The organism is Mycobacterium sp. NGS64, assembly GCF_059812245.1.
The window spans coordinates 683,410-730,577 of record NZ_JCALCI010000004.1; the positions used below are offsets into that span (position 1 = coordinate 683,410).

Consider the following 47,168-nt stretch of genomic DNA (forward strand, 5'->3'; position numbering starts at 1 on the left):
AAACAGGCCGGGCCGTTATCCCCGGGGCGCCCGAGTCCGCCCGGTCGCCGGTGCCGGATCGGCCGCGCTGCGGCCGGTCTTCGTCGGGCGAAGCGCCACCAGCAGCACGCCGCCGGCGAACAGCGCCGCGGTCACCCACGGTAGGCGGCCGTCCGGCGCGAACCCCGCGTAGGCAAAGAAATGCAGGCCAGCGGCGGCCAGCGCGGCACCGACCAGCATGAACACTTCCCCCCAGCGTTCGGTGAGGGGCACACCGAGCATGGGCAGCGGGGCCGCGAAAAGTCGCCGCAACGACGACAACAACACCAGTTCAACCGCCGTCACCACGCCGAGGACGACCACCCACTCCAGCCGGGCCAGCCACCACAGCCCCGTTCCCTCCGGCGGTTGGGGCAGCAGGCCCGCCGGATACGCCACGATCGCGACGATCACGACCGGGATCATGTGCCAGAGGTAAAGCGCCATCACGTTGTTGTTGCCGATGGCCAGCGCCCGCTTGACCCTGTCGGCGCGCAGCACGCGATTCAGCGCGGGCGCGAGCGCTATCGCCAGCCCACCCTGCGCGCATCCGAACGCCAACAGCGCCGCGGTGGGGGGCGTCGTGTTGTCGATCGTCTGCCCGGGAACGCCGATCATGCTGACCGGATACATACGAAGCCCAATCAGCAGCCCCAGCGCGAGCGCCGAGCAGGCGGCCAGCACCACCGCTCTGCTGCCGCCCAGTAGCCCTCCGCGCCAAGCGATCCCGAGCTGGTAGAACGCCCCCCAGCACAGCAGGTAGTTAACCCAGCCAAGGTTGTGCACGTGGGCACCGATCGAGAGGGCGTCCACCGCAACGACGCCCACCCCCAGCGCCGCCGGCGCCAGCAGCCCCCAACGCCGGTGTGCCGCAACCGCAATCGGGGTCAGCGAGACGACGATCAGGTAGACGGCCAGGAACCACAGATGCATGGCCACGGCCCAACCCGCGTACTCCATCGTCGTACGGGCCACGTGGCCGACGTCGAGAACCGCCACCACCACCAACACCAGCGCGACGTAGACCGCCGTCGGGCCCAAGACGCGGGCCAGCCGGTGCCGAAGCCAGGTCTGGCGCGACACACCGTCGGTTTCGCGCCGATGCGTCCAGGACAACGCGCCGGCGTAGCCGGCGACCAGAAAGAACGTCGGGACGGCCTGGAAGGGCCAGGTCAGCCACTGGGTCCACGGTATGTCGACGAGCGGGTTCTGCCGACCGAAAGATCCGTCGTGATAAGTCACCGAGCCGGCCAACCAATGCCCCAGCACGATCAGGATCACACCCGACACGCGGTAGAAGTCGACCGCCAGATTGCGGGCCGGTCGCGCTGTGTCCTGCACGAGCGCAACGGTACCCGCCCGGTGGCCCGGAGGAACCCGGCGCACAATGGGGGCCATGAAACGGGCTCATCTCGCGCAACTCGAAGTCGGACGGCTCGGCCTGGGCGCGATGGGCATGTCCGTCGCCTATGCCGGCGCCGGCACCGACGACGCCGAATCCATTCGCACAATTCATCGCGCCATCGACCTTGGCGTCACGTTGATCGACACCGCCGAGGTCTACGGGCCCTACGTGAACGAGGAACTCGTCGCCCGCGCCCTGCAGGGCCGCCGCGACCGGGTGGTGCTGGCGACAAAGTTCGGCCTCATCTCGCACACCGGCCGTAATGGCCTCGACAGCAGTCCCGCCAGCATCCGCACCGCGGTGGAGGGGTCCCTGAAGAGGCTGGCGACCGACCACATCGACCTCTACTACCAACACCGCCTCGATCGCGAGACCCCGATCGAAGACACGGTCGGAGCCCTGGCCGAGCTGGTGGCGGCCGGAAAGATCCGGTACATCGGTCTTTCCGAAGTGGGCGTCAACACCATTCGCCGGGTCCAGGCGGTGCATCCCATCACCGCGGTGCAGTCGGAATACTCCGTGTGGACCCGCGACCCCGAGGACGGGGTGCTCGACGTGCTACGCGAACTCGGCATCGGGTTCGTCGCCTACTCGCCGCTGGGCCGCGGGTTCCTCACCGGCGCCATCCGCTCCAACGAGCAGCTTCCCGACAGCGACTACCGCAAGACCAACCCCCGTTTCTTCGACGAGAACTTCCAGCACAACCTGCGCAGCGCCGACGAGCTCCGCGACATCGCCGCCGATGTGGGTGCCACCCCGGCCCAGGTGGCGTTGGCCTGGCTGCTGGCGAAAGGTCCTGACATCGTGCCGATTCCGGGAACCAAGCGCGTCGCCCGCCTGGAAGAGAACGTCGCCGCTGACGCGGTCGAGCTCACCCCCGACCAGCTGGCGAGGATCGACGGACTCACCCCACCCGTCGGCGGCCACCACGCCGAGGCACAAATGGGCTGGATCGATCGCTAGTGGTCGCCAATAAGAAGCTGGTGATCGGGGCCAGCGGTTTCCTGGGATCGCACGTCACCCGCCAGCTCGTCGCGTCGGGCGCCGATGTGCGAGTCATGTTGCGCCGCACCAGTTCCACCCAGGGGATCGACGACCTCCCCGTCGAGCGCTGCTACGGCGACGTCTTCGACGACGACGCTCTGCGCGCCGCCATGGCCGGATGTGACGTCGTGTACTACTGCGTGGTCGACGCCCGGATGTGGCTGCGCGATCCGGCGCCACTGTTCCGCACCAACGTCGAAGGGCTGCGGCACGTCCTGGACGCCGCCCTGGATGCCGACCTGAAAAAGTTCGTATACACCAGCACCACGGGCTCTTTGGCGATCAGCGACAGCCGGCCGGTCACCGAAGACGACCCGCACAACTGGGACCAGGGCGGCCCCTACATCGAGGCCCGGATGGCCGGCGAGAACCTGCTGCTGTCGTACGCCCGAGAGCGGGGGCTGCCCGCCGTGGCGATGTGCATCTCCACCACCTACGGTCCCGGCGATTGGGCGCCGACGCCGCACGGCTCCCTGATCGCCCTCGTCGCCAAGGGCCGTTTCCCGTTCTATTTCGGCTACTCGTCGGAAGTCGTGGGCATCGAGGACGCCGCCAGGGCAATGCTTTTGGCGGCGGAGCGCGGACGAAACGGCGAGCGTTACATCGTATCCGACCGATACATGAGCGGCCGGGAGCTGCACCAGATCGCCGCCACCGCCGTCGGCAGGCGCCCGCCGCGCATCGGCATCCCGATTTCGGTGCTGCGCGCCGGTGCGCGCGTCAACGATTTGGCGGCGCGGCTACTGCGCCGCGACCTCCCGTTCGCCTACGCGGGAATTCGCATGGCGGAGCTGATGTCGCCGCTCGACCACGGCAAGGCCGAACGCGAACTCGGGTGGAAACCGGAGCCCGTCGAAGACTCGATTCGCAAGGCCGCGGTCTTCTTCGCTTCCCGGAAGTAGCCCTTAATCCGAGGCGGCCAGCGCCGCCGGGCCGTACTTCTTCTCGATCAGCGCCCACGGGTCGGCGTACGGGCCCCGGCCCTCGGCGCGGCGCTGCAGTTTGAGCAGGGCGCGCAGCACCGGTCGCAGGATCGGGCCCAACGCGCACAGGATGATGCGTGTCCGGCCCTGGGATTCGGCGACCCAGGCGGTCGACTCGTGCCAGTCGTGCTCCTGAAAGTCAAGCAGCGCTTGGGCTTCGGTGGTGTCGAACCATCCGGTGAAGCTCCAGCCGCGGTCGTCGTTTGGGTCGCCGGGCAGGCTCGCCGAGGGCCCGAGCCGCCCCAGGCCCGCGGCGGTCATCAGGTCGTCCTCGAGGTCGCGCTGCAGCATCACATACGATTCGTTGCCGCCGATCAGCAGCACCTTGCCCGCGATGCTGGCACCCCGATCGACGCCGTTGGCGAACGCCAGCGCCACGTCGCGCGCGTCCACCATGTGGATGCGGTTGTCGCCGGGCATCGAGCGCATCAGGAGCAAGTGGTCGCCGCTGATGCTCGCCTGGGTGTCCGGCGAGATCACCCCGCCCAGCCGGAACAGCGCGTACGGCAGGCCGCTGGCCCCGATCGCCGCCTCGGCCAGCACCTTGTCCTCGCCGTACTGGTCGATCGGCTGCACCGGCGTCTCCGGGGTGATCCGCTCGGGGTAGCGGTACGGATTGCGCGACCCGTAGACCGCCGCGCTGGAGGCCATCAGGAACAGCGGGGGATCGGGCAGCTGGGCGGCCGCCGCCAGCAGGGTCTCGGTACCCCCGACATTCACTCGTCGGGCCAGCGCGGGATTGCGGTACGACGGCGGCGAAACGATGGCGGCGAGGTGAATGATCGCTTCGGGCCGATGGGTCGCGATCAGATCGCCCACTGCGTCGGCGTCCAGCAGGTCGATGTAGGCGGGAATCAGCTTGCCGGGCCCCTGGGACAACTCGGCCGCGGCGGCCAGGGTCTTGTCGGTCCGCAGGTCGGTGGCGACGACGGTCCGTCCCCGGTCGAGCAGGATTTGCGCACATCGCCTGCCGACCTGGCCGAACGCGCCGGTGATCAAAATGGTGCCAGCACTCATCGGGTTATCACTGCTCCATCATTCGGCCGGCGAGCTTGGCGGCAACCCACCGGATGCGGTCGGAGATATAGATCGAGAACAGCGGGGTGACGATGTCCTCCCGCAGCCGAGTCAGCTTGGAGCTCTTGATGAGCCAGCGCCCGTCGATGCTCTCGTAAGTCTCGTGGTAGTGGCCGTACCCGACCAGCGTCACCCCCGGCCCGAAGCGAACCACATCTTGCAGCGCCCACAGCCCGCGCGCCGTCGTCGCCGACGTCAGCTCGATCTCGGGCGCGTGCACCTGGTGTGCCGTCGCCTGCGTGGGGCGTCCGATGCCTTTGCGGGTGAACGCCACGAACTCGTCGGCGCCAACGATCAGCTTGCCGCCAGCCTCGGACGTGTCGCTGACGAAGTCGTCGGCGAACAGAGCCCGCCACGCCGCCCAGTCCTTGGTGTCGAGGTACCGGCAGTAGCGGGCTTTGAGCTGTTTGATGGCCTCGATCGTCAGGAGCGCGGTGGCGTGATCTTCTGCGGCGCCCCCGGTCATCGCGGCCCAGCGTGACACTTCACCCCGAAACTGTAACCCTTCACCCTTTGAAGTAGACGATCTGGTGGGTGGTGGCCAGCAGCACACCGTCCCGGGTCCATAGCTGGGCGCTCTGGTCGAAGTAACCGCCGGAGAAGCGGTTGGCGTGGGCGGTGGCCAAGACGAAATCACCTTTAACCGCGTCAAGCTCGTCCTGAGTGGCAAGGAAATAGGTCGTCAACGAGATCGTCCCCGCCGGCGCGACGCCGCCGCGGCGCAGGAAGACCCGCGGGTAGAAGACGTCGCTGAGGGCGGCGAGTGCCAGATAGTCGACGGGGCGTTGCGCTTTGTCGCGCACCCACAGCGTGGTCGTCGACGACGGACTGGCTCGCTCGTCGGCGCCCGGGAGCGGGCCTTCGGCGAACCGCATGTCGTAGAGGTCCGCCCAACGGACGACGTGACCCATGCTCCTGGGTTCGAGCTCTTCCGGCGGTGGCGCGCTTGGCGGGCGGGCTTCGGTGTCGGCCCAGCTCTCGCGGATCGTGGCGAACACCGCGGTCGCCGTGGCCTTGGCCTCGCCGTCCTGGCCGAGTTCGACGTTCCAGTGCTGATTGGTGCGGTTCGTGCGCACGACCCGATGTGACAGGTCGAAACTGCCGTCGGCGACCGGCGCGGCGAAGTTGACGGTCAACGCCAACGGCTCACCGATCCGGTCGGGGTGCGTGTCGATGGCCCGCACCATGGCGGCCGCGGTGATTCCGCCGAACGGGCCCACCATGTTGGCCCACTCCGGATGGGTAGCGCCCCGCCTGACGTCGGCGTCGATCACGTCGAGCTCGAGCGCGTTGTCAAAAGGGTGTGTGCCGGTCACGCGGATTCCTTGATCGCCATAGCATCAGGCAGTGGTCGCACGCCGATGCGAGTCGTCGGCAGACTACTTCCCGTCGGGCTTGGCCGCCGGGTTGGGGTCACGGCTGGTGCCACGCCGAACGTGAGGAGCCGAATCGCATGAGCATCCCCGATCGTCAGCGCGCGGTGGTGATGCCGGGGCCCGGCGCGCCCCTCGAGACCGTGGAAAGGCCGGTCGAAAAACCGGGCCCGGGCCAGGCCCTGGTCAGGGTCAGGGCGTCGAGCCTGAACTTTCACGACAACATCAACCTCATGGGGCTGCTCCCGGGCCCATGGCCGCGCGTGCCGATGAGCGACGGCGCGGGAGAAGTGGTCGCGGTCGGGCCCGAGGTGGACGGGCTGCAAGTGGGCGACCGCGTCATGGGAGCGTTCCACCCCGGTTGGCTGGATGGGCCCCCCACGCCGGAGTCGAAACGGGAGCTGCCCGGCGACACCGAAGACGGGTGGTTGCAGCAGTACCGCGTCGCCGGCCTGTCGGGTCTGGTTCGCACGCCCGCGCACCTCAGCGACGTCGAAGCCGCCACCTTGCCGTGTGCCGGCGTGACGGCCTTCAGTGCGCTGATGGAGGCCAACATCGGTGCCGGCGACGTCGTGGTCACCCAGGGAACCGGCGGCGTCTCGCTGTTCACGGTGCAGCTCGCCCGAGCGCTGGGCGCCACGGTGATTTTGACGTCGTCGTCCGACGACAAGCTGAAAATCGGATCCGATTTGGGCGCAACGCATCTCGTCAACTACCGCGCGACCCCGGACTGGGAGACCGAGGTGAAGCGACTGACCGCCGGGAGGGGCGCCGACCTGATCGTCGACCTCGGCGGGCCCGCCACTCTGGCGAAGTCGGTGCACTCGGCGCGGGTCGGAGGCACCGTCGCGGTGATCGGCGTCCTCAGCGGATTCGACACGGCGCCCATCTCGGTCGCCGAAGTGATGCTCAACAACCTGCGGATCGTCGGAATCACGGTGGGCAGCGTGCAGTCGCAGCGGTCCCTCTGCGATTTGATATCGGCCACCGGCATCAAACCCCACATCAGCCACGTCTTCGACTGGCAGCAGCTGGACGAGGCGCTGGCGGTGATGCGTGCCGGCGAACACGTCGGCAAGATCGCCATCACCATCCCCTGACGAAACCACCGGAAAGGCAACATGACGGACTCTCCCTCGAAGCTCATCGACGCCAGGATCAAAGAGCTGGGCGATTGGCGCGGCGAAATGCTCGCCCGCATACGGGAATTGATCAAGCAGGCCGACCCCGACGTGGTCGAGGAGTGGAAGTGGCGAGGTGTCCCGGTGTGGTACCACGACGGGATGATCTGCACCGGCGAGACCTACAAGAGCGTGGTCAAGGTGACGTTCGCCAAGGGCGCCGCGCTTCAGGACCCGTCGGGCCTCTTCAATTCCAGCCTCGACGGCAACACCCGGCGCGCCATCGATTTCCACGAGGCCGACGAGGTCGACGAGGAGGCGTTCAAGGCGCTCGTTCGCGCCGCTGTGGAGCTCAACGCGTCCTAGGCGACCTGTACAGTCATCAAGCGGTGCTGTACAGTCGCCCAGCACAAGCCCGAGGAGGCCGTCGGCGATGACGCACAGGCGAATTCGGTGACCATCGAGTCGGTCGAGGAATTCCGCGGCCGCGCCAAAGCGTGGCTGGCCGCGAACCTGCCAAGGCTCGACTCCGAAGACGCCATGGTCCTCGAGCGCGACGAACTGGCGTCCTGGCGGCGCGCCCGCGAATTGCAACGGAAGTTGTACGACGGCGGCTTCGCCGGGATTTGCTTCCCTCGCGAGTACGGCGGCCTGGGGCTGAGCTACGAGTACAAGAAGGCATTCGACGCCGAGGCGGCCCCATACGAGACGCCCTTGCTGCTCAACATCCCGTCGTTCGCCATTTGCTGCGCGACGATCCTGGACATGGGCACCGAGGAGCAGAAGCGCACCCACATCGGCGCGGCGCTGCGCGGCGACGAGGTGCTCGTCCAGCTGCTCTCCGAACCCAGCGGGGGTTCGGACCTGGCCGGGGTGATCACCCGGGCCGACCGCCGAGACGGGCGGTGGGTCATCAACGGCGCGAAGACGTGGAGCACCTGGGCGTTCGCCGCCGACTACGGCCTGTGCCTGGCCCGAACCGACTGGGACGCACCCAAACACAACGGCCTCACGATGTTTTTGCTGCCGCTTCGACACCCCGGGGTGACGATCAACCGCATCCGTCAGGTCAACGGCTCGGTCGAGTTCTGCGAGGAGTTTTTCGACGACGTCGACGTGGGCGACGACGCCGTCGTCGGGGAACCGGGCAAGGGGTGGGACGTCGCGTCACGACAGCTTTACCACGAGCGCCGCACCATGGGCGACGGCTCGGAGTACACCAGCGGACCCGGAATCGCTGAGGCCGAGGACATTTCGATCGATCTGATGTCGTTGGTCGACAGCACCAGGCAAGGGGACAGCGAACGCGTTCGCGAGATGGTGGGCCGCGTTCTGGTTCACCGGGCCGTGCACGGGCAACTGAGCGAGCACGTCTACCACGCCGTCGTCGACGGATCGCTGCCTCCCGCCGGGGGATCGATCATCAGGCTCGACATGGCCGAGGTGCACGACGTCGAGAACGACACCGCCCTCGCCATTGCCGGTTCGGCCGGCGTGGTCGACGATGACGCGGGCCTGCTGGGCATTGGCACGCGATATCTGGGCCGTCAGATCGCCAGCATCGGGGGCGGCACGACGGAGATGGCGCGCAACGTCATTGGCGAACGGGTCCTGAACTTTCCGCGCGAGTACGCCGCCGACCGCGGTGTGCCGTTCAACCAGGTGCGCCGGGGCAAAGCGGCGAAGGGAGATCAACGGTGAGCGACCAACTTCGCGACATCCGAGAGCTGGCCAACGACGCCGGCGCCTACCGCGACGAGTTGTACCGACGCTGGACCGGGCTGCTGAGCTATCGCTACATCGGCCGCAACCACTCGGCGATGAACATCGGCGAGACCGACGACACCGTCACCATTCGCCGCGACATGCGCAACGAGGCCGGCGGACTCATGGTGGCGCCGTTGGCGATCTCGTCCCCGGAGGGATGCCAGACCGACATGGTCGCGGTGCCGAACCCGGTCATCGCGTCGGTACAGATCATCGACCCCGGCTACGACGTCACACGGATCGAGATCGTCGGGTCCGGCATCGTGCACCAGGGCCGAACCATGGGCTACGGGCGGTGCAAGATCGTCGACGCCGACAACCCCGACCGGGTGATCGCCTTCAACGAGGGCCAGGGAGCCGTGATCGGTGTCCCGCCGGAAGGCCTTGGCAAGATGGATGTTTCGGGCACCGAGCTGGTGATCGAGGATTCGCCCGACCTGCCACCGCTGTGGCGGGCCTTCGGGGCCGACAAGCGCGACGACGGCCATTGGGTACTGCCCGCGCTGAGCGCCGAGCTCGCCTCACCGGACGCCGCGCTGCACATCGGGCCTCAGCACGTGGTCCTCGAGACCGCCGCGACCGACCTGGCCGCCGAGGTCGCCGGCACCCGGAAGCTTCAGGTCATCAGCTGGCACGTCATGTTCATGTCCCGCGGCAAGGTGGGCCCCTTCCGCGTCGAGGGCACGGCGCATGCCGGCGGGCCCGGACGCATCGGCGTGCGCATGCTCCTGCACGACGAAGGAAACGCGGACAAGGCCGTCACTTCCGCCGCGGCGATCTTCGATACGGTGACCCGCGGCATTTAATTCAGCCGGAATTAACGGCCAACGGTCGGTAAAGCTTTCGCCCGCGACCGGCCCCTGCACCCGTGGGCGCTTGACGCATGCGACCTGGCCAGCAACGATCATTGCTATAGACAATGATCGACATTAGACACGGTGGATGCTAGAAACAGTCCGATGTGTAATTTCGGCGGTTCGGGTCAATCCGAACTACGTATCGAACCTTGAGAGTGATGGGGGAACGATGATGCAGCACAGAATGGCAAGGAAGGTTTCTGCCTGCGCGCTCGGCGCGCTGGCGACTCTGATGCTGGCGCCGTCGACCGTCGCGCGAGCCGACCAGACGGACCAGGACTTCACCAGCTATTTGCAGGCGCACGGCGTCGACCTCGGTAGCCCGGCGCTGGACGTGAAGGCGGCGCAGATGATGTGCAAAGACCTCAACGCCGGCTACAGCCAGAAGGACGAGATAGACCAACTGACGGGCTCGCATCGGTTGAACGAGGCCCAAGCCCAAATGTTCGTCGCCGCGGCTACCGCGGATTACTGCCCCGCAAAGCACCCGCCGAGCAAGCCGAGCAGCAGCTAACGGCGTTCCCGACGGGGCCGAGCGGGGCTCTGGTCATACATCTGCCTGCGTCTGTATGGTGCAAAAAACGCATCGGCACGACGGGAGACGCACAGTGGCAGAACGGTTGGCGGGGAAGGTCGCGCTCATCAGTGGCGGGGCTCGGGGGATGGGCGCTTCGCACGTGCGGACCCTGGTCGCTGAGGGCGCCAAGGTCGTGTTCGGCGACATCCTCGACGACGAGGGCAAGGCCGTCGCGGCCGAGCTCGGCGACACCGTTCGCTACGTGCACCTGGACGTCACCAAACCCGAGCAGTGGGAAGCCGCGGTGGCCACCGCCGTGACCGAGTTCGGCGGGGTCGACGTCTTGGTGAACAACGCCGGCATCATCAATATCGGCACGTTTGAGGACTACGAGCTCTCGGAGTGGCAACGCATCCTCGACATCAACCTCACGGGAGTGTTTCTCGGCATCCGCGCGGTGGTGAAACCCATGAAGGAAGCGGGACGGGGCTCGATCATCAACATTTCCTCCATCGAAGGCATGGCCGGCACCATCGGTTGCCATGGGTACACCGCAACCAAATTCGCCGTCCGCGGGTTGACCAAGTCGGCCGCGCTGGAACTGGGGCCCAGCGGAATCCGCGTCAACTCGATTCATCCAGGGCTCATCAAGACGCCGATGACCGAATGGGTCCCCGAAGACATCTTCAATACCGCGGTGGGCCGGATCGGCGAGCCGAAGGAGGTGTCCAGTCTCGTGGTGTATCTGGCCAGCGACGAGTCCAGCTACTCGACCGGCTCGGAGTTCGTGGTCGACGGCGGCACCACCGCGGGCCTGGCACACAAGGACTTCTCCGCGGTCGATGCCAGCCAGCAGCCCGAGTGGGTCACCTAGTCTCAGACCCACATCGAAACTGCTTCCAGCGCTGCAATATTGGGGTCCTGCACGCGCTGTGCGCAGGCTCGGCGACTCGCTCCCTAGTTCAGGGCGCCACCGCGAACGATTCGCGCTCCTTCGCCGGCGTGGGCCACGGCGAAGGCAGCGGCCGTTGCCGCACTCGCTGCGGCCACCAGAACCACTTGCCCAGCAGCGCGGCGATCGACGGCATCATCAACGACCGCACGATCAGCGTGTCGAAGAGCAGGCCGAGGCCGATTGTGGTGCCGACCTGGCCGATGACCGTGAGTTCGCTGACCGCCATCGTCATCATCGTGAACGCGAACACCAGGCCCGCCGAGGTGACCACCGACCCGGTGCCTCCCATTGCGCGGATGATGCCCGTGTTCAGCCCGGCGTGGATCTCTTCCTTGAACCGGGCCACCAATAGCAGGTTGTAGTCGGCGCCGACGGCCAGCAGGATGATGACCGACATCGCCAGCACCATCCAGTGCAGTTCGATGCCGATCAGGTGTTGCCAGATGAGGACCGAGAGTCCAAAGGATGCTCCCAGCGAGATCAGTACGGTGCCCACGATCACGGCCGAGCCGACGACGCTGCGCGTGATGATCAGCATGATGATGAAAATCAGGCACAGCGAGGCGATTCCGGCGATCAGCAGGTCATAGTTGCTGCCGTCCTGCATGTCCTTGTAGGTGGCCGCGGTGCCGCCGAGGTAGATCTTGGAGCCCTCCAGCGGCGTTCCCTTGAGCGATTCGTAGGCGGCCTTCTTGATCGCGTCGATGTGCGAAATGCCCTCTGGCGTCATGGGATCGCCGTCGTGGCTGATGATGAACCGCACCGCGTGGCCGTCGGGCGAGAGGAAGTTCTTCATGCCCTTCTTGAACTCGGCGTTGTTGAACGTCTCCGGGGGCAGGTAGAACGAGTCGTCGTTCTTGGACGCGTCGAACGCCTTGCCCATGGCGTTGGAGTTCTTTTGCGCCTCGTTCTGCTGATCCTGCAGGCCCTTCTGGGTCGAATACATGGTCAGCATCGTCGTTTTCATGGCCTTCATGTTCTCGATCATCGATGGCATCAGCGCCACCATCTGGGGCATCAGCGTGTCGAGATGATCCATGACGGGCAGCAGGCTCTGGATGTCGTCGGTCATCGTGTCGATGCCGTCGAGGGCGTCGAACACGGACCGAAGCGACCAGCACACCGGGATGTCGTAGCAGTGCTTTTCCCAGTAGAAGTAGCTGCGGATGGGCCGGAAGAAGTCCTCGAAATCCGCCATGTGCTGGCGTAATTCCTCGATGTCGATGGTCATCTCGTGCATTTTTCTGACCATCACGTGCATGTCGTCGGCCATCTGCGTGGTGATCCTAGACATCTTTTCCATGCTGTCGATGGTCGTCTGCATCATGTCGGCCTGGTGCAGCATGTCGGCCATCTGGTCCGCTTGGTATTTCTGATTCATCTGCTGGGTGACGCTCTGCATGCTGATCTGGAACGGGATCGAGGTGTGCTCGATCGGGGTGCCCTGCGGCCGGGTGATCGCCTGCACGCGCGAAATTCCGGGCACCCGGAAGATCGACTTGGCGATCTTGTCGATGACCAGGAAATCGGCGGAATTGCGTAAGTCGTGGTCACTTTCGATCATCAGCAGCTCGGGGTTCATCCGGGCGTTCGAGAAGTGCCGGTCCGCCGCCGCGTAACCGGCGTTCGCCGGCAGATCGGCGGGCAGGTATTTGCGGTCGTTGTAGTTGGTCCGGTAGCCGGGCAGGGTCAGCAGGCCGACGAGCGCGATCGCGATCGTCACGATCAGGACGGGGCCGGGCCACCGGACGACGAGGGCACCGACCTTGCGCCAGCCGCGGGTCCGCTGCGCCCGCCTGGGCTCCAGCGTCTGGCGGAACCGCGATGCCACCGAGATCACCGCGGGGCCGAGCGTCAGGGCCGCCGCGACGACGACCACCATGCCGATGGCCAATGGGATGCCCAGCGTCTGGAAGTAGGGCAGGTTCGTGAAGTGCAGGCAGAACGTCGCGCCCGCGATGGTCAGGCCGGAGCCGGCCACCACGTGCGCGGTGCCGCCAAACATGGTGTAGTACGCGTCTTCTCGCGATTCGCCGACCGACCTGGCCTCCTGATATCGGCCTATCAGGAAGATCGCATAGTCGGTCGCGGCGGCGATCGCCAACGTCACCAACAGGTTCGTGGCGAAGGTGGACAGCCCGATGATGTTGTAGTAGCCGAGGAACGCCACCATGCCGCGCGCCGCGGAGAGTTCGAGCACCACCATCACCAACGTGAGCAGCACCGTGATGATGGACCGGTAGACCAAGAGCAGCATCGCGATGATCACGACGAACGTGACGGTCGTGATCACCTGCAGGCTGCGGTCGCCGGCGATGTGCTGATCCGCTTGCACGGCGGCGGGCCCGGTGACGTAGGTCTTGACCCCGTTGGGCGCCGGCAGGCTCTTAACGATGTTCTGCACGGCCTCGACCGACTCGTTGGCCAGGGCCTCGCCCTGGTTGCCCGCGAGGTAGACCTGGACATAGGCGGCCTTGCCGTCGTTGCTCTGGACGCCGGCCCCACTCAAGGGATCGCTCCACATGTCCTGGACGTGTTCGACGTGTTTGGTGTCGGCGTCCAGCTTTTTGACCATCTGGTCGTAGTAGGCGTGCGCGTCACTGCCCAACGGGTTTTGGCCCTCGAGGACGATCATCACCGAGCTGTTGGACTTGTACTCGTGGAACACGTCACCCATGTGTTTGGTCGCGATGACCGACTGCGCGTCGTCCGGGCTCATCGAGACCGAGCGCATCTTCCCGACCTCGTCGAGCTGCGGGACGATCGTGTTCAGCACCGCGATGATCGCGATCCAGCCAAGGACGATCGGTAGGGCGAACTTTCGGATGATCCGCGGGATCGCCGGGCGCTCGGCGTGTCTGGGGACGGGAAGGGTATCGGTCGGGTGTTCGGTGCTTGCGCTCATGCGGATTTCACCAAGCAAAAGGTCAGGGCGTGCACGCCGTTGGTTATCTTCTCGTCCTTTACTTCGTCGTCGATCGTGATGCGACAACCGAGGCGGTCACCGTCGCTTTGGGCCGAGAGGTTCGGGAAGACCGACGGGGCCGTCGTGCTTAGGACCAGCGTCCAGGGCAGCGGCGCATCGTCGACACGTTTCGGGTCGGCGGACAGATCGAGGTAGTTGACGTTGGCGTGGCTGGCCGAGCCGAAGATCTCGTACTTGACGACCTTGGGCTTGAACGGCTTGGAATCGTCCTGCCGGGGGCTGGTCATGACGCCGGTGTCGTTGGCAGCGAAGAACGTCTTGACCCGCGCCACGGTGAACCCGCCGATCACCACCACCGCGACGATCAAGAGCGGCAACCACGCGTTGCGCACGATCCTGGATAGCTGCACCTGCGTGGATTCCTCTCCTGGTCAATCAACGGTGGTGCATCGCCCGCTAGGTGATCACCGCATTACGTTGCGCCACAACGAAGTTCATGACCCGCCGCGATTTGCGCAGTTTGAGCCGTCGGGCCCTGGGAAATCTGCCCCTGCATCGCCGAACCCCCGCCTGATGCCACCCGAGCATAATACATCGCCTGCAGAGTTTGCACACAGTGCAAACCAAGGTGATCTAGGTAACTATCCGTCCGTCATTTGGCGAAGATGCTGTTGACCAGCGCGGCAGCGTTTTCGACGTAGGGCATCGGCGTGTCGTCGGAATCCATCGGCTCGCCGCTGGCCCAGCGTTCGATGCCGGCCCGCACGGCCGTCAACGCCAGCGCGGCGATCAAGGCGGGTATCTCGTCGTCCGGTCGCATCGCCTGGCGGCGGGCGACGATGTCGGTCAGCTGGTTCTGGAACCGCTCCAGCTCGGCGAGAAACGCGGCCATGACGGCGGGGCTGGTCTTGGCGAGCTCGAGCATGCCGACGGCCTGTTCGCGTCGTGGCGGCACGTCGCGGAGATGGTGCGCCGCGAGCGTGATCAGCTCCGCCAGCACCACCCGATACGGGGCCGGACCGGCCGCGACGAAATCTTCGGCCAGCTCGGCGGGCAGGTCGGAGGGGCCGTAGGCGATCGCCGATTCCTTGGTGGGGAAATAGTTGAAGAACGTCCGCGTCGAGATTCCCGCCTCGATGCAGATCTCCTCGATGGTCACCTTGTCGAACCCACGGCTGGTCGCCAGGCGCACCGCGGCGTCGCGGATGTCCGCGCTCGTCTGGCGACGACGTCGCTCGCGAAGACCCATCGGGTGGCACTGGTTGCGCATGACACTCATCGTTGCACGATACGCAAACTTTGCAGTCACCTAGCCTCGCGGAGCCAGGGCCGCGCGTAGGTGTGCGCACTGACTGGCGAAGAACTTCACCGAAATCGGCGCCTTGTCCGCGATCTGGTCGAACGCGTGAAACGCGCCGGGGACGACTTCTTCGTGGACGGGCACCCCGGCCTCCCGCAGGCGCCGCCCGTAGTCCAAGCACTCCTCGTAGAACAGGTCCAGCGTCCCGATGCCGATCCAGGCCGGCGGCAGGCCCGAGAGGTCTTCCCGACGGGCCGGCGCCGCCTCTCGCGGATCCGCGCCGTTGAGGTACCAGCGCCACGCCAGCTGATTGTCGGTTTCGGTCCACATCAGCCGCTTGTGGCCGTCGTGATGGGCGCCGGTGCGGTCGTCGAGCATCGGGTAGACCAGCATCTGGAACGCGACTTTGACGTCGCCGCGATCGTGCGCCCGCTGTGCCACCGCCGCCGCGAAATGTCCACCGGCGCTGGCCCCGCCGACGGCGACGCGGTCCGGGTCGACCCACGGTTGGCGCGCCAGCCACCGCAGCGCGGCATAGCAGTCCTCGACCGGGATCGGATAGGGGTGCTCCGGCGCCAGCCGGTGCTCCACCGCGGCCACCGCGACACCGGTGAGGTGCGACAGCTTGCGTAGAAACTTGTCGTCGTGAGCGGCGTGTCCCATGATCGTGCCGCCGCCGTGGATCCACAGCATCGCCGGCGCCGGATTGGAAAGGCCGACGGGACGGTGCAGGCGAACCGTGACGTGCTCGTTGACGGTGGCGACCGGGACGTTGCGCAGCCGGCCCGCGTTGCCCATCAGGTTCATCAGCGTGCGCTGGACGCGGTAGCCGCGGTGCAGGGCGTAGCCGCGGGGTAGGAAGTGGGCCGCCTTGCGCAGGCCGGGGTCCAACGCGTGCCGCGACGTGAAGGCGTTGCCGGCGTGGGTTTTTGCCATCGCGTGCCCTCCGCTCCAGTGCGCCGACCATACATGACGCGAACTTCGTCCGTAGGCATTAGCTGATTGGCCTACGCACCGAGAGGGTAAACGGGGTCGTGGCTTCGACCATGACCAAGGTCATCAACGTCCTGGATCCGCGCACCGGCGACCAGGTGACGCAGGTGCCCGTCACCGAGCCGTCGGACTGTGACGATGCGGTCCGGCGCGCCGCGGATGCCGCCGCCGGCTGGGCGCGCACGGCGCCCGCCGAACGGGCCGAGGCGATCGCGGCGGCCGCGGCCGACGTCCGTGGCGCCGCCGACGAACTCGCCGAACTGAACGAGCGGGAAACCGGGAAACTGCGCGACGATGCTCGCGGCGGCGTAGAGGCCGGAGTGGGCACCCTATTGCAGTACGCGCAACTGGGCCCGTTACATCGCGGGCGCAGCCTCCAGGGCGATTGGTCGGCAACCGATCTGATGGTTCCGCAGCCGCGCGGTGTCGTCGCGGTGCTCACGCCCTGGAACGACCCCGTCGCGGTGGCCGCCGGACTGCTCGGCGCGGCGCTGGTCACCGGAAATACCGTGGTCCACAAGCCCAGTGAGCGCTGCCCGGGGACCGGTCGGCGGTTCGCCGAGCTGCTGGCCGCCCGGCTGCCCGAGGGTGTGCTCGAAATCGTTGACGGCGACGGCACGGTCGGTGCGCGGTTGGCCGAGTCGGAGCGTGTCGACGTGGTCGCGCACGTCGGGAGCAGCGCGACCGGCCGGGAGATCGCCCGGGTCTGCGTGGAACGCGGCGCCAAGGCGCTGCTGGAGAACGGCGGAAACGACGCCCTGATCGTCGACGCGGACGTCGATCCCCGCTGGGCGGCCGGCCAGGCGGCACTTGGCGCCTTCGCCAACGCGGGTCAGATCTGTGTGTCGGTGGAGCGCGTGTATGTGGTCCAGCCGATCGCCGAGGCGTTCGTCGATGCGTTGGTCGACGAGGCCTTGGCGTGGGCCGAAAGGATCGGGCCGTTGGTGGACGAGCGCCACCGCGAACACGTGCACGCCCAGGTCGAGGACGCGGTGCGGCGCGGCGCCCACGTCCTAGCCGGGGGCGAACCCCAGCCCGGGCCGGGTTCGTTCTATCCGCCGACCGTGCTGACGGATTGCGCGCCGGACATGCTGGTGCTGCGTGAGGAAACGTTCGGTCCGATCGCGCCGGTGCGGATGGTCCCGGACTTCGCCGCGGCCCTGGCCGAAGCCGCCGACGATCGCTTCGGCCTCGCCGCCACGGTGCTGACCGGCGACATGGCGCACGCGCAGGAGGCCTGGCGCAGCCTCCCGGTCGGCACCGTCAAGATCAACAACGTGTTCGGGGGCGCCCCCGGGGGAGCGTCCGAGCCGCGCAGGGCCAGCGGCACCGGCTTCGGATTCGGTCCGGAGCTCCTCGACGAGATGACCACCATGAAGGTCGTGCACTGGTCGCCGCTTTGATTGGTCGCGAAATCGCTAGTCGCACTTTCGCGGTCCGAGTTGCACTGGATAGCCGGCCCGAAGGACAGCGACGTTCGACGGCGGAGTGATGACGACCGCAGCGCCGGTATTGGGCCGCGCCAGCCGATCCCCATAGCTGTAGTCGCGCCGATCCCAGACCACGAGGCGGTCGCCGACGACGACGGCGGGTCCGGACTCGGTCAGCACGAACACGCCGTCGGGCAGGGCGCTCCAATCGGCGCCATGGCCGACCGGGCCCGTTCGTTCCAAGTGCAGTTGCGCGTCGATGTCCCGGGCGTAAGGCATTGGACCGGAGCGGGTTTCGGCCCAGCACCTTCGATATTCGTTATACGAGCGGCGGCGGCATTCGGCGCAGGGACGGTGTCCGGCGGCCATCGAGACGGCCTCGTCGAGGAAGAACAGCGGCGTGTAGCGATTGGGCTCCCACTGCGCGACCCGACGGTTCCTGAATGACAAGACGCAGGTGATCCAGGTCTTGTGCTGATGGTTGCGCACAATTTCGCGACTGCCGCGACCCTCGTGCAGGCGACCGCGGTTGCCCATCCACGCGCCGCGACCCGGTGCGGCGATGATCTCGCCTGACGGGGAGACCCGGTTGCGCGCGGGGGTATCGGTCATTTCTGCCGCTCGAGGTCGAGCAGGACGCGCTTGGCGGCCGGGCCGCCGCGGTAGGCGCCCACCGTTCCGTCGGAACGGATCACCCGGTGACACGGCACGAAGATGGGGATCGGGTTGGTCGCGCACGCGGTGCCGACGGCGCGAACGGCCTTGGGGGAACCTGACAGTCGGGCCAAGGTGGCATAGCTCGCGGTGTTGCCGTACGCGACGTCGGCGTTGAGATGTTCCAGCACGGTGCGCCGAAAGCCTTGTGACAACGACCAGTCCAGCGCGACGTCAAAGCTGTGACGGTGGCCGGTGAAGTATTCATCGAGTTGTTGCGCAAAGGGATCCAGCCGCGGGCGCGATTCGAGCACGCGCGGGCTGATGCGCTCCGAGAGATTTTGCAGCACGCTGTCACGGTCTTCGTTGGCGAACGCCACCCGCAGCAGCCCGATGGGGGTGGCCGCCAACAGCAGTGGTCCGACGGCGGAGTCAATTGTGCGATAGGCGATGTCGAGCAGATCGCCGGCCTGGGCGTCCCTTTCCAGGCGAGCGTGCAGGCGTCGCAGCCGATCGCGATCGACCGGATAGTGCTGGGTGAGATCCATTGCGGTCATTGATGATTCCTTGTCGTATCGATGCGGGGATAGGTGCGGCGGAGGGTGGCGATACCGTCGGCAGCGGCCCGGCGGGCGGCGTCAACGCTGCTGTCGAGGATTACCGCGATCTCGGCGTAAGGCAGGCCCGCCAGATAGTGGTAGGCAACGGCCTGGCGCTGTTTGGGTGGCAGCGCGCCCACTGCGGCGTCCAGATCGAGATCGTGCGCGTCGGCCCGCTCGCGAGCGGGGGAGTCGGGGGGATCGGCGACGGGGGCGGCGCGCCGCGCGGCCCCGCGTGCGATGTCAATGGCTTTCCGGTGGGCGATGGTCACCAGCCATGCTTCGACATTGGCGTCGGCCGGCAGCTGAGGATAGGCCTTCAACGCGGCCAGGAACGTGTCTGACCAGGCGTCGTCGGCGTCGACGTGGCCGATCACCGCGCGAACGACCCGCCACACCGTGGCGCCGTGTCGAGCCACGACCGCCTCGAAAGGCGGCTTGACGTGCCGATCGACATTCATCCTGACGCCATTTCCTCCGTGACAGTCCGCGACTCCCATTGTGAAGACGCGGGGCCGGCCCCAGATGTGAGACACCCAGATGCGGTCTCACGTTTTCCAACCGGCCCTCGTCTACCAGGAAAGGAGGTTGACCGATGCAAACAAGACACACGGTGATCGATAGCCCCCTCGGGGAGCTGACACTGGCCGCGGATGGCGACGCCCTAACGGGCGTGTACTTCCAGCGTCATTGGCACCCGCCCGCTGCTGACGCTCTCGGCCGGTCCGTGCAGCCTGTCGTCGATGAACTCTTCCGGTGCGCCGCCGATCAGCTGCACGAATACTTCGCCGGAAAGCGGACCCAGTTCGACGTCCCCATCGCCCTGAAAGGTGATCCGCGTCAGAAAAGAGTCTGGGATTTGTTGCCAAGCATCGACTACGGCGAGACCACCACCTACGGCGAGCTGGCCGCGACGCTGGCTGACGGCTACACCGCGTACGAAGTCGGTCAGGCGGTGGGACGCAACCCCCTGAGCATCGTCGTCCCATGCCATCGCGTCGTCGGCAAGAACGGCGTCCTCACCGGTTACGCTGGCGGCCTGAAGCGAAAACGATTCCTACTAGACCTGGAGGCGCCGGTGCCCGCGGCGGCCGGCCGATTGTTCTGATGCCGTCGAAATGGGATCGGAGGGTGAACGCCGCGGACTGGGACGCGGTGACCGCCGACATGAACGAGGTTGGCGGCGCACTGCTTCCCCAGCTGCTCACTGCGACGGAGTGCGCAGCGATGCTCGATCTCTACCCCGACGACAGTCGATTCCGCGCCACCATCGACATGGGGCGCCACCGTTATGGGCAAGGCGAGTACCGCTATTTCAAGCGGCCCTACCCGCACCCGATCGACGAGCTGAAACAGGCGCTCTACCCCCGGTTGTTGCCGATCGCCCGCGACTGGTGGACGAAGCTGCGACGCGACCCGCCCTGGCCCGACACGCTCGACGAATGGCTGGACGTGTGCCATCGCGCCAGCCAAACCAAACCAACCGCGTTGTTGCTCAAATATGGGCCGGGCGACTGGAACGCGCTGCACCGAGACCTCTACGGAGACCTCGTCTTTCCGCTGCAGGTCGTCATCAATCTCACCGAGCCGGGCGTGGCACACAGCGGCGGTGAATTCCTACTCGTCGAGCAGCGACCCCGAGCGCAGTCGCGCGGAACCGCCACCACGCTGCCGCACGGGCAGGGCTACATCTTCACCACCAGGGAACGGCCGGTCCGCTCGACCCGGGGCTGGTCGGCTGCGTCCGTGCGCCATGGAGTCTCGGTGGTGCGCACCGGTCACCGTTGCACGCTCGGGTTGATCTTTCACGACGCCGCCTGACCGCATGCGGCACGATGGCGTGCATGGAGCTCTACGATGTCATGCGATCGACGGCCGCGGTGCGCGAATACACCGACGATCCCCTTCCCGACGACGTGCTGGCACACATCCTCGACAACGCCCGCTTCGCGCCGTCCGGCGGCAATCGGCAGGGCGTGCGCGTCATCGTGCTGCGAGAGCAGGTCACCCGGGCCGCGCTGGCCGACCTCGGACTTCCCGCCGCGCGCCGGTACACCGCGCAACTCGCCAACGGCGAGACGCCGTGGAATCCGTTGCGGCCGACCGGCATCGACGCGTCGGCGATCGACGCGACGGAGCCGCCCGCGCAGATGTCGGCCCCGCTTCGCGAGGCTCCGGTGGTGCTCGTGGTGTGTCTGGACCTTTCAGTCGTGGCGGCCACCGATCAAAACCTCGATCGCATCGGCGTGGTGCCCGGCGCGTCGGTCTACCCGTTCGTCTGGAATGTGCTGCTGGCCGCGCGCAACGAGGGCTACGGCGGAGTGCTGACCACGATGGCCGTCGCCGAGGAGCCGCGCGTGAAAGAGCTTCTCGGCGTGCCCGATTCGTATGCGATCGCCGCGGTGGTCCCCTTGGGCAAACCAGTGCGCCGGGTGACCAAGCTGCGACGACGGCCGGTCCCCGAGTTCGCCACTCGCGAGCGCTTCGACGGGGAACCTTTCGACGGATAGGCCAGGTCTCACTGGATCTGTTGCGCCCCATACCAGACACCGTCGGGAGCGCCGATCGCGCCAGCCCGTTCGCGGGCCGCGGCCAGTTCCGGTGAGGTAGCGAATTGGCGGGCTTTGTCCGCGTCGTGCATGTCCATGACCACGATGACGGCGTTGGGATCGTCGGCGTCGACGTAGGTTCCGGTGACCACCAGGCCGTGCTCGCGGCGCACGGCGTCGAGCTCCGGGTTACGGAAGACGGTGTTCCACCGCTCGACGCTGGTGACTCGTTGCTTCACGAGCATTACTCCGGTCACGATGCATCCTCCTGATGGTTCAGGGCACGGCAACCCCTGCGATATCGCGGACTTCGGCCCACCCGGTTTGCGGTGCCGTGGCACAAGCCCTCACATGAAACATATGTCTACAGTCGTAGACATAACCAAGTCTAGACCGGTGGAGACGGCATATCTACAGTTGTAGATAAATTTGGACGGAGGCGGGATGAAGCCCACGGTCGAGGACGAGAGCGTCGACGCGAACCCGCCGCGGCGCAATGCCGCGGCCACCCGGGCGCGGCTGCTAGCCGCGGCACGTGAACAGTTCTTGCGCAACGGATATCGGGCGACCTCACTGCGGGCGATCGCGGCCCAAGCCGGCGTTGACGTGATGCTGATCAAGCGATACTTCGGCTCCAAGGAACGGCTCTTCGCGGAAGCCACCGACATTTCGGACAATGTCGAAGCGGTGCGGCGTGCCCCGGACGACGTGATAGCTCGCGCCATGATCGAACGGGTGCTGCGCGCACGCAGAGACGTCGATGCCCCCCTGTTTGCGCTGCTGCGCTCCAGTGGTGACCCTGACGTCGTCGCGCGCCTCAACGAACAGCTCGAGACCGGCCTGACCCGCAACCTCTCCCGCAGAATCAAGGCCGACCAACCCCGACTTCGCGCCGACATGGTCGCCGCCCTGCTGCTGGGAATCGGGGTGCAGCGTGCGCTGCTGAACAAGGATCCCATCGCCACCGCCGACGACCGGGATATCGCCGCGATCTTCACTGAAGCCTTTGAGGCGCTGACGAAATTGCCCCAAGGAGCGCAAGGGGAGTGGCATCCGGAATCGTAGGCGGCCATACTCCAGGAGATCGGCCAGACCGCTCGGTGAACGGGAGACGATGACGTGACACGAATCCAGCCTTCGAGCGCGTTCGCCGCGGTGCCGATCCAAGATCTCGGTCAAGGGGATCGGATCAACCTCGGCGTCGCCAGCATCATGGGTCGCCTGCCCGCCGTGGCCGAGGCGCTGGGCTCCCTAACCGCGGCGCTGCGCACCAATGGCACGCTGCCGCCCCGGCTGCTCGAACTGGTGCGGCTGCGCATCGCGTTCTTCAACCAATGCCGAAGCTGCATCGCGGTGCGTTACCAAAGCGCCATCGACGACGGCCTCGACCAGGACGCGGTCTGCTCGCTCGAACGCCCGGCCGAGGCCGAAAACCTCTCGGCCGCCGAGCGATCCGCCCTGCGCTTCGCGGAGCTATTCGCCACCGACCATCTCGCCATCGATGACGCGGTTTACGACGAGCTGCGCCAGCACTTCAGCGAAGACGAGCTCGTTGAACTCGGCGTGCACTGCGCGATCGCGCTAGGCGTCGGCCGACTTTCGGCAACTTGGGACGTCAGCGACGACCTTCCGGAGGCGACGGCTCCGTCGGAGCGGCTGGCGCCATGGAGCTCCGCCTCGGTGGTCGCGTCAGGTTAGGCGCCACACGCATACAGCGATCTGCGGTACTGAAATTAGTACCAAATGCAGTACCATAGGCGCATGCCTTCGTTGAACATCCCGTTTACCGACGAAGAACTCGAGGCCATCCGCATTGCGGCCGCGGGCGATGACATGTCTCTCCGCGCATTCGCCCACCAGGCGATTCTGTCGGCGGCTAGTGAGCACAAGCGCCGGGTCGCTGAGGCCGCGAGGATCGTCGCGACGCGGTCGGCTGAACTCAACCAGCGTTTGGCGTGACAAAATTTCTCGACCGCGATGACGTCCTCACCGCCGGCGCGGCGGCTGTCGGAGAGGTCCTCACGGTCAGCGATTACGGCCTTCTCGACGCGGCCGTTGCGAGGCCTCGCGCGACCGTCTTCGGCATTGACGCGTATCCCGACCACCTCTCCAAGGCGGCCGCGCTGATGCAATCGCTTGCGCGCAACCACGCGCTTGCCGACGGCAACAAGCGCACCGCTTGGGCGGCCGCATGGACTTTCTTATACATCAACGGAATCCAACTGGGTGATTTTGACATCGACGACGCCGAACAGTTCGTGAACGCGGTCGCGACCGATGGGACCATGTCGGTCAACATCATCGCTGAAAAGCTGGCTTCGTACGCCGCGTCGTAATCGCGGCATTTCTTCAGATGCTCATCCGCACCAAAAAGCCTGTGCGACACAGCAATTCGTCACAGTGACGTATTGTCCATGGCTGGGCGGACCGGGCCTGGTTGCCGCGGGGATGGTGGTGAGCGGGAAATCCTTGATATGGGGAGCGGGCTCCCGGCGTGCCGACGACGGTGGTGGGCGGTCCGCTAGCAGGACGGCGAATGTTGTCGATGCGAGGGCGTTGAGCGTGGGCGCCGAATGGTCGGGTTCGTCGGCGGCTTCGTAGCAGCGATGGTTCTGGGCAGTGTTCGGTCCATCCTATGCGGTGCGTCAATAACACTGCGCGACAGATCGTTTCGTCACGGTGACGTATTGCTGAGCTAGCGGGCTGGAAGGGAAAAAGGGCTTTTGAGTCGCCGGACCGGTCGGCCGGCCGCTGCAATGCTGGAGGTCGGCGCATCACTTCATCGATGGAGCTATCGGCTCTGGCCTGACGTGCCGACCACCATATGGGTCGGGGCGATGGCGAGCAGTCCGAGTGCGGGACGCTCAAGGCCGTCTGTGCAGTACAGCGCGCCGTCTCGAAGTCTCATGCTGATCCGTTGTACCGATAAGCGACACTATGTCAAGTAACGCTTGTCGGTGCCCGCCTCCAGACTTGCGTGCATGACAGTGATCCCTGCGGAAGAACTCATCCGATGCTCAACCACCAATGGCTGTGGTCAACTCAAGCCACGGACAAAGATGGCGCGGTGCGGCCAAGCGGACCCCGTTGTGCATGGCGTGCTACCAGCGAGCACGCCGGCTCCTGCAGAGTCCAGCGGAAATCCGTCGTGCCAACCTTTGGGCCAAGTACCGCATCACCCCCGAGCAGTATGACGCGCTCCGGGCCGAGCAGAACTATCGCTGCGGTGTTTGCGGCACTAAAGAGGCCGATATTGACCTCACGAGGGTAGGTGGTCGTCCGCGCAGCGACGGCCAGCCGCTGCTCAAGGTGCCGCTGGCCGTTGACCACGACCACAAGACTCGTGCCATTCGGGGCCTTCTCTGCCCGTCGTGCAATGCCGGTCTGGGAGCGTTTGGCGACGATCCAAGTCGGCTATACGCGGCGATCGCGTATCTCAATAATGCGTGGCTGGTCGTGCGCAGACTGGATCCTGGCGCGTGTGGTCCCGAGGCGGAAGGGCGCGAACGCGCATCGTGAACCATGATTGAAGCCGAAGCTCCCTTGCTGGCGTGGATTTCAGGCTGTTCGACGATTCGGACGGCTTTTGGCGGAGCAAATTGTCAAGTCGGGTGGACGGGGCGTCGGCGAGCAGGCCAAGTTGCAATGCCCAGGTGCGTAACTGGGGTGAGGCGGCGGTGAAGACGTACCGGGTGCTCGCAAACCTAGTCCCCTGCCGGGGGACTGACGTCAGTGCCCGTGGACGATGGTGACGTCTGACAGAACCTCCTCAGGCTTGCCCACTTCGCCTGAGCGCCCGGCCCAGTCCCCCCGGCGCCGGTTTTGGGAGCGCTCACTGCTGGTTGCGCGGGGTCAGTGCGATAACAGGGATCTCACGCGAGGTCATTGCGCGGTATTGGGACCAGCCGGGATTCTCGGCGGCAAAACGATCCATCAGGTCGTGAAGTTCGCGATCGACGACGACTGTCGCGGTGGCCGCGAAGCTCTCGGTGCCGACTTCCACAAGAACTTCTGGGTGCGCGACCAGGTTGTGATACCAGTCAGGGTGTCGCGGCGATCCGGCAACCGATCCGAACACGATGTACCTCGCACCGTCGCGCAGAAAGCCCAGCGGATTGACCCGTAGCTGGCCCGACCGTCTGCCGACCGTCGTCAACAACAGCAGCGGCTTGTCCGCAAAGTAGCCTCCCACGCGACCACCGCTCGCGCGGAATTCCTCGACGATATAGCCGTTTTGGGAGTTCCAGTCATTCGCCATGGGAGGCCGCCTCGCTGGCGCGTTCGACCGCTTGTCGACGCTTCGGGGCGCCCAGCCGGTCAGAGGTGAGCGTGGCGCGAACGTGGCCCATGGTCGAATCCCGTTTGACATGGCATGGTTTCGGCGTTGGCCGACATGCGTCGAAGATCTTCATTAGAGCGCCCCAAGCACCTTGCTCGTCTGAGTCGTTCGCGAACTCCCTTGGCAGCCGGGTGTCTCGGCAACCATCCGCGCATGGATTCCCGCCCTGGGACATTCCCATGGCGCCTGTGGCGATACCGGCCTGCGGACATCGGGCCGCGTTAGCGTCGAGTGCGAGGTAGCCGGGGACCAGTTGGCTAGGAGGATCGTGGTCATCGTGCGGCGCTCGCCGCGGTTTTGCGGTGTGCGTGAGCGGCGTCGAGTGCGGGTGCCAGGCGCTGCAACTGGTGGGTGACGGACGCCAGGTCTCCGAACGCCGAGACCAGGACGTGATCGGCGCCGGCGTCGAGGTGGTCGATGATGCGTTGCGCGACCTGTTCTGGTGTGCCCGCGACGGCGACGGCATCGAAGAACTTGTCAGTTTGGTGGTCGAGGTCGTCATCGGACAGCCCAAAGCGCTTTAACCCGGCGCGATAGTGCGAGATTTGGGTGCCGATAGATAACCTCTGCCGATAGGCGGCCAGCGTTTCTTCGGTCGGGTCGACCAGCACACTTTTTCGGGAATCAATAGCGGACGGGGGCCAAGGCGCTGGCGCGCGTCGGCGGTGTGGGCGACAGGCACGAAGTAGGGGTGGGCGCCGTCGGCGTATTCGGCGCCTAGCTCGAGCATTTTCGGTCCCACGGCGGCGATCACGGTTGGAAAGGGGCGCATCGCCAGCGGACTCTGCTGGGCTTCCCGCTGCATGCGCTGCAAGTACTTGCGCATAGTGGCAAGCGGTGTGCTGTAGTCGGCGCCTACCTGGTCGGCCTGGATTGGATGTCCGATGCCGATGCCGTTGATGAATCGGCCGGGATAGGCCTCGGCCAGCGTGGCCCCGGCGGCCTGGGCGGCCTCAGGGGCGCGCGCCCACACATTGGCGATCCCGGCCGCAGCGGCCAGTCGCTGTGTGGCCGCCAGCCAGATCCCCAACTGCGCGTAGATATCTCGGCCGCCCACGCCTTCGCCCGTCCAGATCGAACCGTAGGTAGTAAGGGCGTCCAGGCGGCGTAGCGCATCGCGTTGGGCGGTCACAGTGTCGCTGACGTGTTCGGGGCCGCCCAGCCATATCCCGAACGGGCCCAGTGTTTGCCGCGCCATCTGGTTAACTTGAGACATACTCAATTACGATAGTGAGGCTACCTCAACTTGACAACACCTCCGATTCGCCGGCAGCGTGCCGACGCACAACGCAACTACGAGCGACTCATCGCCGCCGCCGATGACGCGTTTACCCGTGACGGCATCGGCGCATCCCTAGAGAAAATTGCCAAAACCGCCGGCGTGGCTATCGGAACCGTCTACTCCCACTTCCCCACCCGCGAAGATCTTCTCGCGCACCTGATCGCCGAGCGCATGACCCGGCTCACCGACCTCGGTCAGCGCCTGCTTAGCCGCGAGGATGCGGGTGCGGCGCTCTTCGAGTGGCTCGAAGTCTTTGGCGCCGACGCCGCGACGTATCAGGGCCTGCCCGATTCAGTCATCCGCACCCTGCAGGACCCACAATCCCCGCTGTTCAACTCCTGCGAAACCATGCGCCGAACGTGTGGTGCGCTGCTTGAGCGCGCTCAGCGCGGTCAGCAAGTCCGCGCCGACACCACCGCAACCGGTGTCCTTGCGATGACAGCGGCCCTTTACGGCGCCGCCGCCGCCGGCGACCACGACCAGGGCCAGTTTCTTGCAGTCCTTTTCGACGGACTTCGCAAGCGACCGTAGGCGCCCAGCGGTTCGGTCGCGCCCGACGATCCAACAACCGAGATACCCAGCATTATTTTTCCCCGGGGCACGGTCAGCTTATGTCGGGCTCGGCACCGCCAAGGCCGACTGCGTGACACTGCCAATACGACGGGATCGAATATGCGGCTTTACCGGTCAAGCTTGGCGTGCCCAGTTCCAGACTTGCGTGCGTGACACTGATCGCCGCGGAAGAACTCATCCGATGCTTCTGATTCGGGCTAGAGCCCGGATGGAACGACCTTGCCGTTTACCGTCACCCTGACTTGGCCGCTTGTCGGGTTGTACTCGATCCTGCCGTGCTCGAAGGTCGACACGAGCAGATCGCCAACGGCGTTCACGTCGCTGGTCGGGCAGCCCAGCGGACCGGCCGAACCGTTAGTGCCGGTGATCGCGGGCGCGCCGTCTGGGTCGCGTGGGATATTCCAGGCCTCCCGGATCTTGCCCAGGGTGATATACGCGGGCGTGCTGGCGTCGTCGTTCTTGGCGGTGATCACGCCGCCCTGGAACTGCTGGAACACCACGCCACTGTCCCGTGTCCCCGCGTTGCGGTCACCCGTCAGCGGCTTGCCGAGAGCCTTCTTCTGATCCTCGGTGGCCGACGAGTACTTGGCAGCGATCGGGCCGGTCAGAGTCACCTGGACGTCGCTCTCCCCGATGAGCTTCACCTCGCTGGGCTGCACTGGGGTTTTAGACGTGGAGGTGGCGTTCGCCCCGACCTGAGGCGGTGGCGACGCGTCGACGCTCTTGCTATTGCTGCAGCCGACAGCAATCAGCGCGACGGCGGCAAGGACGACGACTGCTGGGTGGCGGTATGCGATCGTTCTCAACGGGTTCCTCCTCGCGTCTCGCTGTGGTGTGCGTCGAATTGCGGCCGACCCCCTCGCCCGGCCGGGACCACAACCGAGCCACTTGAGTGGCGCATGTGGTCGGAGTCGCCGTGGCTCCGAAACGACCCTACGACGCGGTCGCGACCGGCGAAGCAGAGCACCTGAGTAGGAATCACCGATGCTCGATGAAATCCGCCATGGGCTCGGCACGCTCGTTCCGTACATCGCTTCGATGTCCGCTGATCAAGGGGCCGGGTCGACATGCGTTTATTTAGCAAGCATCTGGTTTGAGATTCCGAGCTTTGGATAGACCTCACCTGTGAACTAGCTGTCGCTGGTGGACAGCCGGCACATCACGAAGGGAGCCCGACGTGGCGTTCTCACACATTGCATCGAAAACAATGGCAGCAACAGCTGCATTGGCGGCGGCCGGAATCCTCGCGGCGACACCGGCATTCGCCGATCCGCAAGTGCTGCAATTCGGCCAGATGGCAGAGCTTTCCAGTAATGGCGGCACCATCGACTACACCGTGAGCAACCTGCAACCTAGTGGCCACAACGACGGCATTTGGTATTCCGACGTCACGGCCACGGGCGTAAGCGGTAACGCAACTCCGAACATCGCCGACTTCAACGCTCGGGCCGTCAACAGCTCCACATTCGCGGTGATGAAGGGCAACCAAACCGACGGCCTTCCCGAGGGGCCGCTCCCCTTAGGCACCCCTGTCAAGGGGCGGATTTACTTCGACGTTCGCAACGGTACGAACCCCGACAGTGTCGTCTACCGGGACGCCGGAGGCACCGACAAGGTCGTCTGGAAAGGCTAGGAACTCGACTCGCGCACCCCGCCTCATCGGGGAAACGCACGAATTGAATACTCCTTTGCATGGCGGCCAACAGGCAGCACGCGAACGAGCGGCTCCTCTAAGTCCCTGAGGGGCCAGTGTTGAGCTGTCGGCGTCGCGATAGCAGCCGGTCTAGGGAGTATCTGTTATCGCAGCGGAACGCAATGACCGCAGCGAGAAAGATCGTGTGAACGAGCTGATCGCCGATAAGGTCGAAACGTTCGATCGACGTCGCGCCGAGGATCAGGATCATCATCACGCAGCTGGCCGCCACCGCGGCCATACGCGTCATTGCGCCGGCCACTAACAGCAATCCGCTCAGCAACTCCACAAACGGCAAAACATAGCCGCAGCCGGAGACCAGCGCCCGAGGCAGAAGCGATGTGTGAAACTCGCTCATCAAGTGAGCGTGAAAGACACCCAGCTTCGGCAGCCGAACCACACCATGCCCAAGCAGACTGACCCCAATGGCAAGGCGCACGACGAGATAGGCCAGAGTGCGATCTTCTCCTGCGGCTGGCATCTTATTCTCCCCCACGGCGACCGGCAGTGTCGGAGACCGATACTGTCCCAACCAATTCCCAACGGCGCGGACATCGGATCAACATTCGCCGGTGACCCGGACGCGCTTCACTTCCGCGTAGTCGACCGGCTCCCCGCAGGCGTCGCAGGTGTGACCGACCGACAACTCGTGGTCGCGATGACGCATCGAGATCGGCGGCTGCTCGACCGCCCACCGATTACCCCATTGGCGCAGCACCTGCAGCACGGGTATCAGGTCACGACCTGCCTCGCTCAGGTAATAGCCCCAGCGCGGCGGCGCCGCTTGGTACGTTGTGCGCTCGAGGACACCAGCGGCGACGAGTTCCTTGAGCCGGGCGGCCAGCCGGTCGCGTGGCGCGGCGGTGTTCCGCGCGATTTCGCCGAAGCGGTGGTGCCCCAAATGGACCTCGCGAATGATCAGCAGGGACCACCGGTCCCCGACGATCTCCAAGGCGGCGGCGATCGCGCAGGGCCTACCCCGGACCGTCGGGGTCTGCAACGGTCCCGGGTTTTGGGCGGCGCGTACGGACATACGCCCTAGGTTTGCATATCAAACCGTCGGGCCGCTAGTCTGCTGCCTGTGACGGTCCGGAAATCAAACCGTGCTGCGACGCGGTGGATCATGTCCACCGTGGTCGTGGCGGCCGTGTTCATGTCGAACCTGGACCTGTGGATTGTCAACGTCGCCCTTGTGGACATCGGGCGCGGCTTCGGCAACTCGCTGTCCGCCGCCTCGTGGGTGCTCAACGCGTACGCCATCGCGCTGGCCGCGCTGCTGATACCGGCGGGGCGCCTCGGTGACCGGTTCGGACAGCGAAGGGTTTTCCTTTGTGGCATCGCGGTATTCACTGTCGCCTCGCTGGCCTGTGCCATTGCTCCCAATCTCGCCATCCTGGTGGCCGCGCGCGTCCTGCAATCCGTCGGCGCCGCCGCGCAACTGCCCACATCCCTGGCCTTGCTGATGGCCTCGGTGGAACCGCATCGTCGCACCAACGCGGCCCGCGGCTGGGCCGCCGTCGGCGGGCTGGCCGCGGTCTGCGGGCCAGTGCTCGGCGGGGTCCTGGTCACCTTCAGCTGGCGGTGGGTATTCCTGGTGAACCTGCCTGTCGGGCTCGCGGCGTGGCTCCTCGGCCGCCGTGTCCTGCCGTTCGAACCGGCCCGCCGCGACGAGCGATTGCCCGACCTCGTCGGCAGTGCCCTGTTGATCGTCGCCGTGGCCGCCCTGACCGGTGCGCTGGTGCAGGCGCCCATCTGGGGATGGGTCTCGGCAGGCACGGGCGCTTTGGTGGCGCTCGCCATGCTGGGTACGGCGGGATTCTTGTGGCGGACGGCGCGGCACCCGCACCCGCTGCTCGAACTACCGCTGCTGAAGATCCGAAATTTCGCTATCGCCAACGTTGCGTTCTTCTGCTTCGGCGCCGCCTTCGCCATCATGCTTCTGTCGAATTCGCTTTGGTGTCAAAATATTTGGCACTACAGCGTGTTGCGCACCGGTCTCGCGATGGCGCCCAGCCCGGCCCTGGTGCCGGTCGTCACCTTCGGGTCCGCGCGGCTCGTCCACCGCATCGGTCCCGGCCCGGTGGCCGCGATCGGAAGCGCGCTGTTCGCCGGCTCCCTGGTTTGGCGAATCGTCTTCGCCGGGGCCGCGCCACATTACGTGACCGATCTGCTGCCCAGCATGCTGCTCAGCGGAATCGGGGTCGGACTGACGCTGAGCACTCTCATGGCCGCCGGCGCGACCGCACTGCCGCCCGCACGCGCCGCCACGGGTTCGGCGCTGGTCAACTCCGGTCGCCAGGTGGCCTCGGCACTGGGCGTGGCTATCCTGGTGACCGCCCTGGGGCCCACCGCCTCGGTGTCCGACTTCGACCTCGGCTGGTGGCTGGCGCTCGCCTTCATCGCCGCGACCGTGGTCATCAGTCTCACCCTGCCGCACGTCCGCTCCGAGGTGTCCGCCTCGGTGGCGGTTCCGGGGCGCTCGCTGACCGGCCCAGTCGTCGAAATGTCCTGAGGAAACAGGCTTCTGCCGTTGGCGCCTTGAAGGCGTCCGGCATCGGGTACGGCCGCCGACGCGCAGGAATGTGATCACGACTTTCCCTGGTTTTCCCGTGCCGCCCAAGCCTTACGTCCGTCGAGTGCCGCAACGGACGGGTGGAGTGGCGATTAGTTTTGCCCTCCGGTGCAGTCTGATTGGTATGGGCAAACTGATCTATGGCTTCAACGTGTCGGTGGACGGGTACATCGCCGATGCACAGGGCAACATCGACTGGTCCGAGCCGAGCGAAGAACTTCACCAGTATTGGAACGACTTCGAGCGGGAGACCGCCTTGTCGTTCTACGGCCGGCGGCTCTACGAACTGATGTCCGCGTACTGGCCGACCGCCGACAAGACCCCGGACGCCACCCCCCTGATCGTCGACTTCGCTCACATCTGGCGCGACATGCCCAAAGTCGTGTTCTCGCGCACCTTGGAGTCCGTCGACTGGAACTCGCGCCTGGAACGCGGCGACCCGGTCGAGGTGGTAACGAAGCTGAAAGCCGAAACCGACGGCAGGCTGGAGGTGGGCGGCGCGACGCTGGCCGCGCCGATCGTGCGAGCCGGACTGGTCGACGAGTATCGGATCGTGGTCACACCCACCGCCGTGGGCGGCGGCACCCCGTTCTTCCCGGCACTGCCGTCATGGATCTCGCTGCGACTCTTGGAGAACCGCACCTTCCCGGGCGGCATTGTCCTGCTGCGCTACGAGGCGAAACACGAGTGATCGGACATACACCGCCAGTTGACGAGTTGACGAGCGGACGCACTACGAGGTAGACCACTCGAACTGAGCAGCGACGCCGAGCCCAGATGCCGGAACCGAATATCGAGGGTTTCAGTCAGCGGTGTAAGCGCGTTTCGAAGGTTCTCCGTGCGCGTCGCGTTTTGGCTTGCGCAATCGGCCGTCGGTATGTTTCAAATTAGTTGGCGTTGGGCTCGTCGAATATCGATCAATCCGTAACGATCCAGGGAGCCAAGATGGGAAACATCAACGACCCGGACGACAACGACTCCTCAGGCGATTCCGTCTCCTCCTTCGCACAACATCCGTTGGTGACCGGCGTCCGTCCGAATCCGTCGGAACCGCCGCGGCGATCCATCGAGTTGGTCGGATTTCCCGGCGACACGGAAAGGTCCGAGTACCAGCGGTTGTACTTGAATTCGACGCTGGATTACTTCGCAGAGTTCGCGCTCAACGATGTCCTCTACGCCTCGGTGATTCCTGCGGAGATTTCCCCCTTTCCGGGTCATGAAGTCGTGTCGGTGCGTATCCGCGCCGACGCGGCCGTGGACTACACGCGCACACTCACCGGTGACGAACTCGACGACTTCGATCTCGATGTTCGAATCGAAGCACAGCAGTTCGCTCTCCAAACGATGATGAGCGGCGGTGCGAGCTGCGGTGGCTGTTCACTCGGCGTGAGCTGCTCGCTATGCCCATCGCACAACTTCTGCCCATCGACCAAACAATGCCCGACCCATGTGGCCTGCCCCCCGCCGCACCCGTCGGGACACGCGGCATGCCCACCGCAGTAACCGAAGAACATCAGGCCGCTGAACACGCTGGGTGCGACCACACTGAACGCTGATCTTTCCGACGCGGTCTCCGGTTGGTGTTCGCCGCTGACGCCGGCGCAGCGTCAGCGCGCTGGCTCGCTTGCATTGACGTTGGCCCAGCGAATCATTCACCGACCCGGGTCGGATCAGCCCACCAGCCATTGGCGCGCGTGGTCGATAGCTGAAGGTGATGCGGGTACCGCACTCGTCAGCAGCTACATCGGGCAATGCACGGCGGATCCATCTTGGACGGAGGTCGCGCATCGCCTTACGCGCCTTGCCGTGATGAACGCCCAGCAGTCCGGGGTAACAGCGCCGGGTCTGTTCGAAGGTCTGGCCGGGCTGGGCTTCGTCGTGGCGCAGCTCTCCGACGGTGGCCGTCGCTTCCAGCGGCTCCTTACGTCGATCGACAACACGCTTACCTCGTTCGTATCGTCGCTATCGGATCCGCCATCGAACATCCCACCTGACGTCGACCCTGTCACCGGCCTGCCAGGCATAAGCTCGTATTTCGCCCAGCGCGTCGAGCACGGTGGCGGATTGGCCACACTGACGGCCGCGACGCAGCTTCTCCTCGGAGACCGACCCGAGGACACACCGGCACAGTGGCTTACCCCCGTCGAACGGATCCCGACGACGACACTGCGTGATCAGTTCCCCCAAGGGTATTTGAACTGCGGAATGGCCCACGGCGTCCCCGGGATTCTCGCGGCATTAGCGCGCGCATGGCGGCGTGGCGTGCGGATTCCGGGACTGGAGTCGTCGATCACGGCTGCTTCGACATGGCTGCTGGAGCATCGCGCCGACGACGCATATGGCATGAACTGGCCGGTCGGGATCGCCGCCGACTCCCCTACCGGTGATCACACGCCCACTAGGGCTGCGTGGTGCTACGGCGCCCCCGGAGTGGCCCGCGGGCTGTGGCAGGCCGCGCTCGCGCTCGGTCGTGACGATTGGCGCGACGCCGCCGTCACCGCCATGCTTACTGCCCTGCGACGACCGGCCCACCTGCAGCAGATTGATTCACCCGGACTATGTCACGGCGTGGCGGGCTTACTGCAGATCGCCCTGCGCTTCTACAACGACACGTCCGATGAACGATTCGCCGAGCACGTGCGCGCGCTCACCGTCGAGATCCTTGGCCGCTTCGACTCAACCGCACCCTACGGCTATCGCGTCACTGAACGGGGCGACGACGCCGACAATCCGAGCTTTCTGGAGGGCACTGCCGGGATTGCCGCAGTGTTGATGGCCGTATCGGCCCCGCGTGTTCCGGATTGGGATCGAGTGTTATCCATTGCTTGACGATTCCTGGCGCTCCGGCTCGTCCGTCGCTGATTCCAACGCGAAGCGGAGCAGTCCTCGCTACGAACCCGCGCCTTGGGGCATGCTTCGCGCGCCGTTACTGCCCATCACATATTTGACCGAGAAAACCGGTGACAGCGTCGGATTGGACCCGAAGAACGTTGGACGTCCGCTTGGTGGTGCATTCGACGACAAACTGATGCTAGCTGCGTTGGCGATAGCCAATCCCGGCGTCCATTCGGCTTTGGAGCGCGTCGACGTCGTCGAGCCCGACTCCCGGCTGGCTCGAACCCTGCACCACTACCTCGTTCGAATGTCGAGCCGCGCCACACCGTTTGGTCTTTTCGCAGGCGTCGGTTTGATCGGCTGGGGCGCGACGACCGACGCTGTCCTTGTCGGCGGCCGACCAAGAACCCGCACCCGCCCCGACATGAAATGGCTGACTGAGTTCGTTGGCTCCGCGGAAGCCGATATCGAAATTCGCCGCCACCTGTCCTACCGGGCCAACTCCGCGGTTTACGAGCGTAGCGGGCGGATATTCGCCCTGAGCCGCGGGGACGACGACCAGCCCCGTTGGGAGACCGTCTCCGTGCGGGCAACTCGCGTAGCTCGGCAGGCAATCCTCCTGGCTCGCAACGGTATTACACACCAAGAACTCGTCGAGCGGCTGGCGAAGGATTCAAATGCTACCGTCGAAAAGGCCGAGAAGCTTGTCGAGCAGCTGTGGTCGCGGCAGTTCCTTACGACCGACCTACTTCCTCCGCTGACCAGCGGTGACCCCGCCGCCCACGTCGCAGATCGACTCGCACGTATCCCGGCCGCCGCGGCCGCGTACGACACCCTCCAAGGTCTGCTCTCGGCGATGGCCACGTTCGACGCTGGAGTACTCGCGACGATCGACGACTACCGAGCCCTCCAAAACAGTGCCGCGAGGCTCGGCGTCGATCTCTCTACCGAGCCGCCACAGGTCGACATGGGTTTGTCCTTGGCCGGCACCCATATCAGCAGCGTGGTGGCCGCCGAAGCCGCCCGTGCGGCCGACATCCTCCTGCAGCTGTCGCCTACGCCGTTTCAGACTTGCCAAATCGACGCATATCGCTCCCGCTTCGAGTCGAGGTACGGCCAGGGGCGGCCCATACCCCTCCTCGAGCTGCTCGACCCGCACTTCGGTCTCGGGTCACCTTATGCCGCAACGGATGTGCCGGTACCTGATCACAGCAGCCGGAACCGCGTGCTCACCGAGATCGCGATTAATGCTTTGATCGAGAAGCGGTCTGAAGTCGTACTCGACAGCGAAATGCTGGCTCGACTGCGCACCGAATCCTCGACGACGACCCCCCCTTCCTCACTGGACGTCGCCGTATCCGTGCTGGCGTCGTCAGCTGACGACATTGACAATGGCTTGTTCACCCTGGTGGTCGGCGCCAACTTGGGCGCCCCGACCGCCGGCCGCAACCTCGGGCGTTTCGCTGATCTTCTTGGTACGCCGGCTACCGATGCGCTCGCGCAAGTGAGTGCCGCCGATCGGCGGCCACACACCGGAATCGTGTGCGCTGAACTGGTTTACAGCCCCGCCCAGACCCGGTGGGCGAACCTGGCCGTGCGTCCGCACTTCTCGGAGTACGAAATCGTTATCGCAGCGACTCCAGGCGTACCGCCACAGCGCGTCATCGCACTCCACGAGCTTGATGTCGAGGCGGTCGAGGGCCGATTCCGAATTTGGTGGACCGCCGGTAACGCGGAGGTCCGCGTTACCGCGGGACACATGCTCAACGAGACGGTGGCACCCGACGTCGTCCGCTTCCTCGTCGACGCGCAACGTTGCATACATGGGCCGTATCGGCCATTCGACTGGGGCGACGCTGCGCTGCTTCCCGCGTTGCCGCGTGTGCGGGTCGGTCGAACCGTGCTGTGCCCCGCACGGTTCCGCGCAGCCGACTTGATCACGAAGTCCGCTGGTAGCGTCACCGACTTCGCGGCGGCCGTCGACCAGTGGCGGCGTCGCTGGGGCGTCCCCAGGTATGTCCACGTCGGCTCGGGCGACCACCGGCTCTTTGTCGATCTCGAGACGGAATTCGGGCTGAATGGTTTGCGGCTAGAGCTACGGCGATTCACCCGACGCGAACCACCCATCGTCGAGGAGGCGCTGCCGACACCCGAACAAGCGTGGCTGCATGGACCCGGTGGCCGCTACGTCGCCGAGATCGTGATCCCGCTGATGCGAATGGCCGAGGCACCGACCAGGGTCGCCGCTGCCCCGACTGCCCCAACCAGGGTTCACGCCACGGACCGCCTGCGAGCACCGGGCAGCGACTGGCTGTACTGCAAGCTTTACTGCCCCTCCAACGCCGAGGAAGAGGTGCTGTGCGACACCGTCGGCATGCTGTGTGATCCGCTCACCGCGTCAGGTTTGGTCCACGACTGGTTCTTCGTTCGCTACACCGATCCCGACCCGCACCTCCGGTTGCGTTTTCGCGGCGAACCTGAGGTGCTCATGACTGCTGTGCTGCCGCGGTTATGCGCATGGAATCAACAACTCATCGACCGCGATCTGTGCCTGAGTACCGCGATCGACACCTACTGCCGAGAAGTCGAACGCTATAAGGGTGTCGCCGGAATGGATTACTCGGAGAAGGTGTTCGGCGCCGACAGTCGCGCCGTCGCAAAACTGCTGTCACTGCGTCGCGCAGGAGCAATCGACCTCGAGCCCGTAGTCCTCGCCGCAATTACCATTCACGATCTGCTCGCGCACGCCGGCTACGAAAACAGCGACCAACTTGGCTGGACATCGGCGATCGTCAGCCGCATTCCCCGGCCATACCCATCGCTGCGCAGCGAGATCCGTCAAGTGCGGAGCGTGTTATGCCGCGGGCTTGGGAGGTCGACGGTCGACGCAGAAATCGATACTGTCCTCGCGGCCCGGCGGCACGAGCTGGACGCTATGGCTGACCGCATCAACTTCATCACTCAAGGCGAGTCGATAATCCGAGATGACTTGCTGCACAGTCATATCCACATGCACTGCAATCGGTTGCTCGGTCGGGATCGGACCGCTGAGGCCCACGCGCTGATTGTGCTGCAGAAAGCCTTGTATGGAATGGTCGCCGCTTGAGGCGCAAGCCGGCCTACCAACGTTTGGCGCCTCGCGAGCCGTGCCGCACACTCAACCGCCGTAATGCCCGCAGGAAAAAACTTGTGACTTGCGGTTGACTGTCATTCGATCGCGGCGAGCGCCCGCGACAGGCGACGGCGAGGGGACGACTGTGCCTACCATCACCACGTCGGACGGTATCGAGATCTTCTACAAGGACTGGGGATCTGGGCAGCCGATCGTTTTCAGTCATGGCTGGCCGCTTACGGCCGACGACTGGGACGTGCAAATGATGTTCTTTCTGCACCACGGTTATCGGGTGATTGCTCACGACCGGCGCGGGCATGGCCGATCCGATCAGGTCGGCACCGGCAATGACATCGAGCACTGGGTGGCCGACCTGGCCACGTTGACAGAGCAGCTCGACCTGGGCGAGGCCGTTCATATTGGGCACTCCACCGGCGGTGCTGAGGTGGCCCGCTATGTGGCGCGCCACCAGGAGCGGGTCGCCAAGGCGATCCTGGTTTCCTCCCCGACGCCGAATATGCTGCAGACAGAGGACAATCCGGGCGGGCAACCCCAAGAGTGGTTCGATGCGGTGCGGGCGGGGGTCTTGGGAAATCGATCGGAGTTCTACCGCGCGGTGCCGGAGGGTCCGTTCTACGGATTCAACCGATCAGGGGTGGAGCCGTCGGAGGCGGTGATCGCGAACTGGTGGCGACAGGGCATGTCCGGCAGTGCCCAGGCGCACTATGAGACCGTGCTTTCGTGGCTGCACGATTACACCGAGGATCTGCGCACCATCACAGTTCCCGTCCTGGTGATGCACGGCGACGACGATCAGATCGTTCCGTTCACCAGCTCGGTGCCCCGAGCGTTCGACTTGCTCCAGAACGGCGCGTTGAAGACCTACGCCGGCTACCCGCACGGCATGCTGACCACGCACGCGGACGTCCTCAACCCGGATCTGCTTGGGTTCATCGCGTCCTGATCAGGGTGCTAACCCATCGTCAAGATGGCGCCGCCCGCGACGCAGATCACCACCACGAGGGCCACCAAGATCACCGTGATCGCCGCGTGGACGATCTCTTCTTCGGTGAGTCGCCAGCGCGGCTTGAATTCGACGAGATCGCCGTAGGCATTCGAGTTGAGTCGTGCGACCGCCGAACTGAGATCGTCATGTCCCTGGGCCGCGCATTTCTCGACCAGGTCCTGCGCGGCGATTGCGGTGGTCATATCAGCCCCCCAGGCTTGCGGACGCCGATAGGCGTGGTGTGGGTGTCGAAGGCATCAGCCTTCTGTCGTATATCCAAGATACGACTGTGAAAATCACGATCGCGGTAACGATCCCTAACGGTCACAGCACAGATTCGTTGCGTGCCAACCACGCTCGCCGGCGCCGGAACTGGGTCACCCCGCAGCAAAACGTCCCGGCTGGGCTGCCGCGCCCAACTGGTCGGCCAGCCCGGACCGCTGATGCTACGTGGAGTGTTGGACGAAAGCGCCAAAGCAGCTTCGGTTTCGCCGCTTAATGCCGGCGCGCGAGCGTGCCGCGCACCGGACCGACGATTCAATTGCCTTGATCGACGGGCGTTATGTGGACTGTGATGTTGCCGCCTTTGCGTTTCGCATCGAGCATCGCGCGGTCGGCTCGACCAAGGAGGGTGTCGAGGAGGGTAATGCGGTCGGCCTCTAGTGCGGTGAAGATGCCGAGGTCGACATGAGTGACACCGATGCTGCCGGTGACTGGAGCGTGATCGGCCGGCGCGGCGATCGCGTGCCTGACTCGTTCGGCGGTTTGTTGTGCGTGGCCAGGCTCGGTGACCTCGATGACGACGAATTCTTCTCCCCCGATTCGCGCTACTAATGCACTGCCGCGCACCGCAGATTCGATCCGCCGAGCGGTGCGGATCAAGACGTCATCGCCGATCGGATGGCCGAAGGTGTCGTTGATGTCTTTGAAGCGGTCGAGGTCGGCGACCATCACGGCCAGGTGCCCGCCCGAGGGATGATGGTCGCTCAACAACTCGGCGAAGTGCAGGTGCAGGCCCCGCCGGTTGAGAAGACCGGTCAGCGGATCGGTGACCGACTCGTTTGCGTCGTTGCGCAGCGTCCGGATTCCGAACTGGATTCCCACGGGTGCGGCAAGGACTGGTGTTGTCGCGGCGAGGATGCTGGCGACGAAGACCAAACCGTCAAAGTGTGCGTCCGCAGCTGCCCGCACGGCAAACACGGCCGTCGACGCGAAGATCCACAGGGTATGCAGCGCAAGGAATCTCGGTCCGTCAAAGAACAGCAGATAGACCGAGAGTTGCGTAAACGCGTTGAACCCGTACAGGCCCGCGAGCCACGTTGGTTCGTAAAACGCCAGCGTGGCGATGCCGATGTCGCAGGAGATGACGAACGCGCGCGACACCGGCAACGTCGGCCATGGTCGAAAACACCATCGGATCACCCAAAACATCACCAGGGCGGCGAACGAGGCCACGACGATCCGAGATACGAGACGATCCGGGCCGGCCCACGGCAGCAGAATCGCCAGGGCAGTCACGACCGTCAGCCCGTTACCCACCCCGATCATTACCCGGATGGCCTCTGCCATCGACCGCTTGGCGAAGTACTGCACCTGCGCGGCATAGTCGACCGGTGAATTCCACCATTCACCGACAAGACCGCGAAACACCGCGAAACTTCTCGACTCGGCCAGCGAAGCCATCTGTAGAGACGCCTCCTCGACCGCCCTGAGAATGTTGCCGCGATTCAACGCAATACTGCGTGAAGATCAGCGAACGATATTACAGGTGATGCCCGCCAGCTATGCCGGAGTATGAGCGCCCGGTTGAGGTGCTCCAAGGTGAATGCCTTGGCCGTATTCGATACCGAGACGAATCAGCGTCTGGAGCTGGCTGGGTGTCTCCACAGCTTCGGCCACCAATTTGGCGTGCAGCTCGGCGGCCAGCGAATTCAGTGCGGTCGCCAACGCACGTTTGACGGGATCGCCGTCGATGCCGACGATCAACTCGCCGTCGATCTTGATGATGTCTGGATGTAACCGCAGCAATTGCGTGAAGCTGGCGTATCCGGCGCCGGCATCGTCGACTGCCACACGTATCCCGCGATCGCGCAGATGCCTCAGGCTCGGGCCGAGGTCGTCGGGGAACGGTTCATGCTCAGTGATTTCCACGACCAACGCCCGGTCCTGGGCGGTAAGCAGGTCTTGAATCGCTGGCTCGAGCGCAGCGCTTGGGCTCAGGTTGGCGGCGACTGGACGATCACTGGGGATGCCGCGCGCAGCGCTGAGGATGGTGCACAGCGCGGCGCGTTCCAATTCGATGCCCCGGCCCACGCGCCGGGCAGCGCTAAACCATTCCGTCGGGGTCATCTCCGACGATTCCGGAAACCTTATCAACCCCTCGTAGGCGATCGTCGTGCCGCTTTTCAGATGGACGATGGGTTGAAAGACGGCGCTGAGAGCGTTCGGGTGTGCCAGCAGTTCGTCCACTTGATATTGCAGCGCCTCGGTGTCCACTGCCTCCGGCAACATCACTGAGGCGATGAATCGCTCTGTGAGGGCGCGTTGCCCGCGCTCGTCGCTGTCGCTCATCACGTGGGTAAGCAGCGTTGACAGTTGTGACTGCGCGCCGATCGCCGCGGAAACGAACTCGCTGATGGCGAGCATCGCGTCGACATCTGTGTCGGTGAACGCGGCGGGGGCGGTCGCGGCCAGGAGCAGTGAACCGATGGCGTCGTCGTTGTACATCAGGGGAATCGCCGCCCACGACCGGGTGCCCCATTGTTTATTCATCGCGCGAACACGTGCCGATAGGCGTCGGTCGCTAGCGGCGTCGTCTATCAGCTTCGGGTGTTTCTCCCGCGCCGCGAGCCCCTGGATGCTGTTCTGCTTGGGCACCACGAAACCCGGCGTAGTCGCGAGCACGCCGTGTCCGGAAACGGTCACGTACGCGTTATCGGAGGCGCGAAGCAGCGTGACGGCCGCTCCATCGGCCTTCTGCATAAACGCACAAGCCTGCTCAGCGATGCGTCCCATCAAAGACACCGGGTCCATCGACGCGGCCAGTGCCTGCGCCAGGCTCTCCGACATGTCACCCCCGTTCGCAGCGGCGTGTGCGGGTCGCGCCGTTTACGATAACGACCGTCCACCCGACGCGGGCGATATTCGCAGTCGGACCAAGACTTGAAAGAGCGGGGTGCCGCTGATCCGCCCCGTTCCGCGACGACGTCTCCGCGGGGAAGATTCGCGGATGGCAATGGCGTTTGTGACAATTGGCGGCCGTTGCGAACGAGATCGTCGACACGGCAACGACGTACGATAATTCGCGCCGCGACGGGCTCAGAAATGTCGATCAATTGCAACCTCGTCGGCAAGTAATGGACAAGGAATTCGGCGCGATCGATGCGGCAGACTGGACACATGACGCTTCTTGGCGCCGACCCTGTCCTCGCGGTGCGTGATCTCGACCGTGCGGCGGAGTGGTTCACCCGAATATTGAATTGCACGGTGACCGAGCCTGACCCAGGTAATTGGGCATTCTGCTCGGCCGGGTCGGTGACGTTCAGGCTCGGCCGGTGTCCGGCGGCCTTGCCGGCATCGGACCTCGGTGACCACAACTACATCGCGTACTTGACCGTCGTCGGCATCGATGAGTACTACAGGCGCGCGGTCGCCGAAGGCGCCGACATCCTGAAACCCCCGACGACCGAGCCGTGGGGCCGGCGCGAGATGGGTCTGCGATCCCCTGAAGGACACCGGTTTATGCTCTCCGAGCGGCCGTAGGGGCAAACGGTATCGGAGACCTGGTTCCCGCGATGAGCCGCCACCCCGCAGATCCACCGACATCGGCTGTGGACGTGGCGCACACTTATGCAATGGAGGAATGTCATCTCAGTACCGGCGCGCTGACCGCTGCGCCCCTGTCCCCGCCGCTGTCCTTGCACGGGTCTCCGGCACAGACGTCAGAATGGGTGGCGTGAACATGGCAACTGAGCCGCAGCCGCGCCGCAAGCTGAACGGCCTATCGGACGTGCGGGCGTTCTTCCACACCAATAAGACGCCGCTTTTTTTCATCTCCCCGACCCCGTTCAACCTGTTGGGCGTGGACCGTTGGATACGAAACTTCTTCTACCTGACCTACTTTGACTCTTTCGAGGGCACGCACTCGCGCGTGTTCGTGCCCCGGCGACGCGACCGTCGCGATTTCGACTCCATGGACGAAGTGTGCAGCCATCTGCTGTCCGATCCCGAGACGCTCGAGTTCATCGCGGGTAAAGGCCCCGGCGGCAAGTGCTGCTTTGTGATGATGAACGAGGAGATCCAGGCCCTCGCGCGGTCGGCGGGTCTCGAGGTCATGCATCCGCTGATCGAGCTGCGAAATCGCCTGGGCTCCAAGATCGTCATGACGCGCCTGGCCGACGAGGCGGGCGTACCCAGCGTGCCCAACACGATCGGACGGGCCGGCTCCTACGACGAATTGCTGGCGCTCGCACAAGACGCCGGCTTGGGCGATGACCTCGTCATCTCGATCGCTTACGGCAACGCCGGCAGCGGCACGTTCTTCGTGCACGGTCAGCGCGACTGGGACCAGCACGCCGGTGACCTGGTCGGGCAGGAACTCAAGGTCATGAAGCGGATCCGCAACGTCGAGGTGTGCCTGGAGGGCGCCGTCACCCGCCACGGCACCGTGGTCGGCCCGGCGATGACGAGCCTCGTCGGTTACTCGGAGCTGACGCCGAGCCGGGGCAGCTGGTGCGGCAACGACATCTGGCACGAGGTGCTGCCGCCCGCGCAGACGCACGCCGCCCGAGAAATGGTGACAAAGCTGGGCGACGTCATGCGCCGCGAGGGTTACCTCGGCTATTTCGAGGTGGACCTTTTGCACGACCTCGACTCCGACGAGCTCTACCTCGGCGAGGTGAACCCGCGCCTGTCCGGCGCCAGCCCGATGACGAACCTGACCACCGAGGCCTACGCCGATATGCCGCTGTTCCTCTTTCACCTGCTCGAGTACATGGACGTGGAGTACGACCTCGACATCGACGAGATCAACTCGCGCTGGGAGCGGGGCTATGGCGAGGACGAGGTCTGGGGCCAGGTGATACTCACCGAGACCTCGCCGGATATCGAGATTTTCACCGCGACGCCGCGCACCGGGGTCTGGCGCATCGACGACGAGGGCCGGGTCTCCTTTTCGCGGACCGCCAACGACTGGGCCACGCTGCTCGACGGCTCCGAGGCGTTCTACATGCGGGTCGCGGCGCCCGGTGACTTACGTTCCGAGGGCGCCCAACTGGGCGTGCTGGTCACTCGCTCACACCTGCAGACGGACGACTATCAGCTCAGCGAGCGCTGCCAGCGTTGGGTCAAAGGGATGAAGGCGAAGTTCACCTCGACGCCCTTGACTCCGGCCGCGCCGATCGTCTCGCGGCTCGTCGCACGCGCGTGAGCCGCCCGGCGGGCATCTCACTGGACAACTGGCTGGCGCCGCCCTACTCGCATTGGTCGTTCCAACACGTCGAAGACTTCGTGCCGACCGCGCGAATCTCGCGTGGGACCGGACCGATCGCCACGATCGCGGCGTCCCCCACTCCCCTGGCCGAGGTCCCGGTGACCAACACCAACGGGACGTCCACCACCGTCGGCGCGGTGATGGCCGCCACGGCCACCGACGGCTGGGCCGTCGCCCACCGCGGGGCGCTGATCGCCGAGGAGTATCTGGACGGCATGGGGACCGAGACCCGGCACCTGCTGTTTTCGGTGAGCAAGTCCCTGATCGCAACCGTCGTCGGCGCGCTGCATGGCGCCGGCGCGATCGACCTTGATTCTCCGGTCACGAAATTCGTTCCCGCCCTGGCGAGTTGCGGCTACGCCGGCGCGACGGTGCGCCACCTGCTGGACATGAGATCCGGCATCGCCTTCTCCGAAAACTACGACGACCCGGCCGCGGAGATCCACCTGCTCGACCAGGCGATGGGTTGGGCGCCCAGGACTCGGCCGGACGCACCCACCACGCTGCAGGAATTCCTGCTGACCTTGCGGCAGAAGTCGGCTCACGGCGGTCCGTTCGAATATCGCTCGTGCGAAACCGACGTCCTCGGCTGGATCTGCGAGGCCGCAGGCGCCCAGCGGATGCCGGAGCTGATGTCCGAACTGCTGTGGAGCCGCATCGGCGCCCAACGCGACGCCGCGATTGCCGTCGACGCGACGGGCACTGGATTCTTCGACGGTGGCGTCAGCGCCTGCCTCACCGACATGATCCGGTTCGGGTCGCTACTCCTGCACGACGGCGCGTCGTTGACCGGCCAGCAAGTGGTGCCGGCGGCGTGGATCGCCGACACCCTCGACGGCGGTCCGGACTCGCGTGAGGCTTTCGCCGCCAGCCCCGACGACACCGAGCTGCCCGGCGGCATGTACCGCAACCAAGTGTGGCTGCCTTACCCCGACAGCAACGTCGCGCTGTGCCTGGGCATGTGCGGCCAGATGATCTACGTCAACCGCGCTGCAGAGATAGTTGCCGCCAAGGTGTCCACCCAGCCTCACTCGCACGAGCCGCACATGCTCGACACGTTGCGTGCATTCGATGCGGTGGCACGCAAAATGGCCGAATCCCCCAGCGCGGCTATCTCTGACGGATAACCGCGACCCGCTCTCGCCTCCGCCGCTCGACGACCTGGCTTTCCTGGCGTTGGCGTTCCCACCACGCCCGCAGGGTCTGAACGTCGATTGGCGCGGTTGGGTCGTCAAAAGGCGATGGTGCGGTGTACATGGCGCCTTCGTTCTGCACATTGTAGACGGAAACGTTCACTATTTACTGTGAGCATACTATGCGTCGATAAGAGTCTCCAGTGACGGTCGGTACATCGCGCTCCAGACGCCAGAGGGTCACACTCGAAGTATGGATGGCGTTCTGATTTTCGATGGAAACTGCGGGGTGTGCACGCGTGCGCGCAACGGCCTCCTCCGGCTCGACAGGACCGGGCGGCTGCGAACCGAGCCCATGCAGAAGCCGGGAGTGTCCGAGCGGCTGGGAGTTGCGTCGGAGCGCTTGTCGGAAACTAGCTGGTGGCTGGATTCATCTGGCGCGGTGTTCGCCGGCGCGGAGGCGATGAACGCGGCGATATCGACGGCTCTGGGAACGCAATTGCCGCTACGCATCTACCGCGTGCCGGGAATCCGTTCGGTGCAGGAGGCGGTCTACCGCTGGGTGGCCGCGCACCGGTATCGATTACGCGGGGTCACGCCGTTGTGCGAATCCGAACCCGAGGAGTGCCTTTCCCCGCAAGCTTCCTGATGCCACTTCGCTTGAAGAAACCAAGTGTGGGCCACCGGTAAGGAATGCGATAAGCGACTGTAGCGTGACGGCCGTGAAGTCCTCCTCCATCACGCTCGCAGCTTGCGTCGCGGCGCTCGTCCTCCCACTCGCCGCGCCGGCGACGGCGACCGCGGCCGGCTCGTGCCCGACCGCCGCACCGCCGGGTGGCGGAACGCCTGAATGGACGCTGACCGGGACCACCGGCAGCGTCGCGGTCACCGGATCAACGGATACGACGGCTCCGCGGGTGAATGTGACGACGCCGTTCAGCGTGGGCCAGACCCAGGTGCAGACGCTGCGCGCCGGTGATGGACCGGTGGTCCCGGCCACGGCCAAGGTTTCCGTCTGCTACATGGGCGTCAACGGACGCGACGGGTCCGTATTCGACAGCAGCTATGAACGGGGCGCGCCGGTCGACTTTCCACTTGGCGGAGTCGTGCCGGGCTTCCAGAAGGCCATCTCCGGGCAAAAGGTCGGATCAACCGTCGCGGTCGCGATGACCTCCGCGGATGGGTACCCGAACGGTCAGCCCAGTGCGGGAATCCGGCCGGGCGACACACTCGTCTTCGCAATCAAGATCCTCAGCGCCTCGAGCTGAGCGCCGATTTTCCAGCGCCGGAATCATTTTCAGCAACTGCATCAGCGCGTGCTAGCCTGGTCGCTTGGATGTTTTTGGTACATCCATATTTGAATGAGAGAAGTAAGTAAATGGCACAGGGAACTGTGAAATGGTTCAACGGGGACAAGGGCTTCGGCTTCATCACCCCCGACGAAGGTGACAAGGACCTCTTCGTCCACTACTCGGAGATCCAGGGCAGCGGCTACCGCACCCTCGATGAGAACCAGCGGGTTCAGTTCGAGGTTGGTCAAGGAGCGAAAGGCCCGCAGGCCGTA

Annotated in this window: 52 protein-coding genes; 32 read left to right on the top strand and 20 right to left on the bottom strand. The window is 65.3% G+C overall.

Going from position 1 to position 47,168, the window contains the following annotated elements; genetic code table 11:
* Positions 1-15: 15 nt before the first annotated feature.
* Positions 16-1,359 carry an acyltransferase family protein gene (locus AC5Y4S_RS21155; protein WP_500034556.1) on the bottom strand — a complete coding sequence of 448 codons (1,344 nt, stop codon included), beginning with the start codon at positions 1,357-1,359 and terminating at the stop codon, positions 16-18.
* Positions 1,360-1,414: 55 nt separating this feature from the next.
* Here AC5Y4S_RS21155 and AC5Y4S_RS21160 point away from each other — a divergent pair, with 55 nt between their 5' ends.
* On the top strand, positions 1,415-2,386 hold the full coding sequence (locus AC5Y4S_RS21160; RefSeq protein WP_500034557.1) for an aldo/keto reductase: 972 nt from the start codon (positions 1,415-1,417) through the stop codon (positions 2,384-2,386).
* On the top strand, positions 2,386-3,369 hold the full coding sequence (locus AC5Y4S_RS21165) for an NAD-dependent epimerase/dehydratase family protein (protein WP_500034558.1): 984 nt from the start codon (positions 2,386-2,388) through the stop codon (positions 3,367-3,369). The genes AC5Y4S_RS21160 and AC5Y4S_RS21165 overlap by 1 nt, the downstream gene beginning before the upstream one ends.
* Before the next feature lie 3 nt (positions 3,370-3,372).
* Here AC5Y4S_RS21165 and AC5Y4S_RS21170 read toward each other — a convergent pair whose 3' ends face one another.
* Genes AC5Y4S_RS21170 through AC5Y4S_RS21180 form a run of 3 tightly spaced genes read right to left on the bottom strand, consistent with a single transcriptional unit; the run spans position 3,373 to position 5,843 of the window.
* Entirely contained in the window at positions 3,373-4,467 is a 1,095-nt protein-coding gene (locus AC5Y4S_RS21170) for an NAD-dependent epimerase/dehydratase family protein (RefSeq protein WP_500034559.1), read from the bottom strand.
* 7 nt (positions 4,468-4,474) lie between these two features.
* Entirely contained in the window at positions 4,475-4,993 is a 519-nt protein-coding gene (locus AC5Y4S_RS21175; protein ID WP_500034560.1) for a nuclear transport factor 2 family protein, read from the bottom strand.
* A gap of 40 nt (positions 4,994-5,033) precedes the next feature.
* Positions 5,034-5,843, bottom strand: a complete 810-nt coding sequence (locus AC5Y4S_RS21180; RefSeq protein ID WP_500034561.1) for an acyl-CoA thioesterase — start codon at positions 5,841-5,843, stop codon at positions 5,034-5,036.
* 137 nt (positions 5,844-5,980) lie between these two features.
* On the opposite strand from AC5Y4S_RS21180, the gene AC5Y4S_RS21185 reads away from it, so the two are divergent.
* The 6 genes from AC5Y4S_RS21185 (at position 5,981) to AC5Y4S_RS21210 (ending at position 11,036) form a co-directional block, all read left to right on the top strand.
* Positions 5,981-7,000, top strand: a complete 1,020-nt coding sequence (locus AC5Y4S_RS21185; RefSeq protein ID WP_500034562.1) for a zinc-dependent alcohol dehydrogenase family protein — start codon at positions 5,981-5,983, stop codon at positions 6,998-7,000.
* Positions 7,001-7,021: 21 nt separating this feature from the next.
* Positions 7,022-7,387, top strand: a complete 366-nt coding sequence (locus AC5Y4S_RS21190) for a DUF1801 domain-containing protein (RefSeq protein WP_500034563.1) — start codon at positions 7,022-7,024, stop codon at positions 7,385-7,387.
* 87 nt (positions 7,388-7,474) lie between these two features.
* On the top strand, positions 7,475-8,722 hold the full coding sequence (locus AC5Y4S_RS21195; protein WP_500034564.1) for an acyl-CoA dehydrogenase family protein: 1,248 nt from the start codon (positions 7,475-7,477) through the stop codon (positions 8,720-8,722).
* Complete coding sequence (locus tag AC5Y4S_RS21200) at positions 8,719-9,594, top strand: hypothetical protein (protein ID WP_500034565.1); 876 nt, start codon at positions 8,719-8,721, stop codon at positions 9,592-9,594. The genes AC5Y4S_RS21195 and AC5Y4S_RS21200 overlap by 4 nt, the downstream gene beginning before the upstream one ends.
* 235 nt (positions 9,595-9,829) lie before the next feature.
* Positions 9,830-10,159: a DUF732 domain-containing protein gene (locus AC5Y4S_RS21205; RefSeq protein WP_158090376.1), complete on the top strand. Its 330-nt coding sequence runs from the start codon at positions 9,830-9,832 to the stop codon at positions 10,157-10,159.
* Positions 10,160-10,253: 94 nt separating this feature from the next.
* The gene (locus AC5Y4S_RS21210; protein ID WP_500034566.1) at positions 10,254-11,036 is read left to right on the top strand and encodes an SDR family oxidoreductase; all 783 of its coding nucleotides are present in this window, start codon (positions 10,254-10,256) and stop codon (positions 11,034-11,036) included.
* A gap of 88 nt (positions 11,037-11,124) precedes the next feature.
* Here the strand turns inward: AC5Y4S_RS21210 and AC5Y4S_RS21215 are convergent, their stop codons facing one another.
* From AC5Y4S_RS21215 to AC5Y4S_RS21230, 4 genes are all read right to left on the bottom strand, one after another.
* Positions 11,125-14,022 (bottom strand): MMPL/RND family transporter, encoded by a 2,898-nt coding sequence (locus tag AC5Y4S_RS21215; RefSeq protein WP_500034567.1) that lies wholly within the window; start codon positions 14,020-14,022, stop codon positions 11,125-11,127.
* Positions 14,019-14,453 carry an MmpS family transport accessory protein gene (locus AC5Y4S_RS21220; protein ID WP_500034568.1) on the bottom strand — a complete coding sequence of 145 codons (435 nt, stop codon included), beginning with the start codon at positions 14,451-14,453 and terminating at the stop codon, positions 14,019-14,021. Before AC5Y4S_RS21220 ends, AC5Y4S_RS21215 begins: the two co-directional genes overlap by 4 nt.
* A 242-nt stretch (positions 14,454-14,695) precedes the next feature.
* Entirely contained in the window at positions 14,696-15,313 is a 618-nt protein-coding gene (locus AC5Y4S_RS21225; RefSeq protein WP_500034655.1) for a TetR family transcriptional regulator, read from the bottom strand.
* 39 nt (positions 15,314-15,352) lie between these two features.
* Positions 15,353-16,279 (bottom strand): alpha/beta hydrolase, encoded by a 927-nt coding sequence (locus AC5Y4S_RS21230; RefSeq protein WP_500034569.1) that lies wholly within the window; start codon positions 16,277-16,279, stop codon positions 15,353-15,355.
* Positions 16,280-16,389: 110 nt separating this feature from the next.
* Between AC5Y4S_RS21230 and AC5Y4S_RS21235 the strand changes: the two genes are divergently transcribed.
* Positions 16,390-17,739 carry an aldehyde dehydrogenase family protein gene (locus AC5Y4S_RS21235; protein ID WP_500034656.1) on the top strand — a complete coding sequence of 450 codons (1,350 nt, stop codon included), beginning with the start codon at positions 16,390-16,392 and terminating at the stop codon, positions 17,737-17,739.
* Between the two features lie 15 nt (positions 17,740-17,754).
* Here the strand turns inward: AC5Y4S_RS21235 and AC5Y4S_RS21240 are convergent, their stop codons facing one another.
* The 3 genes from AC5Y4S_RS21240 to AC5Y4S_RS21250 are packed head-to-tail and all read right to left on the bottom strand — an operon-like array spanning position 17,755 to position 19,480.
* Complete coding sequence (locus AC5Y4S_RS21240; protein WP_500034570.1) at positions 17,755-18,378, bottom strand: hypothetical protein; 624 nt, start codon at positions 18,376-18,378, stop codon at positions 17,755-17,757.
* A complete protein-coding gene (locus tag AC5Y4S_RS21245; protein ID WP_500034571.1) occupies positions 18,375-18,977 on the bottom strand; it encodes a methylated-DNA--[protein]-cysteine S-methyltransferase in 603 nt (200 codons plus the stop codon). Before AC5Y4S_RS21245 ends, AC5Y4S_RS21240 begins: the two co-directional genes overlap by 4 nt.
* The gene (locus tag AC5Y4S_RS21250; RefSeq protein ID WP_500034572.1) at positions 18,974-19,480 is read right to left on the bottom strand and encodes an RNA polymerase sigma factor; all 507 of its coding nucleotides are present in this window, start codon (positions 19,478-19,480) and stop codon (positions 18,974-18,976) included. The genes AC5Y4S_RS21245 and AC5Y4S_RS21250 overlap by 4 nt, the downstream gene beginning before the upstream one ends.
* 134 nt (positions 19,481-19,614) lie before the next feature.
* On the opposite strand from AC5Y4S_RS21250, the gene AC5Y4S_RS21255 reads away from it, so the two are divergent.
* The 3 genes from AC5Y4S_RS21255 to AC5Y4S_RS21265 are packed head-to-tail and all read left to right on the top strand — an operon-like array spanning position 19,615 to position 21,529.
* A complete protein-coding gene (locus AC5Y4S_RS21255; protein ID WP_500034573.1) occupies positions 19,615-20,127 on the top strand; it encodes a methylated-DNA--[protein]-cysteine S-methyltransferase in 513 nt (170 codons plus the stop codon).
* Positions 20,127-20,840, top strand: coding sequence for a 2OG-Fe(II) oxygenase (locus AC5Y4S_RS21260; RefSeq protein WP_500034574.1), 714 nt, complete (start codon positions 20,127-20,129; stop codon positions 20,838-20,840). The genes AC5Y4S_RS21255 and AC5Y4S_RS21260 overlap by 1 nt, the downstream gene beginning before the upstream one ends.
* 23 nt (positions 20,841-20,863) lie before the next feature.
* A complete protein-coding gene (locus AC5Y4S_RS21265) occupies positions 20,864-21,529 on the top strand; it encodes a nitroreductase family protein (RefSeq protein WP_500034575.1) in 666 nt (221 codons plus the stop codon).
* Positions 21,530-21,537: 8 nt separating this feature from the next.
* On the opposite strand, the gene AC5Y4S_RS21270 is transcribed toward AC5Y4S_RS21265, so the two are convergent.
* A complete protein-coding gene (locus tag AC5Y4S_RS21270) occupies positions 21,538-21,825 on the bottom strand; it encodes a hypothetical protein (protein ID WP_500034576.1) in 288 nt (95 codons plus the stop codon).
* 187 nt (positions 21,826-22,012) lie between these two features.
* On the opposite strand from AC5Y4S_RS21270, the gene AC5Y4S_RS21275 reads away from it, so the two are divergent.
* The 5 genes from AC5Y4S_RS21275 (at position 22,013) to AC5Y4S_RS21295 (ending at position 25,087) form a co-directional block, all read left to right on the top strand.
* A complete protein-coding gene (locus tag AC5Y4S_RS21275) occupies positions 22,013-22,633 on the top strand; it encodes a TetR/AcrR family transcriptional regulator (RefSeq protein ID WP_500034577.1) in 621 nt (206 codons plus the stop codon).
* 54 nt (positions 22,634-22,687) lie between these two features.
* Positions 22,688-23,266, top strand: a complete 579-nt coding sequence (locus AC5Y4S_RS21280; protein WP_500034578.1) for a carboxymuconolactone decarboxylase family protein — start codon at positions 22,688-22,690, stop codon at positions 23,264-23,266.
* 63 nt (positions 23,267-23,329) lie between these two features.
* Positions 23,330-23,527 (top strand): antitoxin Phd, encoded by a 198-nt coding sequence (locus AC5Y4S_RS21285; protein WP_500034579.1) that lies wholly within the window; start codon positions 23,330-23,332, stop codon positions 23,525-23,527.
* Positions 23,524-23,904, top strand: coding sequence for a type II toxin-antitoxin system death-on-curing family toxin (locus tag AC5Y4S_RS21290; RefSeq protein ID WP_500034580.1), 381 nt, complete (start codon positions 23,524-23,526; stop codon positions 23,902-23,904). The genes AC5Y4S_RS21285 and AC5Y4S_RS21290 overlap by 4 nt, the downstream gene beginning before the upstream one ends.
* Positions 23,905-24,661: 757 nt before the next feature.
* Positions 24,662-25,087 (top strand): endonuclease VII domain-containing protein, encoded by a 426-nt coding sequence (locus tag AC5Y4S_RS21295; protein WP_500034581.1) that lies wholly within the window; start codon positions 24,662-24,664, stop codon positions 25,085-25,087.
* A gap of 313 nt (positions 25,088-25,400) precedes the next feature.
* Here the strand turns inward: AC5Y4S_RS21295 and AC5Y4S_RS21300 are convergent, their stop codons facing one another.
* Positions 25,401-25,826, bottom strand: a complete 426-nt coding sequence (locus tag AC5Y4S_RS21300) for a nitroreductase family deazaflavin-dependent oxidoreductase (protein WP_500034582.1) — start codon at positions 25,824-25,826, stop codon at positions 25,401-25,403.
* 389 nt (positions 25,827-26,215) lie between these two features.
* Here AC5Y4S_RS21300 and AC5Y4S_RS21305 point away from each other — a divergent pair, with 389 nt between their 5' ends.
* Positions 26,216-26,431 (top strand): hypothetical protein, encoded by a 216-nt coding sequence (locus AC5Y4S_RS21305; RefSeq protein WP_500034583.1) that lies wholly within the window; start codon positions 26,216-26,218, stop codon positions 26,429-26,431.
* Here AC5Y4S_RS21305 and AC5Y4S_RS21310 read toward each other — a convergent pair.
* Complete coding sequence (locus AC5Y4S_RS21310; RefSeq protein ID WP_500034584.1) at positions 26,428-27,105, bottom strand: LLM class flavin-dependent oxidoreductase; 678 nt, start codon at positions 27,103-27,105, stop codon at positions 26,428-26,430. The genes AC5Y4S_RS21305 and AC5Y4S_RS21310 overlap by 4 nt on opposite strands.
* 48 nt (positions 27,106-27,153) lie before the next feature.
* Here AC5Y4S_RS21310 and AC5Y4S_RS21315 point away from each other — a divergent pair, with 48 nt between their 5' ends.
* Positions 27,154-27,720 carry a TetR/AcrR family transcriptional regulator gene (locus AC5Y4S_RS21315; RefSeq protein ID WP_500034585.1) on the top strand — a complete coding sequence of 189 codons (567 nt, stop codon included), beginning with the start codon at positions 27,154-27,156 and terminating at the stop codon, positions 27,718-27,720.
* Between the two features lie 239 nt (positions 27,721-27,959).
* On the opposite strand, the gene AC5Y4S_RS21320 is transcribed toward AC5Y4S_RS21315, so the two are convergent.
* The gene (locus AC5Y4S_RS21320) at positions 27,960-28,568 is read right to left on the bottom strand and encodes an LGFP repeat-containing protein (protein ID WP_500034586.1); all 609 of its coding nucleotides are present in this window, start codon (positions 28,566-28,568) and stop codon (positions 27,960-27,962) included.
* Between the two features lie 371 nt (positions 28,569-28,939).
* Here AC5Y4S_RS21320 and AC5Y4S_RS21325 point away from each other — a divergent pair, with 371 nt between their 5' ends.
* Positions 28,940-29,395 (top strand): DUF1942 domain-containing protein, encoded by a 456-nt coding sequence (locus AC5Y4S_RS21325; RefSeq protein ID WP_427078972.1) that lies wholly within the window; start codon positions 28,940-28,942, stop codon positions 29,393-29,395.
* A 97-nt stretch (positions 29,396-29,492) separates the two neighbouring features.
* On the opposite strand, the gene AC5Y4S_RS21330 is transcribed toward AC5Y4S_RS21325, so the two are convergent.
* Positions 29,493-29,936 (bottom strand): DoxX family protein, encoded by a 444-nt coding sequence (locus tag AC5Y4S_RS21330; RefSeq protein WP_500034587.1) that lies wholly within the window; start codon positions 29,934-29,936, stop codon positions 29,493-29,495.
* 78 nt (positions 29,937-30,014) lie between these two features.
* The gene (locus AC5Y4S_RS21335) at positions 30,015-30,488 is read right to left on the bottom strand and encodes a winged helix-turn-helix transcriptional regulator (protein ID WP_500034588.1); all 474 of its coding nucleotides are present in this window, start codon (positions 30,486-30,488) and stop codon (positions 30,015-30,017) included.
* A 90-nt stretch (positions 30,489-30,578) separates the two neighbouring features.
* Here AC5Y4S_RS21335 and AC5Y4S_RS21340 point away from each other — a divergent pair, with 90 nt between their 5' ends.
* The 6 genes from AC5Y4S_RS21340 to AC5Y4S_RS21365 all read left to right on the top strand — a co-directional run bounded on the left by AC5Y4S_RS21340 (position 30,579) and on the right by AC5Y4S_RS21365 (position 38,938).
* Positions 30,579-31,967, top strand: coding sequence for an MFS transporter (locus AC5Y4S_RS21340; RefSeq protein ID WP_500034589.1), 1,389 nt, complete (start codon positions 30,579-30,581; stop codon positions 31,965-31,967).
* A gap of 184 nt (positions 31,968-32,151) precedes the next feature.
* A complete protein-coding gene (locus AC5Y4S_RS21345; protein ID WP_500034590.1) occupies positions 32,152-32,718 on the top strand; it encodes a dihydrofolate reductase family protein in 567 nt (188 codons plus the stop codon).
* Between the two features lie 254 nt (positions 32,719-32,972).
* Positions 32,973-33,530 (top strand): hypothetical protein, encoded by a 558-nt coding sequence (locus AC5Y4S_RS21350; RefSeq protein WP_500034591.1) that lies wholly within the window; start codon positions 32,973-32,975, stop codon positions 33,528-33,530.
* A 132-nt stretch (positions 33,531-33,662) separates the two neighbouring features.
* Positions 33,663-34,856 (top strand): lanthionine synthetase C family protein, encoded by a 1,194-nt coding sequence (locus AC5Y4S_RS21355; protein ID WP_500034657.1) that lies wholly within the window; start codon positions 33,663-33,665, stop codon positions 34,854-34,856.
* Between the two features lie 115 nt (positions 34,857-34,971).
* On the top strand, positions 34,972-37,968 hold the full coding sequence (locus tag AC5Y4S_RS21360) for a lantibiotic dehydratase (protein ID WP_500034592.1): 2,997 nt from the start codon (positions 34,972-34,974) through the stop codon (positions 37,966-37,968).
* A 151-nt stretch (positions 37,969-38,119) separates the two neighbouring features.
* Positions 38,120-38,938 carry an alpha/beta fold hydrolase gene (locus AC5Y4S_RS21365; RefSeq protein ID WP_500034593.1) on the top strand — a complete coding sequence of 273 codons (819 nt, stop codon included), beginning with the start codon at positions 38,120-38,122 and terminating at the stop codon, positions 38,936-38,938.
* Positions 38,939-38,946: 8 nt separating this feature from the next.
* Here the strand turns inward: AC5Y4S_RS21365 and AC5Y4S_RS21370 are convergent, their stop codons facing one another.
* The 3 genes from AC5Y4S_RS21370 to AC5Y4S_RS21380 form a co-directional block, all read right to left on the bottom strand.
* Complete coding sequence (locus AC5Y4S_RS21370; protein WP_500034594.1) at positions 38,947-39,183, bottom strand: hypothetical protein; 237 nt, start codon at positions 39,181-39,183, stop codon at positions 38,947-38,949.
* A 334-nt stretch (positions 39,184-39,517) separates the two neighbouring features.
* Entirely contained in the window at positions 39,518-40,663 is a 1,146-nt protein-coding gene (locus tag AC5Y4S_RS21375) for a GGDEF domain-containing protein (RefSeq protein WP_500034595.1), read from the bottom strand.
* Positions 40,664-40,762: 99 nt separating this feature from the next.
* Positions 40,763-42,049, bottom strand: a complete 1,287-nt coding sequence (locus tag AC5Y4S_RS21380) for a sensor domain-containing phosphodiesterase (RefSeq protein WP_500034596.1) — start codon at positions 42,047-42,049, stop codon at positions 40,763-40,765.
* Positions 42,050-42,379: 330 nt separating this feature from the next.
* Between AC5Y4S_RS21380 and AC5Y4S_RS21385 the strand changes: the two genes are divergently transcribed.
* The 6 genes from AC5Y4S_RS21385 to AC5Y4S_RS21410 all read left to right on the top strand — a co-directional run.
* Positions 42,380-42,742 (top strand): VOC family protein, encoded by a 363-nt coding sequence (locus tag AC5Y4S_RS21385; protein ID WP_500034597.1) that lies wholly within the window; start codon positions 42,380-42,382, stop codon positions 42,740-42,742.
* A 184-nt stretch (positions 42,743-42,926) separates the two neighbouring features.
* The gene (locus tag AC5Y4S_RS21390) at positions 42,927-44,408 is read left to right on the top strand and encodes a biotin carboxylase (protein WP_500034598.1); all 1,482 of its coding nucleotides are present in this window, start codon (positions 42,927-42,929) and stop codon (positions 44,406-44,408) included.
* Positions 44,405-45,598 (top strand): serine hydrolase domain-containing protein, encoded by a 1,194-nt coding sequence (locus tag AC5Y4S_RS21395; protein ID WP_500034599.1) that lies wholly within the window; start codon positions 44,405-44,407, stop codon positions 45,596-45,598. Before AC5Y4S_RS21390 ends, AC5Y4S_RS21395 begins: the two co-directional genes overlap by 4 nt.
* A gap of 259 nt (positions 45,599-45,857) precedes the next feature.
* Positions 45,858-46,253, top strand: a complete 396-nt coding sequence (locus tag AC5Y4S_RS21400) for a thiol-disulfide oxidoreductase DCC family protein (protein WP_500034600.1) — start codon at positions 45,858-45,860, stop codon at positions 46,251-46,253.
* 64 nt (positions 46,254-46,317) lie between these two features.
* A complete protein-coding gene (locus tag AC5Y4S_RS21405; protein ID WP_500034601.1) occupies positions 46,318-46,872 on the top strand; it encodes an FKBP-type peptidyl-prolyl cis-trans isomerase in 555 nt (184 codons plus the stop codon).
* A 110-nt stretch (positions 46,873-46,982) separates the two neighbouring features.
* Positions 46,983-47,168 (top strand): cold-shock protein (locus tag AC5Y4S_RS21410; protein WP_500034602.1); only part of this gene is annotated, 186 nt, incomplete at its 3' end.

Excerpts from the sequence above, each read along its gene's own strand:
- AC5Y4S_RS21240 (WP_500034570.1), bottom strand. The coding sequence starts at position 18,378 with ATGACCGATACCCCCGCGCGCAACCGGGTCTCCCCGTCAGGCGAGATC.
- AC5Y4S_RS21185 (WP_500034562.1), top strand. The coding sequence starts at position 5,981 with ATGAGCATCCCCGATCGTCAGCGCGCGGTGGTGATGCCGGGGCCCGGC.
- AC5Y4S_RS21235 (WP_500034656.1), top strand. The coding sequence starts at position 16,390 with ATGACCAAGGTCATCAACGTCCTGGATCCGCGCACCGGCGACCAGGTG.
- AC5Y4S_RS21225 (WP_500034655.1), bottom strand. The coding sequence starts at position 15,313 with ATGCGCAACCAGTGCCACCCGATGGGTCTTCGCGAGCGACGTCGTCGC.
- AC5Y4S_RS21175 (WP_500034560.1), bottom strand. The coding sequence starts at position 4,993 with ATGACCGGGGGCGCCGCAGAAGATCACGCCACCGCGCTCCTGACGATC.
- AC5Y4S_RS21350 (WP_500034591.1), top strand. The coding sequence starts at position 32,973 with ATGGGAAACATCAACGACCCGGACGACAACGACTCCTCAGGCGATTCC.
- AC5Y4S_RS21300 (WP_500034582.1), bottom strand. The coding sequence starts at position 25,826 with ATGGCGAATGACTGGAACTCCCAAAACGGCTATATCGTCGAGGAATTC.
- AC5Y4S_RS21390 (WP_500034598.1), top strand. The coding sequence starts at position 42,927 with ATGGGTGGCGTGAACATGGCAACTGAGCCGCAGCCGCGCCGCAAGCTG.
- AC5Y4S_RS21255 (WP_500034573.1), top strand. The coding sequence starts at position 19,615 with ATGCAAACAAGACACACGGTGATCGATAGCCCCCTCGGGGAGCTGACA.
- AC5Y4S_RS21190 (WP_500034563.1), top strand. The coding sequence starts at position 7,022 with ATGACGGACTCTCCCTCGAAGCTCATCGACGCCAGGATCAAAGAGCTG.
- AC5Y4S_RS21265 (WP_500034575.1), top strand. The coding sequence starts at position 20,864 with ATGGAGCTCTACGATGTCATGCGATCGACGGCCGCGGTGCGCGAATAC.
- AC5Y4S_RS21370 (WP_500034594.1), bottom strand. The coding sequence starts at position 39,183 with ATGACCACCGCAATCGCCGCGCAGGACCTGGTCGAGAAATGCGCGGCC.
- AC5Y4S_RS21295 (WP_500034581.1), top strand. The coding sequence starts at position 24,662 with ATGGCGTGCTACCAGCGAGCACGCCGGCTCCTGCAGAGTCCAGCGGAA.
- AC5Y4S_RS21170 (WP_500034559.1), bottom strand. The coding sequence starts at position 4,467 with ATGAGTGCTGGCACCATTTTGATCACCGGCGCGTTCGGCCAGGTCGGC.
- AC5Y4S_RS21205 (WP_158090376.1), top strand. The coding sequence starts at position 9,830 with ATGGCAAGGAAGGTTTCTGCCTGCGCGCTCGGCGCGCTGGCGACTCTG.
- AC5Y4S_RS21285 (WP_500034579.1), top strand. The coding sequence starts at position 23,330 with ATGCCTTCGTTGAACATCCCGTTTACCGACGAAGAACTCGAGGCCATC.
- AC5Y4S_RS21245 (WP_500034571.1), bottom strand. The coding sequence starts at position 18,977 with ATGACCGCAATGGATCTCACCCAGCACTATCCGGTCGATCGCGATCGG.
- AC5Y4S_RS21330 (WP_500034587.1), bottom strand. The coding sequence starts at position 29,936 with ATGCCAGCCGCAGGAGAAGATCGCACTCTGGCCTATCTCGTCGTGCGC.
- AC5Y4S_RS21340 (WP_500034589.1), top strand. The coding sequence starts at position 30,579 with ATGTCCACCGTGGTCGTGGCGGCCGTGTTCATGTCGAACCTGGACCTG.
- AC5Y4S_RS21400 (WP_500034600.1), top strand. The coding sequence starts at position 45,858 with ATGGATGGCGTTCTGATTTTCGATGGAAACTGCGGGGTGTGCACGCGT.
- AC5Y4S_RS21335 (WP_500034588.1), bottom strand. The coding sequence starts at position 30,488 with ATGTCCGTACGCGCCGCCCAAAACCCGGGACCGTTGCAGACCCCGACG.
- AC5Y4S_RS21250 (WP_500034572.1), bottom strand. The coding sequence starts at position 19,480 with ATGAATGTCGATCGGCACGTCAAGCCGCCTTTCGAGGCGGTCGTGGCT.
- AC5Y4S_RS21385 (WP_500034597.1), top strand. The coding sequence starts at position 42,380 with ATGACGCTTCTTGGCGCCGACCCTGTCCTCGCGGTGCGTGATCTCGAC.
- AC5Y4S_RS21380 (WP_500034596.1), bottom strand. The coding sequence starts at position 42,049 with ATGTCGGAGAGCCTGGCGCAGGCACTGGCCGCGTCGATGGACCCGGTG.
- AC5Y4S_RS21345 (WP_500034590.1), top strand. The coding sequence starts at position 32,152 with ATGGGCAAACTGATCTATGGCTTCAACGTGTCGGTGGACGGGTACATC.
- AC5Y4S_RS21310 (WP_500034584.1), bottom strand. The coding sequence starts at position 27,105 with ATGGCGCGGCAAACACTGGGCCCGTTCGGGATATGGCTGGGCGGCCCC.
- AC5Y4S_RS21230 (WP_500034569.1), bottom strand. The coding sequence starts at position 16,279 with ATGGCAAAAACCCACGCCGGCAACGCCTTCACGTCGCGGCACGCGTTG.
- AC5Y4S_RS21260 (WP_500034574.1), top strand. The coding sequence starts at position 20,127 with ATGCCGTCGAAATGGGATCGGAGGGTGAACGCCGCGGACTGGGACGCG.
- AC5Y4S_RS21375 (WP_500034595.1), bottom strand. The coding sequence starts at position 40,663 with ATGGCTTCGCTGGCCGAGTCGAGAAGTTTCGCGGTGTTTCGCGGTCTT.
- AC5Y4S_RS21275 (WP_500034577.1), top strand. The coding sequence starts at position 22,013 with ATGAAGCCCACGGTCGAGGACGAGAGCGTCGACGCGAACCCGCCGCGG.
- AC5Y4S_RS21160 (WP_500034557.1), top strand. The coding sequence starts at position 1,415 with ATGAAACGGGCTCATCTCGCGCAACTCGAAGTCGGACGGCTCGGCCTG.
- AC5Y4S_RS21215 (WP_500034567.1), bottom strand. The coding sequence starts at position 14,022 with ATGAGCGCAAGCACCGAACACCCGACCGATACCCTTCCCGTCCCCAGA.